58 protein-coding genes, 1 tRNA gene, 1 pseudogene and 1 riboswitch (2 of these 61 cut by a window edge) are annotated in these 53,959 nt (G+C 63.1%); of the genes and pseudogenes, 27 read left to right on the top strand and 33 right to left on the bottom strand.

Annotated elements, in window-relative coordinates; translation table 11 throughout:
* The 4 genes from ACQ651_RS17150 to ACQ651_RS17165 form a co-directional block, all read left to right on the top strand.
* Positions 1 to 232: the end of an adenine deaminase gene (locus ACQ651_RS17150; protein ID WP_430449955.1), read on the top strand. 1,568 nt of this gene lie to the left of the window's left edge; the window shows 232 of its 1,800 coding nt (coding positions 1,569–1,800); its start codon lies off the left edge, out of view; the stop codon is at positions 230 to 232.
* Entirely contained in the window at positions 229 to 1,713 is a 1,485-nt protein-coding gene (locus ACQ651_RS17155) for an AMP nucleosidase (protein WP_227286308.1), read from the top strand. The genes ACQ651_RS17150 and ACQ651_RS17155 overlap by 4 nt, the downstream gene beginning before the upstream one ends.
* 132 nt (positions 1,714 to 1,845) lie before the next feature.
* Positions 1,846 to 2,136 carry an HU family DNA-binding protein gene (locus ACQ651_RS17160; protein ID WP_121896054.1) on the top strand — a complete coding sequence of 97 codons (291 nt, stop codon included), beginning with the start codon at positions 1,846 to 1,848 and terminating at the stop codon, positions 2,134 to 2,136.
* 75 nt (positions 2,137 to 2,211) lie between these two features.
* Positions 2,212 to 3,081, top strand: coding sequence for a DMT family transporter (locus ACQ651_RS17165; RefSeq protein ID WP_227286307.1), 870 nt, complete (start codon positions 2,212 to 2,214; stop codon positions 3,079 to 3,081).
* Positions 3,082 to 3,250: 169 nt separating this feature from the next.
* On the opposite strand, the gene ACQ651_RS17170 is transcribed toward ACQ651_RS17165, so the two are convergent.
* The 3 genes from ACQ651_RS17170 to aroC form a co-directional block, all read right to left on the bottom strand.
* On the bottom strand, positions 3,251 to 3,976 hold the full coding sequence (locus ACQ651_RS17170; protein WP_430449956.1) for a hypothetical protein: 726 nt from the start codon (positions 3,974 to 3,976) through the stop codon (positions 3,251 to 3,253).
* Positions 3,977 to 4,189: 213 nt separating this feature from the next.
* Positions 4,190 to 4,399 (bottom strand): hypothetical protein, encoded by a 210-nt coding sequence (locus ACQ651_RS17175; protein WP_227286305.1) that lies wholly within the window; start codon positions 4,397 to 4,399, stop codon positions 4,190 to 4,192.
* Positions 4,400 to 4,493: 94 nt separating this feature from the next.
* Complete coding sequence (gene aroC, locus ACQ651_RS17180) at positions 4,494 to 5,594, bottom strand: chorismate synthase (protein WP_430449957.1); 1,101 nt, start codon at positions 5,592 to 5,594, stop codon at positions 4,494 to 4,496.
* A gap of 150 nt (positions 5,595 to 5,744) precedes the next feature.
* Positions 5,745 to 5,845, top strand: a riboswitch (TPP riboswitch).
* Between the two features lie 37 nt (positions 5,846 to 5,882).
* On the opposite strand from aroC, the gene thiB reads away from it, so the two are divergent.
* The 3 genes from thiB to ACQ651_RS17195 are packed head-to-tail and all read left to right on the top strand — an operon-like array spanning position 5,883 to position 9,083.
* Positions 5,883 to 6,869: a thiamine ABC transporter substrate binding subunit gene (thiB, locus tag ACQ651_RS17185; RefSeq protein WP_430449958.1), complete on the top strand. Its 987-nt coding sequence runs from the start codon at positions 5,883 to 5,885 to the stop codon at positions 6,867 to 6,869.
* Positions 6,845 to 8,407 (top strand): thiamine/thiamine pyrophosphate ABC transporter permease ThiP, encoded by a 1,563-nt coding sequence (locus ACQ651_RS17190; RefSeq protein WP_430449959.1) that lies wholly within the window; start codon positions 6,845 to 6,847, stop codon positions 8,405 to 8,407. Before thiB ends, ACQ651_RS17190 begins: the two co-directional genes overlap by 25 nt.
* Entirely contained in the window at positions 8,394 to 9,083 is a 690-nt protein-coding gene (locus tag ACQ651_RS17195; RefSeq protein ID WP_430449960.1) for an ATP-binding cassette domain-containing protein, read from the top strand. The genes ACQ651_RS17190 and ACQ651_RS17195 overlap by 14 nt, the downstream gene beginning before the upstream one ends.
* 52 nt (positions 9,084 to 9,135) lie before the next feature.
* On the opposite strand, the gene ACQ651_RS17200 is transcribed toward ACQ651_RS17195, so the two are convergent.
* From ACQ651_RS17200 to petA, 3 genes are read right to left on the bottom strand one after another with little or no spacing between them, the layout of a single operon-like run.
* Complete coding sequence (locus ACQ651_RS17200; RefSeq protein WP_121896062.1) at positions 9,136 to 9,939, bottom strand: cytochrome c1; 804 nt, start codon at positions 9,937 to 9,939, stop codon at positions 9,136 to 9,138.
* An 18-nt stretch (positions 9,940 to 9,957) separates the two neighbouring features.
* On the bottom strand, positions 9,958 to 11,307 hold the full coding sequence (locus tag ACQ651_RS17205) for a cytochrome b (protein WP_430449961.1): 1,350 nt from the start codon (positions 11,305 to 11,307) through the stop codon (positions 9,958 to 9,960).
* Positions 11,308 to 11,317: 10 nt separating this feature from the next.
* Positions 11,318 to 11,899, bottom strand: a complete 582-nt coding sequence (gene petA, locus ACQ651_RS17210; RefSeq protein WP_227286299.1) for a ubiquinol-cytochrome c reductase iron-sulfur subunit — start codon at positions 11,897 to 11,899, stop codon at positions 11,318 to 11,320.
* 288 nt (positions 11,900 to 12,187) lie between these two features.
* On the opposite strand from petA, the gene ACQ651_RS17215 reads away from it, so the two are divergent.
* The gene (locus tag ACQ651_RS17215; protein WP_430449962.1) at positions 12,188 to 13,705 is read left to right on the top strand and encodes a malonate--CoA ligase; all 1,518 of its coding nucleotides are present in this window, start codon (positions 12,188 to 12,190) and stop codon (positions 13,703 to 13,705) included.
* Here ACQ651_RS17215 and ACQ651_RS17220 read toward each other — a convergent pair.
* From ACQ651_RS17220 to dapF, 7 genes are read right to left on the bottom strand one after another with little or no spacing between them, the layout of a single operon-like run.
* Positions 13,702 to 14,127 (bottom strand): GNAT family N-acetyltransferase, encoded by a 426-nt coding sequence (locus tag ACQ651_RS17220; RefSeq protein WP_430449963.1) that lies wholly within the window; start codon positions 14,125 to 14,127, stop codon positions 13,702 to 13,704. The genes ACQ651_RS17215 and ACQ651_RS17220 overlap by 4 nt on opposite strands.
* Positions 14,124 to 14,729: a glutathione S-transferase family protein gene (locus ACQ651_RS17225; protein ID WP_227286533.1), complete on the bottom strand. Its 606-nt coding sequence runs from the start codon at positions 14,727 to 14,729 to the stop codon at positions 14,124 to 14,126. The genes ACQ651_RS17220 and ACQ651_RS17225 overlap by 4 nt, the downstream gene beginning before the upstream one ends.
* The gene (locus ACQ651_RS17230; protein WP_227286293.1) at positions 14,729 to 15,010 is read right to left on the bottom strand and encodes a hypothetical protein; all 282 of its coding nucleotides are present in this window, start codon (positions 15,008 to 15,010) and stop codon (positions 14,729 to 14,731) included. The genes ACQ651_RS17225 and ACQ651_RS17230 overlap by 1 nt, the downstream gene beginning before the upstream one ends.
* A gap of 56 nt (positions 15,011 to 15,066) precedes the next feature.
* Positions 15,067 to 15,693, bottom strand: a complete 627-nt coding sequence (locus ACQ651_RS17235; RefSeq protein ID WP_430449964.1) for an FMN-binding negative transcriptional regulator — start codon at positions 15,691 to 15,693, stop codon at positions 15,067 to 15,069.
* 57 nt (positions 15,694 to 15,750) lie between these two features.
* Entirely contained in the window at positions 15,751 to 16,386 is a 636-nt protein-coding gene (locus tag ACQ651_RS17240; RefSeq protein WP_227286289.1) for a glutathione S-transferase, read from the bottom strand.
* 4 nt (positions 16,387 to 16,390) lie between these two features.
* The gene (gene mtaB, locus ACQ651_RS17245; protein WP_430449965.1) at positions 16,391 to 17,653 is read right to left on the bottom strand and encodes a tRNA (N(6)-L-threonylcarbamoyladenosine(37)-C(2))-methylthiotransferase MtaB; all 1,263 of its coding nucleotides are present in this window, start codon (positions 17,651 to 17,653) and stop codon (positions 16,391 to 16,393) included.
* The gene (dapF, locus tag ACQ651_RS17250) at positions 17,653 to 18,516 is read right to left on the bottom strand and encodes a diaminopimelate epimerase (protein ID WP_430449966.1); all 864 of its coding nucleotides are present in this window, start codon (positions 18,514 to 18,516) and stop codon (positions 17,653 to 17,655) included. Before dapF ends, mtaB begins: the two co-directional genes overlap by 1 nt.
* A 118-nt stretch (positions 18,517 to 18,634) precedes the next feature.
* On the opposite strand from dapF, the gene ACQ651_RS17255 reads away from it, so the two are divergent.
* A tRNA-Lys gene (locus ACQ651_RS17255) sits at positions 18,635 to 18,710 on the top strand.
* Between the two features lie 223 nt (positions 18,711 to 18,933).
* Here the strand turns inward: ACQ651_RS17255 and gyrB are convergent.
* The 7 genes and pseudogenes from gyrB to mutM all read right to left on the bottom strand — a co-directional run bounded on the left by gyrB (position 18,934) and on the right by mutM (position 28,239).
* Positions 18,934 to 21,351: a DNA topoisomerase (ATP-hydrolyzing) subunit B gene (gene gyrB / locus ACQ651_RS17260; RefSeq protein ID WP_227286283.1), complete on the bottom strand. Its 2,418-nt coding sequence runs from the start codon at positions 21,349 to 21,351 to the stop codon at positions 18,934 to 18,936.
* Between the two features lie 164 nt (positions 21,352 to 21,515).
* Positions 21,516 to 22,619, bottom strand: a complete 1,104-nt coding sequence (recF, locus tag ACQ651_RS17265) for a DNA replication/repair protein RecF (protein ID WP_430449967.1) — start codon at positions 22,617 to 22,619, stop codon at positions 21,516 to 21,518.
* A 64-nt stretch (positions 22,620 to 22,683) separates the two neighbouring features.
* The gene (gene dnaN / locus ACQ651_RS17270) at positions 22,684 to 23,802 is read right to left on the bottom strand and encodes a DNA polymerase III subunit beta (protein ID WP_430449968.1); all 1,119 of its coding nucleotides are present in this window, start codon (positions 23,800 to 23,802) and stop codon (positions 22,684 to 22,686) included.
* Positions 23,803 to 23,991: 189 nt separating this feature from the next.
* Positions 23,992 to 25,377: a chromosomal replication initiator protein DnaA gene (dnaA, locus tag ACQ651_RS17275; RefSeq protein ID WP_227286277.1), complete on the bottom strand. Its 1,386-nt coding sequence runs from the start codon at positions 25,375 to 25,377 to the stop codon at positions 23,992 to 23,994.
* A gap of 682 nt (positions 25,378 to 26,059) precedes the next feature.
* A complete protein-coding gene (gene rpsT, locus ACQ651_RS17280; protein ID WP_121896075.1) occupies positions 26,060 to 26,326 on the bottom strand; it encodes a 30S ribosomal protein S20 in 267 nt (88 codons plus the stop codon).
* Positions 26,327 to 26,530: 204 nt separating this feature from the next.
* Positions 26,531 to 27,308, bottom strand: a pseudogene (locus tag ACQ651_RS17285) (enoyl-CoA hydratase).
* Positions 27,309 to 27,375: 67 nt separating this feature from the next.
* Positions 27,376 to 28,239 carry a bifunctional DNA-formamidopyrimidine glycosylase/DNA-(apurinic or apyrimidinic site) lyase gene (gene mutM / locus ACQ651_RS17290; RefSeq protein ID WP_227286273.1) on the bottom strand — a complete coding sequence of 288 codons (864 nt, stop codon included), beginning with the start codon at positions 28,237 to 28,239 and terminating at the stop codon, positions 27,376 to 27,378.
* A gap of 90 nt (positions 28,240 to 28,329) precedes the next feature.
* Here mutM and ubiE point away from each other — a divergent pair, with 90 nt between their 5' ends.
* Both ubiE and ubiB read left to right on the top strand, forming a co-directional pair.
* Positions 28,330 to 29,082, top strand: coding sequence for a bifunctional demethylmenaquinone methyltransferase/2-methoxy-6-polyprenyl-1,4-benzoquinol methylase UbiE (ubiE, locus tag ACQ651_RS17295; RefSeq protein WP_430449969.1), 753 nt, complete (start codon positions 28,330 to 28,332; stop codon positions 29,080 to 29,082).
* Between the two features lie 3 nt (positions 29,083 to 29,085).
* Positions 29,086 to 30,609, top strand: coding sequence for a 2-polyprenylphenol 6-hydroxylase (gene ubiB / locus ACQ651_RS17300; protein WP_430449970.1), 1,524 nt, complete (start codon positions 29,086 to 29,088; stop codon positions 30,607 to 30,609).
* Between the two features lie 48 nt (positions 30,610 to 30,657).
* Here ubiB and ACQ651_RS17305 read toward each other — a convergent pair whose 3' ends face one another.
* Positions 30,658 to 31,323 carry a flagellar hook capping FlgD N-terminal domain-containing protein gene (locus ACQ651_RS17305; RefSeq protein ID WP_227286268.1) on the bottom strand — a complete coding sequence of 222 codons (666 nt, stop codon included), beginning with the start codon at positions 31,321 to 31,323 and terminating at the stop codon, positions 30,658 to 30,660.
* 14 nt (positions 31,324 to 31,337) lie between these two features.
* A complete protein-coding gene (locus tag ACQ651_RS17310; RefSeq protein ID WP_430449971.1) occupies positions 31,338 to 32,027 on the bottom strand; it encodes a flagellar hook-length control protein FliK in 690 nt (229 codons plus the stop codon).
* 1,458 nt (positions 32,028 to 33,485) lie between these two features.
* Here ACQ651_RS17310 and ACQ651_RS17315 point away from each other — a divergent pair.
* The 6 genes from ACQ651_RS17315 (at position 33,486) to ACQ651_RS17340 (ending at position 37,525) form a co-directional block, all read left to right on the top strand.
* Positions 33,486 to 33,740 carry a rod-binding protein gene (locus ACQ651_RS17315; protein ID WP_430449972.1) on the top strand — a complete coding sequence of 85 codons (255 nt, stop codon included), beginning with the start codon at positions 33,486 to 33,488 and terminating at the stop codon, positions 33,738 to 33,740.
* The gene (locus ACQ651_RS17320; RefSeq protein WP_430449973.1) at positions 33,737 to 34,084 is read left to right on the top strand and encodes a hypothetical protein; all 348 of its coding nucleotides are present in this window, start codon (positions 33,737 to 33,739) and stop codon (positions 34,082 to 34,084) included. The genes ACQ651_RS17315 and ACQ651_RS17320 overlap by 4 nt, the downstream gene beginning before the upstream one ends.
* A gap of 222 nt (positions 34,085 to 34,306) precedes the next feature.
* Positions 34,307 to 35,872, top strand: coding sequence for a flagellin (locus ACQ651_RS17325; RefSeq protein ID WP_227286261.1), 1,566 nt, complete (start codon positions 34,307 to 34,309; stop codon positions 35,870 to 35,872).
* A gap of 83 nt (positions 35,873 to 35,955) precedes the next feature.
* On the top strand, positions 35,956 to 36,330 hold the full coding sequence (gene flaF, locus ACQ651_RS17330; RefSeq protein ID WP_227286259.1) for a flagellar biosynthesis regulator FlaF: 375 nt from the start codon (positions 35,956 to 35,958) through the stop codon (positions 36,328 to 36,330).
* Positions 36,327 to 36,731 carry a flagellar biosynthesis repressor FlbT gene (flbT, locus tag ACQ651_RS17335; protein ID WP_227286257.1) on the top strand — a complete coding sequence of 135 codons (405 nt, stop codon included), beginning with the start codon at positions 36,327 to 36,329 and terminating at the stop codon, positions 36,729 to 36,731. The genes flaF and flbT overlap by 4 nt, the downstream gene beginning before the upstream one ends.
* The gene (locus ACQ651_RS17340) at positions 36,728 to 37,525 is read left to right on the top strand and encodes a DUF1217 domain-containing protein (RefSeq protein ID WP_430449974.1); all 798 of its coding nucleotides are present in this window, start codon (positions 36,728 to 36,730) and stop codon (positions 37,523 to 37,525) included. Before flbT ends, ACQ651_RS17340 begins: the two co-directional genes overlap by 4 nt.
* A 186-nt stretch (positions 37,526 to 37,711) precedes the next feature.
* On the opposite strand, the gene ACQ651_RS17345 is transcribed toward ACQ651_RS17340, so the two are convergent.
* The gene (locus ACQ651_RS17345) at positions 37,712 to 39,034 is read right to left on the bottom strand and encodes a FliI/YscN family ATPase (RefSeq protein ID WP_430449975.1); all 1,323 of its coding nucleotides are present in this window, start codon (positions 39,032 to 39,034) and stop codon (positions 37,712 to 37,714) included.
* Positions 39,035 to 39,123: 89 nt separating this feature from the next.
* Here ACQ651_RS17345 and ACQ651_RS17350 point away from each other — a divergent pair, with 89 nt between their 5' ends.
* The 9 genes from ACQ651_RS17350 to ACQ651_RS17390 are packed head-to-tail and all read left to right on the top strand — an operon-like array spanning position 39,124 to position 43,736.
* Positions 39,124 to 39,477, top strand: coding sequence for a FlgB family protein (locus tag ACQ651_RS17350; protein ID WP_227286253.1), 354 nt, complete (start codon positions 39,124 to 39,126; stop codon positions 39,475 to 39,477).
* Between the two features lie 18 nt (positions 39,478 to 39,495).
* Entirely contained in the window at positions 39,496 to 39,888 is a 393-nt protein-coding gene (gene flgC, locus ACQ651_RS17355; RefSeq protein WP_430449976.1) for a flagellar basal body rod protein FlgC, read from the top strand.
* Between the two features lie 18 nt (positions 39,889 to 39,906).
* The gene (gene fliE / locus ACQ651_RS17360; RefSeq protein WP_227286251.1) at positions 39,907 to 40,209 is read left to right on the top strand and encodes a flagellar hook-basal body complex protein FliE; all 303 of its coding nucleotides are present in this window, start codon (positions 39,907 to 39,909) and stop codon (positions 40,207 to 40,209) included.
* Positions 40,209 to 40,475: a flagellar biosynthetic protein FliQ gene (locus tag ACQ651_RS17365; RefSeq protein ID WP_375551014.1), complete on the top strand. Its 267-nt coding sequence runs from the start codon at positions 40,209 to 40,211 to the stop codon at positions 40,473 to 40,475. The genes fliE and ACQ651_RS17365 overlap by 1 nt, the downstream gene beginning before the upstream one ends.
* Entirely contained in the window at positions 40,475 to 41,197 is a 723-nt protein-coding gene (locus ACQ651_RS17370; RefSeq protein ID WP_227286250.1) for a flagellar hook-basal body complex protein, read from the top strand. The genes ACQ651_RS17365 and ACQ651_RS17370 overlap by 1 nt, the downstream gene beginning before the upstream one ends.
* A 19-nt stretch (positions 41,198 to 41,216) precedes the next feature.
* Positions 41,217 to 42,002 carry a flagellar basal-body rod protein FlgG gene (flgG, locus tag ACQ651_RS17375; protein WP_227286249.1) on the top strand — a complete coding sequence of 262 codons (786 nt, stop codon included), beginning with the start codon at positions 41,217 to 41,219 and terminating at the stop codon, positions 42,000 to 42,002.
* Between the two features lies 1 nt (position 42,003).
* Positions 42,004 to 42,432 (top strand): flagellar basal body P-ring formation chaperone FlgA, encoded by a 429-nt coding sequence (gene flgA / locus ACQ651_RS17380; protein WP_430449977.1) that lies wholly within the window; start codon positions 42,004 to 42,006, stop codon positions 42,430 to 42,432.
* A gap of 11 nt (positions 42,433 to 42,443) precedes the next feature.
* Positions 42,444 to 43,190, top strand: coding sequence for a flagellar basal body L-ring protein FlgH (gene flgH / locus ACQ651_RS17385; protein ID WP_227286245.1), 747 nt, complete (start codon positions 42,444 to 42,446; stop codon positions 43,188 to 43,190).
* 9 nt (positions 43,191 to 43,199) lie between these two features.
* Positions 43,200 to 43,736, top strand: coding sequence for a flagellar basal body-associated FliL family protein (locus ACQ651_RS17390; protein WP_227286244.1), 537 nt, complete (start codon positions 43,200 to 43,202; stop codon positions 43,734 to 43,736).
* On the opposite strand, the gene ACQ651_RS17395 is transcribed toward ACQ651_RS17390, so the two are convergent.
* The 10 genes from ACQ651_RS17395 to ACQ651_RS17440 form a co-directional block, all read right to left on the bottom strand.
* Positions 43,724 to 44,068 carry a hypothetical protein gene (locus ACQ651_RS17395; RefSeq protein WP_430449978.1) on the bottom strand — a complete coding sequence of 115 codons (345 nt, stop codon included), beginning with the start codon at positions 44,066 to 44,068 and terminating at the stop codon, positions 43,724 to 43,726. The two genes, ACQ651_RS17390 and ACQ651_RS17395, sit on opposite strands and share 13 nt — an antisense overlap.
* Positions 44,065 to 45,153, bottom strand: a complete 1,089-nt coding sequence (locus ACQ651_RS17400; RefSeq protein WP_430449979.1) for an EscU/YscU/HrcU family type III secretion system export apparatus switch protein — start codon at positions 45,151 to 45,153, stop codon at positions 44,065 to 44,067. Before ACQ651_RS17400 ends, ACQ651_RS17395 begins: the two co-directional genes overlap by 4 nt.
* Positions 45,153 to 45,929 (bottom strand): flagellar biosynthetic protein FliR, encoded by a 777-nt coding sequence (locus ACQ651_RS17405; RefSeq protein ID WP_375551008.1) that lies wholly within the window; start codon positions 45,927 to 45,929, stop codon positions 45,153 to 45,155. Before ACQ651_RS17405 ends, ACQ651_RS17400 begins: the two co-directional genes overlap by 1 nt.
* Positions 45,926 to 48,010 (bottom strand): flagellar biosynthesis protein FlhA, encoded by a 2,085-nt coding sequence (flhA, locus tag ACQ651_RS17410; RefSeq protein WP_227286236.1) that lies wholly within the window; start codon positions 48,008 to 48,010, stop codon positions 45,926 to 45,928. Before flhA ends, ACQ651_RS17405 begins: the two co-directional genes overlap by 4 nt.
* Complete coding sequence (locus ACQ651_RS17415) at positions 48,010 to 48,597, bottom strand: transglycosylase SLT domain-containing protein (RefSeq protein ID WP_430450343.1); 588 nt, start codon at positions 48,595 to 48,597, stop codon at positions 48,010 to 48,012. Before ACQ651_RS17415 ends, flhA begins: the two co-directional genes overlap by 1 nt.
* A gap of 217 nt (positions 48,598 to 48,814) precedes the next feature.
* Positions 48,815 to 50,932 (bottom strand): hypothetical protein, encoded by a 2,118-nt coding sequence (locus tag ACQ651_RS17420; RefSeq protein ID WP_430449980.1) that lies wholly within the window; start codon positions 50,930 to 50,932, stop codon positions 48,815 to 48,817.
* Complete coding sequence (gene motA / locus ACQ651_RS17425) at positions 50,929 to 51,801, bottom strand: flagellar motor stator protein MotA (RefSeq protein ID WP_227286233.1); 873 nt, start codon at positions 51,799 to 51,801, stop codon at positions 50,929 to 50,931. Before motA ends, ACQ651_RS17420 begins: the two co-directional genes overlap by 4 nt.
* Before the next feature lie 48 nt (positions 51,802 to 51,849).
* Entirely contained in the window at positions 51,850 to 52,464 is a 615-nt protein-coding gene (locus tag ACQ651_RS17430; RefSeq protein WP_375551004.1) for a MotE family protein, read from the bottom strand.
* A complete protein-coding gene (locus tag ACQ651_RS17435) occupies positions 52,461 to 52,979 on the bottom strand; it encodes a DUF6468 domain-containing protein (protein WP_227286229.1) in 519 nt (172 codons plus the stop codon). The genes ACQ651_RS17430 and ACQ651_RS17435 overlap by 4 nt, the downstream gene beginning before the upstream one ends.
* Positions 52,979 to 53,488, bottom strand: a complete 510-nt coding sequence (locus ACQ651_RS17440) for a flagellar basal body-associated FliL family protein (RefSeq protein WP_227286227.1) — start codon at positions 53,486 to 53,488, stop codon at positions 52,979 to 52,981. The genes ACQ651_RS17435 and ACQ651_RS17440 overlap by 1 nt, the downstream gene beginning before the upstream one ends.
* Before the next feature lie 113 nt (positions 53,489 to 53,601).
* Here ACQ651_RS17440 and fliF point away from each other — a divergent pair, with 113 nt between their 5' ends.
* A protein-coding gene (fliF, locus tag ACQ651_RS17445) for a flagellar basal-body MS-ring/collar protein FliF (RefSeq protein ID WP_375551001.1) crosses the window boundary here: on the top strand, positions 53,602 to 53,959 show its 5' portion. The gene runs 1,319 nt beyond the window's last position; the window shows 358 of its 1,677 coding nt (coding positions 1–358); its start codon is at positions 53,602 to 53,604; its stop codon lies off the right edge, out of view.

Genomic DNA, 53,959 nt, shown 5'->3' on the forward strand with positions numbered 1-53,959 from the left:
GGACCTGCCGATCGCCGGATTGATGTCCGACCGCCCGGCCGCGGAGGTGGCCGCGAAAGCACAGGCGATGGTCGAAGCGATGGTGGCCTGTGGCTGCACGCTCAACAATGCCTATATGCAGCATTCGCTTCTGGCGCTGGTGGTCATCCCGGAACTTCGGATATCCGATCTGGGTCTGGTCGACGTGACCCGCTTTGAGCTGACGGATTTGTTCGAAAAGGATACCTTATGACCGCGCCCATGATACATTTGCCGGTGGAAAGCCCCGCCGATCAGGGTGTGAAAAGCTTCACCGACCCCAAGGAGGCCGTGGCCTATCTGCGCGAGTTGTACGAGACCGCGACGTCATTCCTGAGCGCGCATTTCGCCGAGGTGGTCATGGGCGAGATGCCTGACAAACGCTTCCGCGCGTTTTATCCGGAGATCCGTATCACGACGACGAGCTTCGGACAGATCGACAGCCGCCTGTCCTTCGGGCACGTGGCGGAGCCGGGAACCTACTCCACGACCGTGACCCGCCCTGACCTCTTCAAGCATTATCTGACCCAGCAGATCGGCCTGCTGATCGAAAATCATCAGGTTCCGGTCAGTATCGGCCCGTCGATGACACCGATCCCGGTGCATTTCGCGGTGCTGAACGATGCGGATATGCAGGTGCCGCAGGATGGCGCGCTGGCCTTCCCGCTGCGCGATGTGTTCGACGTGCCCGATCTGGGCACCACCAATGACGAGATCGTCAACGGCTTCGGCTACCATAACGAGGACGGATCCGGGGCGCTGGCGCCCTTCACCGCGCAGCGCATCGACTATTCGCTGGCGCGCCTTGCCCATTACACCGCAACAGCGCCCGAGCATTTCCAGAACCACGTGCTTTTCACCAACTACCAGTTCTATGTGGAGGAGTTCGTGGAGTTCGGCCGGGCCGCACTTCGTGACCCCGATAGCGGCTACACCGCACTTGTCGGCCCCGGGAATGACGTGATCACCGATCCCGACCAAGCGCTGAACACGCCGCCAAAACTGCCACAGATGCCGACCTATCACCTGACCCGCCCGGGCGGGGCCGGCATCACGCTGGTCAATATCGGCGTCGGCCCCTCGAACGCGAAAACCGCGACGGATCATATCGCGGTCCTGCGCCCCCATGTCTGGCTGATGGTGGGGCATTGCGCGGGGTTGCGGAACTCGCAATCGCTTGGCGATTTCGTTCTGGCCCATGCCTATCTGCGGGAAGACCACGTGCTTGATGACGACCTGCCGGTCTGGGTGCCGATCCCGGCGCTGGCGGAGGTGCAGATCGCGCTTGAGGAAGCCGTGGCCGATGTGAGCGATGTGGAAGGTTACGACCTGAAGCGGATCATGCGGACGGGAACGGTGGCCACCATCGACAACCGCAACTGGGAACTCAGGGATCATAGCGGCCCGGTGCAGCGCCTCAGCCAGTCGCGCGCGATCGCGCTGGATATGGAGAGTGCCACGATTGCGGCCAACGGGTTCCGTTTCCGCGTGCCCTACGGAACGCTGCTTTGCGTTTCGGACAAGCCGCTGCACGGAGAACTGAAACTGCCCGGAATGGCGAGCGCGTTCTATAAAACGCAGGTCTCGCGCCATCTTCTGATCGGCATCCGGGCGATGGAAAATCTCAGGGAGATGCCCCTTGAACGGCTGCATTCCCGGAAATTGCGCTCGTTTGAGGAGACGGCATTCCTGTGATTCGGCGAAAAAGCCCGATTTTCGGGCTGATTTTGCAGAAATCGACACACAAAGCGTTGTGTGTTCCTACAATATTCGGGTAGTTTTGCGCCAACGAGCCCTAGGGTTCGGGCAGTAAAGGAGAACAAACCCATGGCACAGAAACCCATGACCAAGACCCAACTGGTTGCCGCCCTGGCCGACGAGATGGGCAGCGACAAGAAAACCGCAAGCGCTGCGCTGGATGCAATCGCTTCGGTCGTGACGAAAGAAGTTTCCAATGGTGGCGCCGCCACCATCCCCGGTGTTGGCAAGGTCTATTGCCGTGAACGGCCCGCCCGTATGGTGCGCAACCCCGCAACGGGCGAGCAGATCCACAAGGATGCCGACAAGGTGGTCAAGGTGACCATCGCGAAAGCCCTGAAAGACAGTGTGAACGGCTGATTGCCGACGCAGGCAAGACATGAAAGGGTCGCCCGGTTGCGGGCGACCCTTTTTCATTGAGGTAAGGCAATCACGATGGACCTGCGAGCGATCCTGCTTGGTCTTGGCTTTGCGCTGATCTGGTCATCGGCCTTTACCTCGGCCCGGATCATCGTGGAGGCCGCGCCGCCGCTGACCGCCCTCGTGCTGCGATACGCGCTTTCCGGACTTGTCGGTGTCGGTCTGGCGGTCTGGCTTGGACAGACATGGCGGATCAGCCGCGGCCAGTGGCGGGCGGTGCTGATTTTCGGGGTGTGTCAGAACGCGATTTACCTGGGTCTGAATTTCGTGGCGATGCAATGGATCGAGGCGTCGCTGGCCGCGATCATCGCATCGACCATGCCGCTTATGGTTGCGGCCGCGAACTGGATCGTGTTTCGCGAAAGATTGCCGCTCATGGGGGTACTCGGCCTGTGTGCGGGGTTTGGCGGAGTCGCTCTGATCATGGGCGATCGTCTGACCATGGGCGCGGACGGGGTTGGTCTGGCCCTTTGCCTGCTGGGTGCGGTGGCCTTGACCGTTGCGACCCTGGCCGTGCGCAGCGCGTCGTCGGACGGGAAGAACCTGCTGATGATCGTGTCGCTGCAGATTCTCGTGGGCGGTCTGGCGCTTCTGCCCTTTGCTGCGGCGCTGGAGCCATGGTCGGTGATCTGGTCCTGGCAGCTGATCGTCGCGTTCCTCTACACCAGCTTTGTCCCCGGTCTTCTGGCCACATGGATCTGGTTCATTCTGGTGGGCCGCATCGGACCGACACGCGCCGCGACTTTTCATTTCCTCAACCCGTTTTTCGGTGTCGCGATAGCCGCACTGCTGCTCAGCGAGCGTCTGGGGCTGGCCGATGTGATCGGCGTGGCAATCATCGCAGGCGGTATTCTGGCCGTTCAACTGGCCCGGGTGAAGGCTTAGCGGCCGCAACCGGAGACCCGTCCGCGCCCCGCAAAGTCCGGAGAGTTGGACGCCTGCAGGGGTCCCCATGGCGGCGCTGATGGTCGAACACCAGGTACAATTCGGCTGAACTGTGGCAGACCTGCCCGGCGGCTCCGGTGGCCGGTATGGAATGTGGCACGGCCCGGGATCAAACCGGGGGCGCATCGGTCGAGATCACCCGCAGATTGTCGATCGCCCAGCTCGCGGTATCGACATCCTCCGACAGGGTGGAGCCGAAGCCGATCCGCAAGGTTTCGCCGGGGGTTTCGGCAATCACCTGAACCTGAACCGTCTGGTCCTCGGCCCCGGGGGTTCCGCTTGCATAGCCCCGGTCCGGGCGGTTGGCGGGCCGGGCGCTGGTTTCGACCCTCACGCCGTCGACAGCGTGCAGCGACAAGGATTGCCGGGCCATCATTTCCGGCCGCGTGGTGAAGCTGCGCCGTGCAATGGCGGTGCCATTCATGTAAAACACGACCTCCTCCAAGGCCCAGTCATCTATGGCGTGGAGGTCGAAACTGATCAGAACATGGGAGCGGCTTGTGTCGAGATCGTAGGTCTTGGACACGGTTTCGACGCCATTGCTGCCGCCGAAGCGCCCCAGTATGCCGCCGAAGCCAAGCGCGCTGTCCTCGAAATGGCCGCCCTGCCAGCCGGGCGCGCCCGAGGCGAAATCCTCTGCCGCGACAAGGCTGTCGGCCTCACTGAGAATGGGAACACCGCTCAGGTTCCATCCGGTGGCGGCATCCGCCCCGCCAAACCCCGATTTGATCGCTGCGCCGGAAGCCAGACCAAGAGCCACAAGACCTGCAAATGCCAGGGACCAATCCACCGACACGGCGCCAGCCCGCCGCGCGGCATTACTCAAAAACAACATAAGACATCCTTTAATATACCCCAATTTCGACGCATTTCGTTGAAACATGGCCAAATAAAGGCAAGAAGATGGCGCATTCCGCGCATTGTCGCCGCAACGGAAACCGTTAACCTTAACGCTCGGGACTGTAGGTGAACTCCGTGGAAACGAACTGTTTACGGAGATATTCGGCGGGCTTTCTCAGACCGCGCAGGGCCTCCCCGTCACGCGGCTTCAGCCGATACCGGAAACAATGGCTCGTGTCAGATCCCTGAACAGTCCCGGCGATGCGAGATCGGTCTGAAGTCCGATCGACAGGTCTTCGACACCGGATGCGACCGCCGAAACCGTCACGAGGGCAACGCCTACGCAGGCAACCGTCAGCACGGTCCATCTGAGTTTCAGCGCGCCGGCCTCCGACAGAATGAAATCTGCAATTCGCAATTTACCGCTCCAGCCAGCCGCCCCTGGCCGCAGTCATGCCCTCAGATTCGGGCGAAATCATGTGGCTGGTATGGCCGGCAGATGAAAGCGGCGCTCACCCGATACGTCCCCCGGCATCGCCCACCTGCCCGCGATGCAGCAGGAGATGGTCCAGCAGGACACAGGCCACCATCGCCTCCCCCACGGGGACCGCGCGGATACCGACGCAGGGGTCATGACGCCCCTTGGTGACGATCTCCGTCGCTTCGCCCGATTTGGTGATGGTCTTGCGCGGGGTGAGAATGCTGGAGGTGGGCTTGACCGCAAAGCGCACGACAACATCCTGACCTGTCGAAATGCCGCCCAGAATGCCGCCAGCGTGGTTGGAACTGTAGATCGGGCCATCGGGGCCCATGGAAATCTCGTCGGCATTCTCGCTGCCGGTCAGGGCCGCGGCGGCCATCCCGTCCCCGATCTCGACGGCTTTGACCGCGTTGATCGACATGCAGGCGGCGGCCAGATCGGTATCCAGCTTGCCATAAACCGGCGCGCCCAGACCGGCGGGCAGGCCCGAGGCCGTCACCTCGATCACAGCGCCGACGCTGTCGCCGGATTTGCGCAGCGCATCAAGGTAGCCGGCCCAAAGCTCGGCGGCCTGCGCATCTGGCGTCCAGAACGGGTTCCGGTCGATCTCGGCAAGATCGATCCGGGTACGGTCGATGGGATGCGGGCCCATCTGCACCATGTATCCGGTGATCTTCACGTCGGGCAGCAGCATGTTGAGCGCCGCGCGGGCGACACCGCCTGCGGCCACCCGCGCTGCCGTCTCGCGCGCGGAGGATCGCCCGCCACCGCGCGGATCCCGGATGCCGTATTTCTGCCAGTAGGTGATGTCCGCATGGCCGGGGCGGAACTTCTCGGCGATCTCGCCATAATCCTTGGACCGCTGGTCGGTGTTGCGGATCATCAGCTGGATCGGTGTGCCGGTGCTGCGGTCTTCATAGACGCCCGAGAGAATCTCGACCGCATCGGCTTCGCGCCGTTGGGTGGTGTATTTGCTCTGTCCGGGTTTGCGCCGGTCCAGCCAGCGTTGCAGATCGGCCGGCGCGACCGGGACACCGGGCGGGCAGCCGTCGATCGTTGCGCCAAGTGCGGGCCCGTGGCTTTCGCCCCAGGTCGTGACGCGGAAGAGATGGCCAAAGCTGTTCAGTGACATCGGAAAACTGCCCTAGGTTGCTTTCCGGAGTTAGCCGCAGAAAGCCGGAATGCCAAGGGTCAACCGGTTCCTCAAAACTTGTTTAACGTTAAACTATTTTCCCGGGGAGCAAGATTCGCCTTGCGGTCCGCGGGTATCGCGGATACCGCTAGAGCCACCTCGGGGTGGCCCATCGGGCCTGAGATGCAGCATGCGAACCCGTAGAACCTGAACCGGTTAGGACCGGCGGAGGGAAGGTAAAGGCCCAGGGTCTCAGCCTCACTTCGCCCGGCGCAATGGAGGCGTGAGATGAGACACACCATCATGGCAACGGCGTTTTCCCTGATCGCAGCGGCGGCTGCGGCGGATACTCCCGTATTGTCGATTTATTCCTATGACAGTTTTGTCGCCGAATGGGGGCCCGGCCCGCAGATCGAGCAGGCTTTCGAAGAAACCTGTGGCTGCGACGTGCAGTTCACGGGCGCGGGCGACGGCGCGGCACTGCTGGCGCGGGCCCGGCTTGAGGGCACGAATTCGGATGCCGATGTGGTTCTGGGCCTGGATACGAATCTGATGGATGCGGCCATGCAATCCGGCCTTTTCGCCCCCCATAATGTGACCGTCCCGGAGCTGACCCTGCCCGTGGAGTGGGAAAGCGAGACGTTTCTTCCCTATGACTGGGGTTACTTCGCCTTCGTTCACAACACCGATATGCAAGACGTGCCCGGCAGCTTTGCCGAGCTTGCGGAAAGTGAGGCGCGGATCGTGATCCAGGATCCGCGCTCCTCCACTCCCGGTCTGGGCCTGCTGATGTGGGTCGAGGCGGCCCATGGTGACGAGGCCGGCGCGATATGGAGCGGCCTTGCGGACAATATTGTGACCGTCACGCCCGGCTGGTCCGAGGCCTATGATCTGTTTCTTGAGGGGGAGGCGGATATGGTGCTGTCCTACACCACCTCTCCGGCCTATCACCTGATCGCGGAAGAGGATGACAGCAAGGCCGCCGCCGCCTTCGAGGAAGGGCATTATCTTCAGATCGAGGTGGCCGGCATGCTCGCAGGCAGCGATCAGCCCGATCTGGCCCGCGCGTTTCTTGACTTCATGCTGACGGAAAGATTTCAGTCCATCATTCCAACCACGAACTGGATGTATCCGGCAGCCTTGCCTGTGGATGCCCTGCCGGACGGGTTCGATACCCTGATCATGCCGGAGCGGGCGTTGCTCTTCGACCCGGCCACCGCGGCAGCTCTTCGGGATGATGCGGTGAATACATGGCTGACCGCGCTCAGCCGCTGACATTCCTGCAAGGCCTCGGCGGATGCGTTGCCGCCGGGGTCGCGCTCGTTCTTCTGGGGCCGCTCGCAGCCGTCGCGCTGCGGGCTGAGGAGGCCGCGCGGCTGACCGGCGCTGACTGGGCCGCGATCCGATTTACGGTTCTTCAGGCGCTTCTGTCCGCGGCTTTGAGTGTTGGTCTGGCAGTTCCGGTCGCGCGTGCGCTTGCACGGCGTGTGTTTCCGGGCCGGCGGCTTCTGGTGACGCTCATGGGCGCGCCATTCATCCTCCCGGTGATTGTGGCCGTTTTCGGCTTGCTTGCGGTGTTCGGACGGAATGGCTGGTTCAGCCAGGCCCTGGATCTGGTGGGTTTACCGCCGATCGAGATCTACGGGCTGCATGGCGTCGTTCTGGCACATGTCTTCTTCAACCTGCCGCTCGCCGTGCGGCTGTTCCTGCAAGGCTGGCTGGCGATCCCGACGGAGCGGGTGCGGCTTGCATCCTCCCTTGGCTTCACGGCTCGGGATATCCGGCGTCACTTCGAGCTGCCGATGCTGCGCGCCACCGCGCCTGGCGCCTTTCTCGTGATTTTTCTGATCTGCACCAGCAGCTTTGCCGTGGCCCTGATCCTTGGCGGCGGGCCCCGGGCGACCACGATAGAACTGGCGATCTATCAGGCCTTCCGGTTCGATTTCGATCTCGGCCGGGCGGCGATGCTGGGTGCCGTGCAGGTCGGCATCTGTGCCGTGGCCGCACTTCTGGTTCTGCGTTTCGCAATCCCGCGTGCCCTTGGCGGCAGTCTGGATCGCGAGCCGATGCAATGGGAGGCGTTTGCGGGGCGCGGGCGGTTTGCCGACGGGCTGATCATTCTGCTGGCCGCGCTTTTTCTGGTCTTGCCGCTTCTGGCGCTTGTGGGCCGGGGCGTGGACGCGATGGCGGGGCTGCCGCCTTCGGTCTGGCACGCGGCTCTCCGTTCTCTTGTTCTGGCCACGGCATCGGCGGCGCTGGCCCTGGCGCTTGCGCTGCCCATGGCCGCCCTGATGGCGCGGCGGACACGCACGGGGCTGGAGTTGATCGGCGCGCTCAGCATCGCGATCTCGCCACTGGTGATCGGCACCGGGGCATTCCTGATCCTGAACCCGATCGCGAACCCCGTGGCGCTGACCTTGCCGATCACTGGCCTTGTCAATGCGCTGATGAGTCTGCCCTTCCTGCTGCGCGCCCTGCTTCCGGCCATTCAGCAGGCCGAAGCCTCTCAGGGCCGTCTGGCCGATGCGCTCGGGCTGAAAGGGGTCGACCGTTTGCGTCATGCGATCCTGCCGCGCATCTGGCCGTCTCTGGGATTTGGCGCGGGCCTCTCGGCGGCTCTGTCGATGGGGGATCTGGGGGTGATTGCGCTTTTCTCGTCGCCCGCTCAAGGAACGCTGCCTCTGGAGATGTACCGGCTTATGGGATCGTATCGCACCGACGACGCGCAGGGTGCGGCGTTGCTGCTTCTGGCGCTCAGTCTCGCCCTGTTCTGGGTTTTCGACCGGGGAGGGCGGTTGCGTGCTACGGCTTGAACATACTGTCACGAAGCTGGATGGCTTCACGCTGCGGGCCGATCTGACGGTGAAACCCGGCCGCCGGCTGGCCATTCTGGGCGCATCGGGCAGCGGGAAATCCACGCTGTTGAACCTGATTGCCGGTTTCGTGCTGCCGGATGAGGGGAACGTCATCATCGGTGGGTTGGACCGTAGCCGGGCCAGCGTCGCGGACCGGCCGTTGAGCATTCTGTTTCAGGACAGCAACCTGTTTCCGCATCTGAGTGTTTTCGACAATGTCGCCCTTGGCCTGCGCAGCGATCTGCGGCTGGATGACGATCAACGCGCCCGCGTGTCGGACAGCCTTGCGCAGGTGGGCATGGACAGGATGGAGAGCCGCTTGCCCGGGTCTCTGTCGGGCGGGCAGCAATCGCGGGTGGCGCTGGCCCGGATGCTGCTCAGGGACAAACCGCTGGCTCTGATGGACGAGCCGTTTTCGGCGCTCGATCCGGGCCTGCGGCGCGAGATGCTGGATCTGGTTGCCGCATTGTGCGACCGGACAAAGCTGACCCTTGTGATGGTGACGCACGACCTGCGGGATGTGTCCGGGCTGTGTACCGATCTTTGCCTGCTGGAAAACGGACGGATCGTGCTTCAGGGCCCGCTGGATGATATTCTGGCCGACCCGCCGGCGCTGATCCGGCCCTGGCTCTGAATGCAAAACGCGCCCCCCGGGGGGCGCGTCTTCTTCCGATCCGGGAGTTTGCTTACTCGGCCGGTGTATCCGACCTGGTCCGGTGCTTGACCGGGGCCCAGATGCGTTTGTTGGTAAGGTACAACAGAACGGACAGGATCGTGAGAAGGATGACGGATACAAAACCCATCTGCTTGCGCTCCATCATCTTCGGCTCCGCCGTCCACATCAGGAATGCGGCCACGTCCTGTGACATGCTCACCACATCATTGGGCGAGCCGTCGTTGAACTCCACGGCCCCGTCCCAAAGCGGCGGCGCCATGGAGATCAGACCCCCCTCGAACGTCTCGTTCTCGTAGAGGATGGTTCCGGCCTGCTCGACCTCCTCACCGGTGTAATAGACCAGCAGGGACGCGATGTATTCCGCGCCGCCGATCCCCCGGAAGAGCGGGTTCAGCGCAAGCCCCGCAGGCCCGTGAAACCCGGCGCGTGCCTTGGCCATCAGGCTGAGATCGGGCGCGGTTTCCAGGTTGGAGCCCGGGAAGTGGTCGTTCGGCGTGGCCGGGCGCCAGTCTTCGATGGCCGGGTCATAGATTTCGAAGAACTCGGCGTAGGCGCGCACCTGTTCCTCGGGCAGTCCCGGGCCGTTTTCATCCCCAAGGGTGCGGATCGGCACGAACTGCAAGCCGTGGCAGGCCGCGCAGACCTCGGTGTAGATCTGCAATCCGCGCTGCAGCTGGTTCTGGTCATAGGTTCCGAACGGCCCCTCGAAGGAGAAGTCGTAATCGGTCACATGACCTGCGCCGCCTGCCGCGATGGCCCCCCCGGTTGAAAGGGCCAGCGCCGTCAGTGTGCTAAGGGCAAGGTTCCTGAACATGTCAGCGTCGTCCTTTCTTCACTCAGCCGGGTTGGAGACCGGAGCGGACGTGCCGCTCTGTGCCTCGGGGCCGTAATGGGCATTGAAGTCTTCTTCGATCGTCTCCGGCTGCGGCAGCGGTTTCTCGATCACGCCGAGGATCGGCAGGATGAGCAGGAAATACGCAAACCAGTAAGCCGAGCCAACAAGCGCGATATAGGGATAAATCCCTTCCGCCGGTCTTGCTCCAACCCACATCAGAAGGAAGAAGTTCAGGATGAAGATCCAGAAGAACCACTTGAACATCGGCCGGTAGCGGCCCGAGCGCACCGAAGAGGTGTCGAGCCATGGCACGAGTGCCAGGACCACGATCGCGCCGAACATCGCGATGACGCCGAAGAAGGCCGCGTTCACGATACCACCGGTCAGGAAGCTGGCCGCGATCACGACCCAGACATCGCCGTCGAAGGCCCGCAGAACCGCATAGAACGGCAGGAAGTACCATTCCGGCACGATATGCGCGGGCGTAATCATCGGGTTCGCCTCGATATAGTTATCGGGGTGGCCGAGGAAGTTAGGCATGAAGCCCACCACGGCGAAGAAGCCGATCAGGATCACGGCGAGCGCAAACAGGTCCTTGATCACGAAATATGGCCAGAACGGCAGCGTGTCCGCATCGGCCTCTTTCCGCGACGTGCGGCGAACTTCGACACCTGTCGGGTTGTTGTTGCCCGTGGTGTGGAAGGCCCAGACATGCACGATCACCAGGCCCAGGATCACGAAGGGCAGCAGGTAATGCAGCGACAGGAAGCGGTTCAGCGTGGCGTTGTCCACCGCGGGCCCGCCCAGAAGCCAGGTCTGGATCGCGTCGCCCACGAAGGGGATGGCGCCGAAGAGACCGGTGATGACCGTGGCCCCCCAGAACGACATCTGACCCCAGGGCAGAACATAGCCCATGAAGGCCGTGGCCATCATCAGCAGGTAGATCAGCATGCCGATGATCCATGTGATTTCACGCGGGGCCTTGTAGGAGCCATAATAGAGACCACGGAAAATATGCATGTAAACCGCGATGAAGAACAGCGACGCGCCGTTCTGGTGGATATAGCGCAGAGCCCATCCGCCGTTCACGTTGCGCATGATGTGCTCGACCGAGGCGAAGGCCATGTCCACATGGGGTGTGTAGTGCATGACAAGCACGACGCCGGTGATGATCTGCATCACGAGGCAGAACACCAGCACGATCCCCCAGATCCACATCCAGTTGAGGTTCTTGGGTGTGGGGATCATCAGGGTGTCGTACATGAGCGACACGATCGGCAGGCGCCGGTGGAGCCACTTTTCGCCGTTGGACTTGGGCTCGTAATGGTCGTGGGGAATTCCGGACATGTCTTCCTCCTTAACCCAATAGAATGGTTGTTTCGTCCACGAAGGACGCGACAGGAACCGGAAGGTTTTCCGGAGCGGGGCCGCGACGGATGCGGCCGGATGTATCGTAGTGAGACCCGTGGCAGGGGCAGAACCAGCCGCCGAAATCGCCCGCGCCGTCGCCAAGCGGGACGCAGCCGAGGTGGGTGCACACGCCCCACATCACCAGCCACTCGCCGGTGTTCTCGCTGTCGCCGAAGGGGGCCAGGGCGCGGTTTTCATCCAGCGCCTCGACCTCTCCCTCGATATTCGGGTTCCGCGCGATCGGGTCGACAAGATCGTCCAGCGGGACGGCCCGGGCTGCCTCGATCTCGTCTTCGGCCCGGTGACGGATGAAGATCGGTTTGCCGAGGAACAGAACCGTAAGCTGGGAGCCGACCGGAACGTCGGCGATATCCACCCGCAGAGTGGACGCGGCCTGCACGTCGGCCGAAGGGTTCATCTGGTTGACCAGCGGCCAGACAGCGGCGCCCGTCGCGACGGCACCTACACCGCCTGTTGCATAGAACAGAAAGTCGCGGCGCGAGCTGTGAGGATCTTCTGCATGTGACACGGTGCGCGTCTCCCTCATCATGGGCCCGGTACGCGGGCCGGAATAGGCTGTAGGGCGACGGAATCCGTCCGCCGCCCATCTTGGAGGTGTTTATGGAATGCGAGTATAGCCGTCCAGCGGACAAACGCGCGCAGCCGGGCCGAAGTGTCGCAGGGAAAATCACGCTTTTTCGCGGGAAATGACGATATCGGGGCGGATTTCGGGGTTCTTTGCCTGTTTCGTTCCAATTGTCTGGTTTGATAAGAGCATATCCGGGCGCAGGCGCGACCCCGGAAAAAGAGGCGCAACATGGCCAATCATCTTTGCGACGCGCTTTTGCGGCACGCATCCTGTCGGCCGGAGGCCATTTTTGCGACGGATGCCGATGGCCGGGTTCAGACACTCGGGGAACTGGCGGATGGGGCGGCGCGCATGGCAGGCGTGCTGCGCGGGTTCGGCGTTTCTCCCGGCGAGCGCGTCGCGGTACAGGTGGACAAATCGCTTTCGGCGCTGGAGCTCTATCTTGGAACGGTCATGGCGGGAGGTCTCTTTCTGCCGCTCAACACGGCCTATACCGAGACGGAGCTTTCCTATTTTCTGAACGATGCCACGCCACGGGTCTTTGTCTGCGATCCCGCGAAATCGGAGACGCTGCGCGCCGCCGCCAGGCAGGCGGGTACGCAGACCCTCCTGACCCTTGACCGGCGGGGTCAGGGTACGCTGACCGATGCGCAAGGCCAGGCCGCCCCGATGGCATCGCCCGTTCCGCGCGGCCCCGACGACATGGCCGCGATCCTCTATACCTCCGGGACCACTGGCCGCAGCAAGGGCGCGATGCTCAGCCATCATGCGCTGCTGTCGAACAGCCGGACCCTTGCCGGTCTCTGGCGGTTCACGGAAAGCGACGTGCTGATCCACGCGCTGCCGATCTTTCATACCCATGGTCTGTTCGTGGCGAGCAATGTGGCGCTGCTGTCCGGGGCGTCCCTGATCTTTCTGCCCGGGTTCGACGCCGATACCATTCTGGAGGCGATGCCGAACGCCACCACGATGATGGGTGTGCCGACCTTCTACACCCGGCTCCTCGCCGATCCGCGCCTAACGCCGGACCGCGCGGCCAATATGCGCCTTTTCATCTCGGGTTCGGCTCCGCTTCTGGCAGAAACGCATCGAGACTGGGAGCGGCGCACCGGCCATCGCATTCTGGAGCGATACGGGATGACGGAAACGAACATGAATACATCCAACCCCTATGACGGCGAGCGTCGCCCGGGCACCGTGGGGTTCGCCCTGCCCGATGTCGAGCTGCGGATCATGGGCGAGGACGGGGCCGAAGTACCCACCGGTGAAACGGGCATGATCGAAGTGCGTGGCCCGAATGTCTTTTCCGGCTATTGGCGGATGCCCGAGAAAACCGCCGAAGAGCTGCGCCCGGACGGTTGGTTCATCACCGGCGATCTGGGCCGGGTGGATGCGGATGGATACATAACGATCGTGGGCCGCGCGAAGGATCTGATCATTTCCGGCGGTTTCAACATCTATCCGAAGGAAGTGGAAAGCCTGATAGACGATCTGCCCGGCGTGCTGGAAAGCGCCGTGATCGGGGTGCCGCATCCGGATTTCGGGGAGGCGGTGGTGGCCATTGTCGTGGCGGACGGATCGGCAGACCTGACCGGGTCCGGGCTGCTTGCGGGTATCGCCGGGGATCTGGCCAGGTTCAAGCACCCCAAAAAGATGATCTTCGTCGACACCCTGCCGCGCAACACGATGGGAAAGGTGCAAAAGGCGGCCCTGCGCGAGACGCATGCCGGCCTGTTCGACGGCTAGAGCGCGCGCGTCATATGCCGGTGCGGAATGCCGGCATCCTCGAACTCCGGCCCTTCGGCGACAAAGCCCAGCCTTTCGTAAAACGGGATCGCGTAGGTCTGCGAATCCAGTGTTGCGGTCGCGATGCCGCCGGCCTTCAGATCCTCCAGGATCGCCTGCATCAGCTGCATGCCGAGGCCCGTGCCGCGATGGGCCCGCATAACGGCCACGCGCTGGATCTTGGCCACGCCATCGCCCATCGGCAGCACCCGCGCGGTGGCTGCGGGGCCGTCCTCATTCTCGGCAAGGAAATGCAGGCACTGGTCGTCCAGCCCGTCCCATTCCTCGGCCGCGGTGACCCCTTGCTCGTCTATGAAGACCGTCTGGCGGACCATATGGCATCCGGCCATGTCATCGGCGGTCGTAACGCGGAACACTCTCATGCAGCGGGTTGCACCGTGCCTTGCATGGACGGACGTTCGGCAAAGGCTTCATACCAGGCGGCCAGACCGTCCCGACCCTTGCGCCAGTCGTTGGCGCCATGGCGGAAATCGAGATACCCAAGGGCGCAGGCCACGGCGATCTGCCCCATATCCAGGGGCCCGTGAAGATGGCTCATCCAACGGCTTTCGAGCGCGTCGAGAGCCCGGGTGATCTTGGCCCACTGCGCATCGAGCCAGGGTTGATACCAAAACTCTTCCGGGCGGAGGCGCTTTTCGTAGACCGAGGTCACTGCGGCATCCATGATGCCTTCGGCCGTCGCCTCCAGTGTCAGCGTCTCCCAAAGCCGGGTTTCGGGATAAAGGCCCGCCTGCGCCCGGTGGTCCAGAAATCGTGTGATGACCCGGCTGTCATAAAGCGTCGGGCCGCCATCGCGGATCAGGGACGGGATTTTGCCAAGCGGGTTGGCCGCGGCCGCCGCCGCGGCGGTATCCATCGGCGTCGTCGCCACTTCCGTGAAGATCACGTCGTCCTGCCCCGTTTCGGCCAGAACAACAAGGCATTTGCGGACGAAAGGAGAGGCCGGAGAGCCGAGAAGTTCCATCATTTCAGACGCCTGACCTTGATACGGGCGAAGCCGGTTGCATCGATTTCCACGCCCGGGCCGGTCTGCCCGAACCGGTAGGTGCGGGTCCAGCGGGCGGAGCCGTTGACCTGCTCGTCATCGCGGCGCAGGCATAATCCTTCGGGAGTTTCGTCCATCGCGTCTTCGACGCGCTGATCCCGGCGCGCCGGCGCTGCATAGCGCGCGGCGGCATAGGCGACCAGAGCCACGGACCCGTAACGGAGGGCGAATCCGGCGATCGGGGCAACGGGAAGCGGCATGGGATCCTCCTGCTTTTTGGCGTTTGTTCATATGTAGGACGCAAGCGCGTGGCTGTCTATTCCGCAGTCCGGACACCCAGCATCAGGGCGGCCAATAGGGCGGTCTCCTGACCAATGGGCGATGCATTCAGATGCCGGGCCGCGGCCTCGCGCACCGCGTCCGGCTTGTTCTGCCCGAGCTTCCATGTCCCGTGCACCTCCGCGATATCGAAGCGAAACGGCAAGATCTGCCGCATCATCCGCTCCAGCACGTCTTTCGTCATCTTGTCGGCGGTCCAGACGGGTTTGGGGCGCAGCATTTCCTCGAAATGGCCCGAGAGCTTGTCCAGCTGCGCCCGCATCAACCCGTGATCCATCGGGTGCAGCGTTCCGCGCAGATGCACGGCCACGTAATTCCATGTCGGAACCTGATCGGCCACCGCGTACCAGTCGGGCGATATGTACCCGTCAGCCCCGGTGACCGCGATCACCGCCGGCGTCGGCGCGGTCACCGCGCGCGCAATCGGGTTGGAGCGCACCAGATGCAGCTCAGCCTCCTCCCCGGTCTCGTTCAGAATGAACGGAATATGGGAGATCAGGGGGCCCTGGTCCGCATTGATGCTGAGGGTCCCGAACCCACGCTCGCGGGCGAAAGTCAGATTGCGCGTCCGGGGCTCGGACCGGAAGGCGGGGTTGGGATGCATCGCGGGGTCTCCTCTTCTCATGACCTTGCCGATCGGTGCCGTATAGGCAAGAGCGGCTCAGGCGGGAAAGACGATCTCCGCATCATCCGGCGCCCATTGAGGATGTTTCGCCATGACCGCTGCAAGGCGCTCGGACGCCAGAAAGCTGTCCAGCCAGCCGCGCACATCCGCACCCGCCTCCGCATCGAACCGCGTCTTGTCGATCATCGCGAACTGGCGGATGAACGGCAGGATCGCCAGATCGGCCAGACTGGGCGTTTCACCGAAGAGCCACGCACTGCCGTCCAGATGCGCATCGAGCGCCGCGATGAACGCCATCGCCCGCGCTCTTTCCGCCTCGGCGTCGAGATCGGGATAGCGGCTGGCGTATTTCGTATGGTCCAGCGCTGATTTGAACGGGCCGTCACACTCGGCGATCAGCGTCATCCCGGCGTCTGGCATATCCAGCAATTTTTCCGGATCGTTCCGGTCAAGCGCCCAGAGCATGATATCGAGGCTTTCATCGATGCTCTCGCCGTCATCCCTCACCAGACAGGGTACCGTGGCGGAAGGGGATGCGGCGAGAAATGCCGCCGGCTTGCTGCGCAGAGCCACCTCGCGAAGCGCCACTCTGACGCCTGCGCTGGAAATCGCCAGCCGTGCGCGGATTGCGTAGGGGCAGCGGCGGAAGGAATAGAGAATGGGAAACGGCACGGGCTTACGCCAAAAGCTGGTTGCCCGACTTGCCCTTGATCGTCGCGGTCACGATCCGGCTTTCCGGCTGGTCGCTGGTGAAGGCCACTTCCGCGAACTGCTCGGTCCGGCCCATGCGCGGAGATTCCATCAAGACCTGATGCGCCTGTCCGATCTGCGCGCTCAGATGCGCCTCTACGCGCGCCGCACCGGCTGCGCGAAGACGGGCGGCGCGGGCCTTGATATCCCGCCCATCCACCGCCGGCATGCGCGCGGCCGGCGTCCCTTCACGTGGCGAATAGGGAAAGACATGCAGCCATGTCAGGCCACAATCGTCGATCAGCCTGAGCGAGTTTTCGAAATGCGCTTCGCTCTCGGTCGGAAAGCCCGCGATGATGTCGGCGCCAAAGGTCATCTCCGGGCGCAGGCGACGCGCCTCTTCGCAGAACCGGATCGCATCGTCCCGCAGATGGCGCCGTTTCATCCGCTTCAGGATCAGGTCGTCGCCATGCTGAAGGCTCAGATGCAGATGCGGCATCAGCCGGTTTTCGGTCGCGATGGCCTGCATCAGGTTCGGATCCACCTCGATCGAGTCGATGGAACTGATCCGGAGGCGCGGCAGATCGGGCACCAGTTTCAGGATCCGCATGACAAGATCGCCAAGCCGTGGCGTTGCCGGCAAATCCGACCCCCAGGAGGTCAGATCGACCCCCGTCAGCACAACCTCGTTATATCCGCGCCCGACAAGCCGTTTGATCTGGTCGACCACCACACCCGCCGGCACGGAGCGCGAATTGCCCCGCCCGTAGGGGATGATGCAAAACGTGCACCGATGATCGCAGCCGTTCTGGACCTGCACGTAGGCGCGGGAGCGGGTGCCGAATCCGTCGATCAGATGGCCGGCGGTTTCGGTCACCGACATGATGTCGTCCACCTGCACCTTTTCCGTCGCGCCGATGAAATCTGCGCCGGCCAGGTTGCGCCAGGTTTGCGGCTGCATCTTTTCGGTATTCCCGATGACGCGATCCACCTCCGTCATCCGGGCGAAGGTCTGCGGTTCGGTCTGCGCCGCGCATCCGGTCACGATCAGCGTCGCATCGGGGTTTTCGCGGCGAAGTTTGCGGATTTCCTGACGGGCCTTGCGCACCGCCTCGCCGGTCACGGCGCAGGTATTGACGACGACGGTGTCGCCCAGACCCGCATTTGCCGACAGCTCTTTCATCGCTTCGGTCTCATACGCGTTCAGGCGGCATCCAAGCGTATGGAACACGGGCGCGCGGCGATCCATCAGAGCGTCTCCAGAAATTCAGGCGTGATCGTGCCGGTGAACACATGTGTCGTGGGGCCGGTCATCCAGACGCCATCCTCGCGCCAGTCCACCGCGATCTCTCCGCCATCAAGGGTGATCTTCACCGCGCGCCCCGTCAGCCCGCGGCGCGCGGCCGCAACCGCGACCGCGCAGGAGGAAGAGCCCGAGGCAAGCGTCACCCCGACCCCCCGTTCCCAGACCCGCATCCGCAGATGATCGGGTGCGATCAGATGGGCAAACTGCACATTTGTCCGCTCCGGGTAGAGCGGGTGACGCTCCATTTCCGCGCCTCGCGCTTCCAGATCGACCGCTTCCGCGTCTGCAACGAAAAAGGTGCAATGCGGATTGCCCATGCCGGTGGCGACCGGATCGCCCTCAACCGGCAGGTGCAGCGTGTCCAGATCCTCCGCCAGAGGTATCTCGCGCCAGCCCAGTTGCGGCTGGCCCATGTTGACGGAAGTCAGCCCATTGCCCGCATCCACCGCGCGCAACAGCCCGCGTTCGGTGCGAATCCTCAGATCGGAAAGCCGCTCGGTATCCATCACCCATCGGGCGATACATCTGGTCGCGTTTCCGCAGGCGGCAGAGATGGATCCGTCCGCATTCAGAAAACGGAGCGCGAGGTGAGGCCTCTCCGCGTCAGGCAGAGGCTCGTCGCCTTCGTTCAGCGGGCCGGGCGGCCGGCCGTTTTCGATGATGGCGAGCTGGTCAAAACCGATACCGCGATGCCGATCCGCCAGGGCCTGCGCCAGATCCGGTGTGATCACGGCCCCGTCGCGCCGTGAGTCGATCACCACGAAATCGTTGCCCAGCCCATGCATTTTCATGAAAGGCAGGCCCATATCAGCCCCATTGACGGTCATGGGCGCGGATATAGACGCATCGTACCTTATTTGAAATCCCCTGCATTGATTTCCGCTTGACGGCTTGGACCTGCTTTTCTAGGTAGACGCTTCGTGTGGGCCCTTAGCTCAGTTGGTAGAGCAACTGACTTTTAATCAGTGGGTCGCAGGTTCGAATCCTGCAGGGCTCACCATTTTTTCTGCATATCCATCCCGATTGTCGCGGCCTCCCGCGACCCATGAGTTCGGGCAATTGCGGTCACGTTGCGCCGAGGCGCGCGCCGGTGCTTCGGGCGAGCAGCACGGATTTGTGCTGAGACAAGGTCCGGCCAGACACCCGCGAGGTGATGTCGGGCGGAAACCAAGGAAGCGCGACGCAAAAAAAACGCCATGGTCGCCGGACGGCCCGGAACGGCCTCAGAAATCCAGGTTTTCGACGCTCAGCGCATTCTGCTGGATGAATTCCCGGCGGGGTTCCACCACGTCACCCATCAGCTTGGTGAAGATGTCGTCAGCCTCGGCCAGATCGTCGATCTTGACTTGCAGCAATGTCCGCGCCTCGTGATCCAGCGTGGTTTCCCAGAGCTGATCGGGGTTCATTTCGCCCAAGCCCTTATAGCGTTGCAGGGTCAGCCCCTTGGCGCCTTCCTCCAGAATGGCCTCCAGCAACTCGGTCGGTCCGTGGATCAGAACATCGCGATCCTTGCGGGAAAGATGCGAGGGGTCGCGGTAAATCTCCCGGCTGTCCCTGGACACGGAGGAGAGCTTGCGGGCCTCGCCCGAGCGCAGCACCGCGCCGTCAAGGGTGCGGATCTCCTCCACGCCGCGCAGGACACGGGACAGGCGGATGCCGTGGTCCTGCGTGATACGGCCCTGCCAGCCGCGTTCGTATTCGACAGCGACAAGGTCCAGCCGTTTGGCGACATCGTCCGCGACGCCTTGCAGATCGGCATCGGCCCGGCCCTGATCGAAGGCGCCCGCGATGGCGGCCTGTTCCAGAATGCGGCGCGGATAATGGGTGGGAAAGGCATCGAGCACGCGTTTGAACGCGCGCGCGGCGTCGACCACGCGCGCCAGATCGGCGCCGGCGATCTCCTCTCCCGAGGGCAGGCGGAGCGTTGCGCCTTCGATCCCCTGACGGATCAGATAGTCGTCAAGCGCGGCCTGATCCTTGAGATAGACCTCAGACTTGCCGCGCGCGACCTTGTAAAGCGGCGGTTGAGCGATGTAGAGATAGCCGCCTTCGATGATCTCGGGCATCTGCCGAAAGAAGAAGGTCAGCAGGAGCGTCCGGATATGGGCGCCATCCACATCCGCGTCGGTCATGATGATGATCTTGTGATAGCGCAGTTTGGAGATGTCGAACTCGTCGCGTCCGATACCCGTGCCAAGCGCCGTGATCAGCGTGCCGATCTCCTGAGAGCCGAGCATCCGGTCAAACCGCGCCCGCTCCACATTGAGGATCTTGCCCCGAAGCGGAAGCACAGCCTGGTTCTGCCGTGAACGGCCCTGTTTCGCGGAGCCGCCGGCGCTGTCGCCTTCGACGAGGAACAGCTCGGATTTGGCGGGGTCCTTCTCCTGGCAATCGGCCAGTTTTCCGGGCAGGCTTGCGACATCCATCGCGGTCTTGCGGCGGGTCAGCTCGCGGGCTTTCCGTGCCGCTTCGCGGGCAAGGGCGGCTTCGACGATCTTGCTGACGATGACGCGCGCCTCCGCCGGATGCTCTTCGAACCATTCCGACAGCTTTTCGTTCATCAGGCCCTCGACGGCCGGGCGAACCTCGGAACTGACCAGCTTGTCCTTCGTCTGGCTTGAGAATTTCGGATCGGGAACCTTCACCGACAGCACGCAGGTCAGGCCTTCGCGCGCATCGTCGCCGGTGAAGTTGATCTTCTCCTTCTTCGCGATACCGGACGAGCCCGCGTAAAGGTTGATCGTGCGGGTCAGGGCCCCTCGGAAGCCCGCGAGATGGGTGCCGCCGTCGCGTTGCGGGATGTTGTTGGTGAAGGGCAGGACGGTTTCGTGGTAGCTGTCGTTCCACCACATCGCGACCTCGATCCCGATTTCATCCCGCTCCCCCTGAATGAAGATCGGCTCCTCCATGGCGGAGCTTTTGGAGCGGTCCAGATACCGCACGAATTCGCGGACGCCACCTTCGTAATACAGTTCGGATTTCAGAGGCTCCGCCGGACGCTCGTCTTCCAGGATGATGCGAACGCCGGAGTTCAGGAAGGCAAGCTCCCGCAGGCGGTTTTCGAGCGTCTTGAAGGAGTAATCGAGGTTCGAGAACGTGCCGGTCGACGCCATGAAGCGAACCTCGGTGCCTTTCCGGCCCTTCGCGTCTCCCACAACTTCCAGCGGCTTGGTGGTGAACCCGCCTTCGAACCGGGCGTGGTGTTCCTTGCCATCGCGCCAGATGCGAAGTTCCAGCCAATCGGACAAGGCGTTGACGACCGAAACGCCAACGCCATGAAGTCCGCCGGACACCTTGTAGGAATTCTGGTCGAATTTGCCGCCTGCATGGAGCTGGGTCATGATGACCTCGGCGGCGGACACACCCTCCTCCTCGTGGATGCCGACCGGGATGCCCCGGCCGTTATCGCTTACGGAGACGCTGGAATCGGCGTGGATTTTGACGTTTACCGCGTCGGCATGGCCGGCAAGGGCCTCATCGATTCCGTTATCGACGACCTCATAGACCATGTGGTGAAGACCCGAACCATCGTCCGTGTCGCCGATATACATGCCGGGGCGTTTGCGAACCGCCTCCAAGCCTTTGAGAACCTTGATGGAATCTGCGCCATAATCGTCTGGCTGCGGGGTGTGCTCGGACATATGTTATTCTTCCCGTTCTGCTGCGCAATATATACGCATTGGAGTGGGTGATGTCACGCAAATGGCACAAGATTTGGGGTGCGAGATGGCGCCCGTCCCGGGCGTGACCGGAACGGTGCGGGTCCGGGGCCAAGCGGGCGCGCAACGGGCAGGGCCAAATGCGCTCAGGGCCCGTGCACCACGCTTTCGCCGTGCTCTTCGGTCACCGCGATATGCTGGGCGCGGGCGCCCAGCTCCGCGAACAGCTCCGGCCCCGTGCCGGTCATCCAGGCCTGGGTGTCGAGCGCACAAATCTCGTCGAACAGCGCGGCGCGGCGGGTGGCGTCCAGATGCGCCGCGACCTCATCGAGCAGGACGAGCGGGGCGGTGCCGGTATCTTCGCGGAGCGCGCGCGCATTGGCGAGAACGAGCGAGATCAGAAGCGCCTTCTGCTCGCCGGTGGAGCATTGCGGCGCGGGCACACCCTTCGCGCCGTAGACCGCCGCGATGTCGCTGCGATGAGGCCCGATCAGGGTCCGCCCCGCGGCCATGTCGCGGCTGCGGAACCGCGCGAATGCCGCCGCAAAATCATCGGGCGAAACAAGCGCCTCGCCGCCCTCGGCCTCGCCCAGGGCAAGATCAGAGGTGGGAAACGCGGTTTCGGCATTGGCCTGCGCGGATGCGATCCGGTCCAGCGCGGCGCGACGGTTGGCGACGATTTTCGACGCATTGTCGGCCATCTGCGCTTCCACGGCGTCATACCAGTGCGCATTCCTTACCATGTCTTTCAGAAGCCGGTTCCGCTCCCGCATGGCCTTGTCATAGGCCAGCACGGCCTCCGCATGGTCCGGCGTGAAACTCATCGTCATCCTGTCGAAGAACCGCCGCCGCCCCTCGGCCCCCTCGATCCAGAGCCGGTCCTGGGAGGGGACGAGCCAGACCATGCGCAGGATGCGCGCCAGCCGGGTCTGCGGGGCCGGTTTGCCGTCGATGCGAAGCGTGCGGGGCTGGGCGGCCTCGGCCCCGGTTTCAAGGTCATGGGTCAGATCACCGGCCACTTCGGCCTTGATCTTCCACCCCAGTCTTTCGGGCCTGCGCGCGATCTCTTCGGCGCTGGCCCGACGCAACCCCCGACCGGGGGACAGCAGCGACACCGCTTCAAGAATATTGGTCTTGCCCGCGCCATTGGGGCCATGAAGCGCGACAGGGCGCCCATCCAGAACGAGCCTTGCCTGCCTGTGAGACCGGAAATGCGACAGGACCAGTGAGGAGAGGTAGAGCGCGCTCATATCAGCCGCTTCTCTGTTTTCGAGATATCCCCGCCGGAGACGCGGATCGCCGGCCCGTCACCTGTCAGACGCGCATCGGCATGACGACATAGACTGCGGAACTGTCGCCGCCTTCCTGCATCAGCGCCGGGTCACCGGCGGAGTTGAACAGGAACACGGCGTTTTCCCGGTCAACCTGCGACGCGATTTCCAGCAGGTACTTCGCGTTGAACCCGATCTCCAGCCGCTCGTCGGCATAGGCCACGGCCAATTCCTCTTCGGCATTCCCGCTGTCGGGGGCATTGACTGACAGGACCAGCCTGTCCTCGTCAAGTTGCAGCTTGACCGCGCGCGAGCGTTCCGAAGACACGGTGGCGACCCGGTCGACCGCCTTGGCGAAATCCTTCGCATCGACTTCCATCTTGCGGGTGTTGCCGGTGGGAATGACGCGGGAATAATCCGGGAACGTCCCGTCGATGACCTTCGATGTCAGGGTGATCTCCGGCGTGGCGAAGCGGATTTTCGTCTCAGAAACCGAAACGGCGATCTCGGCCTCGTCGTCTTCCAGAAGCTTGCGCAATTCGCCGACGGTTTTCCGCGGCACGATCACGCCGGGCAGCGTTTCCGCGCCATCGGGCAGAGCCGCGTCGACCCGCGCCAGACGATGACCATCGGTCGCCACGGCCCGCAGCACCTTGCCGGTATCGCCATCGGCGACATGGAAATAGACGCCGTTCAGATAGTAGCGGGTTTCCTCGGTCGAGATGGCGAATTTCGATTTGTCGAAGAGGCGCCGGAGGACCGGAGCGGGCGCGGAGAAATTGGCCGAGTATTCCGACGAGGTCATCACAGGAAAATCCTCTTTCGGAAGCGTCGCCAGCGAGAAGTTCGAGCGTCCGGCCTCGACCGACAACCGCCCCGACGCGCCATCGTCTGTCAGCCGCACCAGGGCGCCATCGGGCAGCTTGCGCACGATCTCGTGCAGCGTGACCGCATTGACCGTGGTTGCACCCGCCCGCTCGACCTGGGCGTTGATCTTGTCGACGACCTCGATATCCAGATCCGTGGCGCGGAACGAGACCGTATCGCCCTCGGCCTCGATCAGCACATTGGCGAGGATCGGGATGGTGTTGCGGCGTTCGACCACGGATTGCGCTTGGCTTACCGCGCTCAACAAGGTGGCGCGTTCGATCGAGATTTTCATGCCCAGGCTCCGACAGATTGCGGGGCGCAGAGAGTATCCCCTCCGCCCGCAGGCTCAAGTGTTTTATTGAGTGTCGCGGATCGGGCCCCGGCGTCAATGGGGTTGGGCCCGATTTCCCGCGATATGAGGCACTTAAAACGGATTCAGGTTCCCGCCTGCCGGTTTCCCGGGCGCGCCCGCCAAAAGGCGCTACGCCTCCAGCATCCGGCGCAGCAACTCCGCATCCTCGGCGATCTGGCTGTCGATGGCCATCAGTTCCTCGATCTTGCGGACGCCGTGCAGGATGGTCGTGTGATCGCGTCGGCCAAGCTTGAGCCCGATCTCGGGCAGGGAGCGCGTGGTCAGCTTCTTGCACAGATACATTGCCATCTGCCGGGGGCGGGCATTGTTGCGCGCACGGCTGGGCCCAAGCAGATCCGCCTGGCGGATATGGTAGTGCTCGCACACCTTCTTGACGATTTCGTCCATCGTCACCTTGCGGTCCGTCGCGCGCAGGATGTCGGACAGGCATTCCTGGGTCAGATCCATGGTGATCTCGGACCCGATCAGATCGGCAAAGGCGAAAAGCCGGGTCAGCGCGCCTTCCAGAACCCGGACATTGGTGGAGATGCGATGCGCCACGAATTCCAGTACGCCCGGGGCGATCTGCAGTTTGGGGTAGCGTTCCCGATAGGTCTCCGCCTTGGTTTGCAGGATGCCAAGCCGCAACTCGTAATCGGTGGGGTGGAGATCGACGACAAGGCCGCAGGCCAGCCGTGAGGCAATGCGGTTGTCGAGATTTTCCATATCCACCGGAGCCCGATCTCCGGAGATCACGATTTGCTTGCCCATCTCGATCAAGGCATTGAATGTATGGAAAAACTCTTCCTGTGTGGAGTTCTTTCCGGCGATGAACTGAACATCGTCGACCATCAGCACATCGACCGAGCGGAACATCTCCTTGAAGCCGATCGTGTCCTTTTCGCGAAGCGCGCGGACGAAGCGGTACATGAACTGCTCGGCCGAAACGTAAAGAATGCGCAACTGTGGCTGGCGGGTCTGCAACTCCCACGCGATGGCATGCATCAGATGCGTCTTGCCGAGGCCGACGCCGCCGTAAAGAAACAGCGGGTTGAAGGAGACCGGGCCACCCTCGGCCACGCGCCGGGCCGCGGCATGGGCCAACTCGTTCGGCTTGCCCACAACGAAGGCATCGAACGTGAAATTCTGGTTGAGCGAGGCGTTGAGCAGCCCATTGCCGTTGCCGTTATTGCCGCCCACATTGACGGGCTCCGGCGACGGGGTGGCATCGGGTGTCTTGCCTGCGGAATGCGGGGCGGGTTTTGCCTTGGCGGCGGGATCGACGGTGAATTCGATCCGGTCCGCGCCGATCCCGGCGGAAATCAGATGACGGAGGATCACGTCGCCAAAGTTCTGCGACACCCATGAGCCGATGAATTTTGCGGGAACCAGAAAGCGGACAATGCCATCTTCAAAACTGTGGAAGGTAATCGGTTCGATCCAGGCTGAAAAATTGTTCTTCCCAATCGACTTCATCAATTCGCCGCGGACATGTCCCCAGGTTTCATCAGTCATTTTATACCCGTCTTTTTGTTATCGGATCGCTGCCAAGCCAACCCGCGAGCCGCCCCGCCGGACGGCTCTGTTATGCGTTCACGTGTGATCTGACGGTCTGCGACAAAACCCGGCGACATTGATGCAAAAGCATCATGCCCAATCGCCGGATCACGTCGACAAGGGTCCATGCCAACGGCACAGACCTCACGACAAAGCCCGAACTAACGATCAAGGCCCGAAAACACAGGAACCCTGACACGTGCTTGCAGCGCTTTGACGCTCTGCGGGTACTGAGACATCGCTGGCCTCACCTGGCCTTGGGCGACAAGCGCCTTCCAGCCCGTGAGACGACATTTCAGAGCGGCCGACATATGCCCGTCCGGCCGCTGTCATCATGCCGATGAGGGAACCCTGACCGGTGCTTGAAAAACACCACCGCACATCAATCCGCCGAAGCGTCTGGATGCCCGTCCAAGGCCCGTGCCCATCCGTTCTGTCCCCCCAGACAATCTGAATCACAAGGGCAAGCTAGCGGGAGTCCGGGACGCCTCGCAACATCTCTTCGTGCTTGACTCCGGCCATTCCGGCAATCGAATCTGGGTGTGGGAATTTAGCGCCTTGATCCCACGTCATATTTTCATTCCAAAAAAAAGCGCCCCTGCCGGAGCGCCTTTAAAACAAGGGTTAACCAATCGCTTTATCAGGCGCCAAGCGCCTTAACGCGAGCGGATAGCCGCGACATTTTCCGTGCGACAGTGTTCTTGTGCAACACCCCTTTGGTGACGCCCCGCATCAATTCGGGCTGGGCCTCGCGCAGGGCGGTTTGCGCAGCAGCCTGGTCGCCGGATGCGATGGCTTCCTCGACCTTGCGCAGGTAGGTGCGGATGCGCGAGCGGCGGGCTTTGTTGATGGCGAAGCGGCGCTCGTTCTGACGGGCGCGTTTCTTGGCTTGAGGCGAATTTGCCATGTCGGTTTCCTTTCGGATGGGTCTGTTGAATATCTGTCGCGCAACGAAACCGCACCCCGGGTTTGCGAACCGGGCAAATCTGGCCAGAGCGGGCCTCACGCGCATGTATCGGCGCCATCTAAGGGATTCGCTCCGCGAAGGGAAGAGGTTTCGGGCCCGAGCGGCTCCGGCGTTGCGCCATCACCGCCGATGCCGACCAAGACCCTACTTGTCGCGGAATTGCGCCTCGCGCTTTTCCAGGAAGGCGGCCATGCCCTCTTTCTGATCCTCGGTCGCGAAAAGCGCGTGGAACAGGCGGCGCTCGAAGAGCAGACCTTCGCGCAGTGTCGTTTCGTAGCTGCGATTGACCGCTTCCTTGACGGCCATGGCGGTCAGCGCGGATTTCTCGGCGATCTTGGCCGCGGCACCCATCGCCTCATCCATGAGCTTCTTGGCGGGCACCACCCGGGACACGAGACCCGAACGCTCGGCCTCTTCGGCGGTCCATGAACCGGCCGGTCAGATGCATGTCCATGGATTTCGACTTGCCCACGAACCGGGTCAGGCGCTGGGTTCCGCCGATGCCGGCGACAGTGCCCAGATTGATCTCGGGCTGGCCGAATTTGGCGGTGTCGGCGGCGATGATGAAGTCGCACATCATCGCCAGTTCGCATCCGCCGCCAAGCGCATACCCCGCCACGGCGGCTATGATCGGCTTGCGGCATTTCAAGATCTGGTCGACCTCGTCGCCGAACAGATTGTCGGTGAAGGCCTCGACGAAGGTCTTGGTCGACATCTCCTTGATATCGGCGCCGGCGGCGAAAGCCTTGTCCGATCCCGTCAGCACGATGACGCGAACCTTGTCATTCTGCTCGACGGCTTTCAGTGCTTTCGACAGCTCCCCCAAAAGCTGACTGTTGAGCGCGTTCATCGCGTCGGGACGGTTCAGCTTGATCAGGGCAATATGATCTTCGATATCGACGATCAGGGTCTCATAGGCCATGCGGGCGAGCGCCTCTGGTTGTTCAACTTAAGGCGTTAGGGTTAGCAGTCTGATGCGCGGGTTCAAGCTATCTTTGGCATGACGCGCAGTAAAAAGAGGATCGTCCGGATTGCACGATCCGGCGGATTTCCCCGTGACATCCGGGGGTTGGGCAGGGTTCGCCGGCCCTGTCATAGACCCGGAAGTTATGTTGGAAATACCCGAGCTCGCCGTTGGTTTGCCGGTGATCGCGCAGCGAGGAACCGCCGGCTTCGATCGCTTCGGAGATGACATCGCGGATTACCGGAACCAGCTCCGCGATGCGCGCCGCCGAGATCCGGCCCGCCAGACGTTTTGGCGAAATGCGTGCCCGGTGAAGCGCCTCGCAGACATAGATATTGCCCAGCCCGGCAATGATACGCTGGTCCAGCAGCGCGGTCTTGATCGGGGTTCTGCGCCCGCTCAGGCGTTCGGCGAGATAGGTTTCGTTGAACCGGTTGCCAAGCGGCTCGGGGCCGAGACCGGCCAGAAGCCAATGCGAGGCCAGATCGGCGGTGGCGGTCAGGTCCATCGCGCCGAAACGCCTTGCATCGTTGAAGGTCACCCGCACGCCATTTGCCATGTCGATCACTACATGGTCATGCTTTTCAGGCAGGGGGTGACTGTGATGAAACTGCCCCGGAACGCTCTGCCCGGCATCTCCCGAGATCAGCATCCGGCCCGACATGCCCAGATGGATGATCAGCGTTTCGCCGCTGTCGAGATCGGCCAGGATGTATTTCGAGCGGCGCCGCAGGGCCGTGACCGTCGCGTCCTTGAGCCGGGCGGCCATATCCGGCGGCAGCGGCCAGCGCAGATCGGGCCTGCGCGCCTCGGCCCGGGCGATCCGGACATGCTCCATCACAGGGGCCAGCCCGCGACGCACTGTCTCGACCTCTGGAAGTTCGGGCAAAGCGGGCTTTCCTTGTGTGGGGCGGGCGGTGTATCCGCGGGGGCAGAGCCCACCATTACAAGGGCAGACCGATCAGGAGGGCAAGAGCCCATGAGCGAGAACGACACCCGCACCACCCATTTCGGCTTCCAGACCGTGGGCGAGGATGACAAGGCGGGTATGGTCCATGGCGTCTTTACCAATGTCGCTTCGCGCTACGACGTGATGAACGATGTCATGTCGGTCGGCATCCACCGGGTCTGGAAAGACGCGATGATGGATTGGCTGGCCCCGCGCGACGGTCAATCCCTGCTCGATGTGGCGGGCGGGACCGGCGATATCGCCTTCCGGTTTCTCAAACGTGCACCCGGGGCCGCGGCGACCGTGCTGGATATGACGGAATCGATGCTGCTGGAGGGGCAGAAACGGGCCGAAGCCGCGCAACTGGCGGAGAAGCTCGACTGGGTCGTCGGCGATGCCATGGCCCTGCCCTTCGAGGCGAACAGCTTCGATGTCTACACGATCAGCTTCGGCATAAGAAACGTGACCCGCATCCCCGATGCGCTGGCCGCAGCGTTTCGCGTCCTGAAGCCGGGAGGCCGCCTGATGGTGCTGGAATTCAGCCAGTTGCCGAATGAGGGCCTTCAGAAACTCTACGATCTCTATTCCTTCAACGTGATCCCGCGCATGGGGCAGATGATTGCGAACGACCGGGACAGCTATCAGTATCTCGTCGAGTCGATCCGCAATTTTCCCGAGCAGGAGGTGTTTGCCGAGATGATCCGGCAGGCCGGCTTCGACCAGGTGAAGTACCGCAATCTCAGCATGGGTATCGCGGCGCTGCATTCGGGGTGGAAGATCTAACCGATGCGAGGCCCCCATAACATCTGGCGCGTGATCCGCACCGGCGCCACATTCGAGCGGACGGGTGCGATGCGTGTCGCGCTGGAGGCACTGGATGCGCCGCGCAGCCTGCGGATCGCGGCGCGTGTCCTGGGCTGGCCCTTTGCCTGGCTTGGCCTGAAGGGCGACACCAACCTGCCGCCGGTGACCCGGGCGCTGACAGCACTTGGCCCGGCCTACATCAAGTTCGGCCAGATCCTGTCGACCCGGCCCGACGTGGTGGGCGGGGAACTGGCGACGCAATTGCGGGTTTTGCAGGACAAGCTGCCGCCATTCCCGACCGAACGCGCCAAGCAGGTGGTGGCGCGGGAACTGGAAATGCCCGTCGCGCAGATGTTTTCCGAGTTTTCCGAACCGGTCGCGGCGGCCTCCATCGCGCAGGTCCATCGGGCGCGCCTCGCGGGGACCGGGCAGGAGGTGGCCGTCAAGGTGCTGCGCCCGAATATCGAACGCGCCTTCCGCAAGGATATCGACGCCTTCTATCTGATTGCCTGGCTGGTGGAGACATTGTCCCCCAACTCGCGGCGGTTGCGACCCAATGACGTTGTCGCGCATTTCGAAGGGGTTGTCCTGCGCGAGCTGGATCTGCGGATCGAAGCGGCTGCTGCCGGCGAGTTCGCCGCAAACACGGCCCGGGACGAAGGCTTTACCGTGCCGCCGGTGGAGTGGTTTCTGTGCTCCCGTCAGGTGCTGACGCTTGGCTGGGCCAAGGGCATTCCCTATGGCGACACCGAGGCGGTGATTGCCGCCGGGCATGATCGAAAAGCGATTGCCGCGCGAACCTTGCAGATGTTCCTGACCCATGCGCTGCGCGACGGGTTTTTCCACGCGGATATGCATCAGGGCAACCTGAAGGTCGGGCCGACGGGCGATATCGTGGCGCTTGATTTCGGCATCATGGGTCGGCTCGATGAATATACCCGCCGGGTCTATGCGGAGATCCTGATGGGTTTCATTCGCAAGGATTATCGCCGCGTGGCCGAGGTGCATTTCGAGGCCGGATACGTCCCCGCGGATCGCGATATCGACGAGTTCGCGCAGGCGCTCCGCAGCGTCGGAGAGCCGATTTTCGGGATGGATGCCAGCCGTATCTCCATGGCGCGGCTGCTCGCCTATCTGTTCGATGTGACAGAGCAGTTCGGCATGGAAACGCGGACCGAGCTGATCCTGCTGCAACGCACCATGGTGGTGGTCGAGGGGGTGGCGCGATCCCTTGATCCGAATATCAACATCTGGGACGTGGCGCGCCCGGTGGTGGAGGATTACATCACTCGCAATATCGGCCCGAAGGCGCTGGTCTCGGATTTGCTGAAAACCGCCCGCGTGTTGTCGCGCTTCGGTCCGCGCCTGCCGCAACTGGCCGAAGCGGCGCTGCTGGCGCAAAACGCCCCGCGACCGGACCCCGCGCCGTCCCGCTGGCCGGACCGGGCGCTGTTCGCGGTGATCGGCCTTCTGGCGGGTGCGGGATTGCTGGCGCTTCTGTCGTAGCCGAGCGGCTGGGACGCGGTCGCAGGCTGGCCGGTGTTTCCCCGCGCTTTACGGATTGCGGATGCCCTGAACCAGATCTGCCGGAATGCTGATCCCGCCGGACATGTTCAGCCATGTCTGCCCGTCCCGAATCATGGCCTCCTCCACGCGGGCATAGGCCTGCGCGGGGCGCTCTTCCAGCAGGGTGTCATCGGCAAACGCTTCGGTGGTGAAGCTGTAGATGCCTTCGGGCAGCGGGTCGCCGTCGGGGCCAACCCCGGCCCAGGTGAACGGATCATCGCTGATGGTGAGGTTCAGGCGCTGAACTTCGCGGCCCGCCTCGTTCCGCACCACCAGTTCCATCCGGTCGGCAAGGTTGTGCGGCGGGGCGGTGAGGGTGATGGGGCTGCCGGTGAAGGCCACCGGCATCTCCGCGCGCGCGTCCATCCCGACCCAGCCGCTGAGTTGGCCCATGCCCATCATCGTCATTCCGGTTTGCAGATCGCCCAGAAGCTCGTTGGTGCGAACCTGCTGTTCGACGCCCGAGAAGGTGGCGAGCTGCGTGGCGAAATCCGTGGATTCCATCGGGTTCAGCGGATCCTGGTTTTCCATCTGCGTGGTCAGCATGGTGAGAAATGTCTGAAAATCCGAGTTGATCATGGACCCGGTTTCAGGCTCGGCAGAGCTGAGCGACGGGGTGTTGGTGCGTTGTTGGGCGGTCTGGATGACATCCATGCGCGATCTCCTTTCTAAAGACGCAGATCTAGCGCGCCGTCATGGGCGCGCGGGCCGGGCCGGGGTTGCGGGCCGGTCGCGGCGTGTGGCTCACCCGGTCCGGTCATGCGGGTGGCTTTGTGGTCCGTTTTCGGACTGTCTCCGTTCTGCTGGCCCTGAAAGCTGAACGCAGTGCCGCCAAGACCCGCGTCGGAGAATTCGCGGGCGAGCAGATCCGCGTGCCGCCGCATCAGGTCGAGCGTTTCGGGCCGGTCGGCCGTGATTGCCAGCACCAGGCCTCCGTCCACATGGCTGAAAACCATGCGCACGCGGCCCAGTTCCGGCGGGTCGAGGGCGATCTCGATCGGCTGATCGGGCATTCGGGCGCCGGCCTGTGCCTGCATGGCTGCGGCCATCTGTGCGGCCGCATTTTGCGCGGTGGCGGCCTGAGGCGCGGGCGGGCCGGACGGGCTCAGCTGCGCCGCCGTTCCGGTGCCGGCACCGTTTGCCGCAAGCTCCGGTATCGCCGCAAGCTCAAAAGGCAGTTCACCGGATGGGAGACCGGTTTGCAAAACGCGGATAGGCGTCTGCGGATCGACAGCCGACAGACCTGTGGGCGCAACTGAAACCGGTGGCATTGGTGGCGTGAAAGCCTGGGTGGTCGGCGTTGCCGGCAGCGCCTGCACATCGACTTCGGTCAGGATACGCCCGGTGGCCACGGTCATCTCTTTGCTTGGATTCAGCGGCGCGGTTAGGGGTGCGGGCGGGTGCGCCGCCACTGGCAGCCGGTTGGAAACAGGCGGCGCAAGCGGGCTCGCGGGGCTTTGCGGTGCGGATGCCACGGGCTGTTTTCCTGACGGCTTTGGCTCGGGCAGAACACCCCGATCAGGGCCCCTTGCGGCGAAGGCAGGCGCCAACCCGGAGGGCTTCCGATCGGGCGTCTGTTCCGTCGCGGCCGGTGCGGGCGGGGTTTGACGCACCACCGGAGCGGGACCGGAGATGGCCGATTGGGCCACCATCTCTGCGCTGTTCGGAATGGGGCCGGACAGGTTCTTCACCTCGGTTGGAGGAACCGGCGCAAGGCCCGCCTCGCGCGTCCGGATAAGCTGAGCCTCCGGTGAGGATTCTTCTAGAGGAACAGCCGATGTCTTCGCGGTCTCAGACGCGTTGAGGGGCGTCTGCGGCGCGGGCCGGAGATCTGTTCGCGCCGGCCGGTTCTCCTTTCCCGCCGCTGACCCAATCTGTGACTGACGCGTGTCCGCCGGGATCGCTGACTCGACGGGCGCGTTCAGTGTCGATGCGCTCGGGTCCGGACGTCCCGCCGGTTCCGGTGCGGGCACCCTGTTTGTCGGTGGATTGGATGCCACCGCAGGGAGGGGGGTTACCAGATCGCCGGTCACTTGACCCGAGGGGGATGGTTTCGGCAGATCGACGGGAGTACCAAAGCTGCGGTCTTGCGCTGCTGACGCCACCGACATTGCCCGCTTTTCAACACGAGGGGCACCATCGGGTTTAGCAGGTAGATCGGCCGTGGCCGGTACATCAGGATTTGGCCGGACGCTGCGGGCAGTTGTAGTCGGCTGCGTCTGACTGGTGGGAACGCCATGGAAGGTGGCGCTGGCTATCGTATCAGCAGGGGGCTCTGCCGGTAGCTCATCCTGACCGGTGACAGCGCCCCATGGCTCCGGCGGCGGCGTCATGTCTCGCAACGGGCGCTCCGTCCTTTCCTGAATGACGGGTTTCGGGGTTGCCTCCAGTTCCTCCTGACGAATATCGGCGGCCTCGCCCCGCATCGGCAAACCGGGCGCGGAGCCGATTGTCTTGCCGGCGATCCGGGACGGCGGAATCGGCCAGCTTTCATCCCCCTGGCCCGAAGCCGGGATAACCGACTGACCGTTCTGGACCAGAGCGGCAAATCTCTCATCCTGACTATCGGCAGTTTCCGCAGTGACCGTACCACGTGACCCGGGGGTCGCGGGCGGGGCCGGGAAGATTTGAGACGGTTGCATGTTCTATGCTGTCCGATAATGAGGTCGACTGCCCGCAACATCCCTTGTCCGCGTTACCAATTCTTTACCCGCAGCGGTCATGCTCGCTCCGAAGTGTTTCGAATTGAGTGTATTCCGATGAGCGTAGCCCCGACCCCTTCCGTAACGTCGCAAGCGCAACCGGCGTCGCCCCCGATGCCCCCGGACACGGAGGCGCGGCTGCGTCAGGCTGCGGTAGATCTGGAAGCCAGCTTTCTCGCCGAAATGCTCAAACAGGCCAAGTTCGGGGAAGCCCGCGGCGCGTTCGGCGGCGGCGCGGGGGAGGAACAGTTCGCCTCTTTCCTGCGGCTTGAGCATGCGCGGCAGATGGCGGCAAGCGGTGGAATTGGGCTGGCGGAGAATCTCTTCCGTTCGCTGGCTGCGCGTCATCAGGGGGGCGCCTCGTCATGACATTGACCCATCGCAGCCGGGCCCTGATGGCATTGCTGACCCGACAGGGCGAAGATCTGCGGAACGGCGATCTGGCCGGTCTTGCCAGATCCACACCGGCCTTGGCACGGGCTCTGGAGCAACTGGGTCGGACCCGGCCTGCGGAGACGGACGAAGAAGCGTTGCAGAGCTTGCGCCGCGCGGCCCGGCAGAATGCCGAGCTCATGGCGGCCGCCCTGCGCGGCGTGAAGGCCGCACGTGCGATGCTGGCGCAGAAACCTGACGCCAGTTTTACCGGTTACGATGCAACCGGCCGCACGGCGCCGATAGGGTCCGCACGGCCGAACCTGGAGCGCCGCAGCTAGCCTCGTTCACGTGTCGTTCATCTAAAATCCAAGACAAAGAGCCTGAAACCTTAGGAGCTTGTTAGCGCTTTGCCGCGAGTGTCACGCCTGCACCAAATGGTGGCGTGACCCGGCCCACGGTCAGGTTGCAAGCGTCAGAAAGACGTTCCGAATTGCCCGTTCGGGCATTGGATAATCCAGGCGCAGAACAGGTGCCATGAACGCAAAAAGGAAGGGCAAAACATGTCCAGTATTCTGACGAATAACAGTGCAATGGTTGCATTGCAGACACTCAAGTCTGTCAATTCGAACCTGCAAAAAGTGCAGGGCGAAATCTCCACCGGCAAGTCCATCGCCTCGGCCAGAGACAACTCCGCGGTCTGGTCGATCTCCAAGGTGATGGAATCGGATGTGAAGGGGTTCAAGGCGATCTCTGAAAGCCTCAGCCTCGGTGAGTCGACTGTCTCCGTGGCGCGCAGTGCATCGGAAACCGTCACCGATCTGTTGACCGAAATCAAAGGCAAGATCGTCGCCGCGCAGGAACAGAACGTGGATCGAGACAAGATCCAGACCGATATCAAGGCGCTGCGGGATCAGATCAATTCCGTGGTGAGCGCTGCCCAGTTCAACGGCCTCAACCTCGTCAAGGGCACCGATGACGTAAACATCCTGTCATCGCTGGACCGCACGGGCACAAGCACCGTGAATGCGTCCAACATCACCATCAGTCGCCAGGACCTGGGGACGGGTGCAGGGACCAACGGCGTCGGCAGCGGGGGCACGGACCTGTCCGGGCAGATTCTCGATGCCGCCGGCGGCTCGACCTATGCGGGCGGCACCCTGTCGGCGACAGGCAACACTGCCGTGATCGAATTTGCCCAGACCACGGGCTGGGATGCGAACGATTCGACCACGATCAGCGTTGCTGGCCTGAGCGTCGGCTATACCTCTGCCGCCGCCGACCAGACCGAGACCAATGTGCGTGACGCGTTGCTGAGCAGTCTCCAGGCTCTCGATCTCGATGGGGTCAGCTTCTCCTCCAACAGCACCAACCAGATCGTGGTGACGTCGACCCGACCGTTCGAAGCTTTGGATATCGCAATCACCGACTCGGTCTCGGGCGGCGACGGCAACACTTACATCCAGGCGATCAACGGCGCGACGACCGGCAACACGACAACCGAAACCGGTTCGATCGATCAGCGTGCCGAAGAGATCTTCTTCACCGCGGGCGCAAGTGTTGCCGAAGGCAATAGCTATCAGGCGTCGATCGGTGGCACGGCGTACTTCTATACCGCCGGCAAGGGGGAGACCTTTGAAGACGTTGCGCGCGGTCTGAAAACTGCAATCGACAGCGCAGGCATCGACGGCATCTCCACCCAGGTCGCCATCGACAGCGCCACGGGGCAGGCCAGCCTGAAGATCGACAACAGCGGTTCGGATCTCTCCCTCGCGACGGCCGCCATGGATGGTGGCACGGCATCGGGTGGTCTGTTCGGTCTCGACTCCATTGATGTGACCAGCAATGCCGGCGCGGATGCCGCGCTGGATAACATCGAAACGATGATCCAGACGTCGATCGATGCGGCTGCGTCGTTCGGCTCCGCTCAGGGCCGGATCGAAACCCAGTCGGACTTTGTCGGCAAGCTGATCGACTCACTGAAATCCGGTATCGGTACGCTGGTTGATGCGGATATGGAGGAAGCCTCGGCTCGGTTGCAGGCATTGCAGGTGCAACAGCAGCTGGCAACGCAGTCGCTGTCCATCGCCAACCAGGCACCGCAGAGTATCCTGTCGCTCTTCCGGTAAAGTCAGGATCGCCGGGGTTCATCGCGGCCCCGGCGATCTCCAACGGTTAACGATGTCCCATACCCCCGGAAGGAACCTCGCTCGTGAACACAACCTACATGGCCAGATCCGCCTACGCCCAGCCGGCCTCACCCGTACGTACAGATCGTGGCACCGAATACGCCGTTTTCGAAAAAGTCACGGCACGTTTGGTCCAGGCTGAAAACTCCACACGCGGAGTTGGCCAGAAAGCTGCGGCGATCCATGATAACCGCCAGCTCTGGACGCTGCTCGCAGGCGACGTGGCGACAGAGGGAAACGCGCTGCCACAGGCACTGAGAGCGCAGATATTCTACCTCTGCGAATTCACGCTGAGCCATAGTCGCAAGGTTCTGAAAGAGGGGGCCTCGCTGGCTCCACTGATCGACATCAACACTGCGGTGATGCGCGGGTTGAGAGGCGAGGCGGAAGCGGCATGAGTGGTCTTGTCCTGAAACTGAGCCCGAAGGAACGGGTTCTGATCAATGGCGCGGTTGTAGAAAACGGTGACCGAAGATCGCGGCTGTCCATCATGACGCCGAACGCCCATATCCTTCGTCTTCGCGATGCGATTCATCCCGAGGAGGTGAATACACCCGTTCGAAGGGTTTGCTACATCGCGCAACTGGTGCTGTCCGGAGATGCGGATTTTGAAGACGCCAAGCTGCAGATCCTGCGCGGGATGGAACAGCTGAGCCAGGTCTTCACGGATCCTGACAGCCGTGCCCAGCTGGCCGCCGCGACCGATCATCTGGTGAATGGCCAGACATATCAGGCCCTGAAAGCGCTGCGTACTTTGCTGCCACGGGAAGATCGATATCTCGCTGCCGGTCCCACATGACCTTTCAGCCTTTCGTGCCATTTGCCGGCTATTCCGGTTGGACGTTCCTGAGCCGTACGCTGCCGGAGCAAACGGCGGCCTTCGCGGCATCGCCCGCTCTTGACCGGGACATGGCGTACTTTCGGGAAAACATCGGCGCGGTCAAAAGCGCCGATGACCTCGTTGGTGATTTCCGGCTGCTGCGGGTGGCGCTTAGCGCCTTCGGCCTTCAGGACGACGTGCCGAACAAGGCCTTCATTCGCACGGTTCTGGCCGAAGGTGCCGCCGAGGGCGATGCATTGGCGAACCGTTTGGCGGACAAGAGATATCGTGCCTTTTCGGAAGCATTCGGCTTTGGGACCTCTTTGCCGCCCAAATCCGGGACGCCCGGATTTGCCGACCGGATTCTGGCGAAATTCGAGCGGCAGGAGTTTGAAAGGGCCATCGGTACCCAAAACGAGGATATGCGCCTGGCGCTTACGGCGACACGTGAGTTGCCCGAGATTGCCGGGCGAGATCTTACCAATGATGCGGCGTGGTTTACCATCATGGGCAATCCGCCCCTGCGCAAGATCTTCGAAACCGCACTTGGTCTGCCATCCGGTGTTGGTGGTCTCGATCTCGACCAGCAGCTGAAAACCTTCAAAGAGCGGAGCGATCAGGTCCTGGGCGATTCCGACATCGCGCAGTTTCGCGAACCGGAACAGGTCGAAGAGCTGATCCAGGCGTTTCTGACCCGATCACAGCTCAACAGCTTTGCCGGCGTCAATTCGCCCGCTGCGATCGCGCTCACATTGCTACAAGGTGCGCTCTGACATTGACGGAGTCGCTTGGTTAGCATTTGCTCTCGTGCTCTCGTGCTCTCGTGCTCTCGTGCTCTCGTGCTTGCGTTGCCGTTGATTTGAGGCACGCAGGATGCCGCAGATCCTCCTGCGCTGATGTTGCGTATGACGGGTGATCTAATCATCGGGTTCGGCCTCCTCTTTCGAGGCTCGTGTTGATTAGTCGGCAGGAGAAGCTTCGGGCTCCAACAGGCTTTGCAGCGTCGCAAAGGCTTCCGCGGCACCGCCTAGGCTGTCTGAGGCAAGAAAGGCGTCCAACGCGGGCCAAAGCCTGACCGCGGTATCGGTCACCGGGTCATGCCCTTCGGCATAAAGGCCGGCCTGCAGCATCAACTCGGTCTTGTCATATGCCCCCAGATAACGCCGCACCAGCGCGATGAGCCGGTTTTCCTCCTCGGTCGCGACACCCGGAAGCGAGCGGGAGACCGAGCGCAGCAGGCTGACCGCCGGATAGCGCCCGCGTTCGGCGATTTTCCGGTCCAGCACGACATGCCCGTCAAGTACGCCGCGCATCACATCCGCGACGGGTTCCTCCATATCCGACCCGGCGACGAGAACCGAAAGGATCGCCGTGATGTCGCCCTGACCCTCAGCCCCGGGACCGGCACGTTCGCACAGCGACATGATCTGCTGCGCCATGGAGGGTGGAAAACCGCGCAGGCTGGCGGCCTCGCCCGTGGCCGCCGCGACTTCCCGCTGCGCTTCGGCAAAACGGGTGATGCTGTCGGCCAGCATCAGCACATGCGCGCCCTGATCCCGGAAGTATTCCGCCACCGTCATCATTGTATGGGCCGCCCGGGCGCGGGTCAGAGCCGAGCGATCCGACGTCGCGGCGACCACCACGGACCGCGCCAGACCTTCGGCGCCCAGAGTGTCCTCCAAAAAATCCCGTACCTCGCGTCCACGCTCGCCGATCAGCCCGATCACCACCACGTCGGCGCCGACGCCACGGGCCAGCCGCGACAAAAGACGCGACTTGCCCACGCCGGAGCCTGCGAAAAGCCCGATCCGCTGACCTTGGGCGAGGGGCAAAACCGTATCGAACACGGCCAGCCCGGTGTCCAGCCGCTGGCCGAGCCCGCGCCGCGCGGTGGGCGACGGCGGCGGGGCGTGCAGGGCGCGGGATGTCGTTCCAGGAAAGAGCGGGCGGCCATCGATCGGCCTGCCATCCGGGTCTATCACGCGCCCGATCCAGTGCTTGCCGGGCGCGATCAGGCGTGGACCCAGATGGCGGGCCGGGGCACCCAGGCGCAGGCCCGCGGTGGTGCCCTCGGCCATCACCAGACATCCGGCCGGATCGACCCGGACGACTTCCCCGCTCAGCCCGTCGCCCAGGTCGATCACATCGCCGAGCGCCGCAACGCGATTCAACCCGACCACTTGCAGCGCGTTGGTCGACACCTCCACCACCTTGCCGACGGAGTAACAGGGGCGCACCTGCCGGATGCGCGCGACGAGCGGTTCGAAGACATCTTGGGGCATGGATTTTCCTTGGGGCTCTGGCCTGCACTTACCGTTTCTAAAGGAATCACGGTTAAGCCTTGGTGTAAGCGCACGAGGGAGAAGCCCCGATGTTCGACAATCTTGAGATCTTTGGCCTGGCCGAGGCCCGGGCCCGTCACGCGGCGGCCCGGCAGGCCGTGACTGCAACGAACGTGGCCAATGCGGATACGCCCGGCTACCGCGCACAGGATATCGCTGCCTTCGAGGATGCGTTCCGGCGTGGCGGCGGCAGTGCGGCAGAGGCTGCGCGCAACATGGATTTCACCACATTCGATGCCGCAGGGGCGCCCTCACCCAATGGAAATTCGGTCTCGCTCGAAGCGGAGATGCTCCGCTCGGTCGAGGCGCAGCGCGCCCACAGCCGTGCGCTGACGGTCTATCAATCCGCCCTGAGCGTCCTTCGGACGTCCCTGGGCCGCTAGCAGTGATCGGAGAAGCCGATGACGGATTTCAGTACAGCATTGTCCGTGGCCGCAAGCGGGATGCGCAGCCAGACCCACCGGTTGCAGCATCTTTCGGAGAACATCGCAAATGCGGATACGCCGGGATACCGCCGCAAGCTGATCAGCTTCCAGGCGGATCGCAGCGCGGGTCAGGTCTCCGGCGGGGTCGCCCCGGGCCCGGTGCGGCTGGATCAGACGGCGCTGCCGGAGATTTACGACCCCAGTCATCCGATGGCCGATGAAAGCGGGCATTATGCAGGGTCCAACGTGGATCTGGTGATCGAGCTTGCGGACGCCCGGGAGGCGCAGCGCAGCTATGAAGCCAACCTGAAGATCTTCGATCAGGTCCGGCAGATGTCATCGTCGCTGAACGATCTGCTTCGGCGTTGAAGGTAGGGAAATCTCGAGATGGATGTACGCAGCTCACTTGCCGCCCAGGGTTATGGTCTCGCTCAAGGCGCGACGCGGCCGGCTCCAGGCGCCAGCCCGTCGCAGAGCGATGCGGGCGAGGCGTTTTCGGAGGCGATCCGGAGCTTCACCGATACGGTGCAAAACGGCGAGCGGATGGCCCAGGCCGCGCTGACGACCGGTGCCGATCCGCATTCTCTGGTCACCGCGTTGGCCCAGACCGAACTGGCGGTTCAGACTGCCGTTACCGTGCGTGACCGCGTGGTCGAGGCGTATCAGGAAATTCTGAGGATGCCCGTCTGATGGAAGATGTTGTTTTCTACGATACCTTGCGGCAGGGCCTGTGGATTTCCGTCGTCATCTCCACGCCGATCCTGTTCGTGGCCCTGATGAGCGGTGTTGTCGTGGGTCTGTTTCAGGCGCTGACATCGATCCAGGAGATGACCCTCACCTTCGTGCCCAAGCTCGCCGCGATCGTTGCGGTGTTCTGGGTTTCGATGGGATTCATGACCGAGAGCCTCAGCTCCTATTTCGCCGATCGCCTCGTCCCGCTGATCGAGGCGATGTGATGGACAATGCGACTTACGCCACGCTGACCCGCCAGTCGGGCCTCTTGCGGGAAATGCAGACCGTCGCGAACAATATCGCGAATATCTCGACCACCGGGTTCCGTGGCGAAGGCGTCGTCTTTGCGGAACATGTGGCCGCTTTGGGCGCGGATCACGAAAGCCTCTCCATGGCTTCGGCCGTCGGGCGCCATATCCGGCTGGAGCAGGGGGCCCTGACCCAGACCGGCGGCAGTCTGGATTTCGCGATCGAGGGAGACGGGTTCTTCCTGATACAGACCCCCGAGGGCGAGGCGCTGACGCGCGCGGGGCATTTCATGCCGAATGGTCAAGGGGAGCTGGTCAACCCCGATGGGCAGCTTCTGCTGGATGCCGGGGGCGCGCCGGTTTTCATTCCCCCTGACGCGCGCAGCATAACGCTCGCCACGGATGGCACGCTCAGCGCGGATGGTCAGCCGCTGACGGTCATCGGCCTGTGGCAGCCTGTTGATCCGAATGACCTGCGGCATCAGACCGGTGTTCAATTCGTGGCCGATGGCGGTGTGGAACCGGCGCCGCCCGCGACTTTGCTGCAGGGCTTTCTTGAGGAAAGCAATGTCAACCCGGTTGGCCAGATCACCCGCATGATCGAGGTCCAGCGCTCCTATGAGCTGGGCCAGAGCTTTCTCGACAAGGAAGACGAGCGAATGCGCTCCTTCCTGCGCACGGTCGGTGCACGATCATGATATCCAAGGAGTTGCCGATATGAGAGCCCTGAACATCGCCGCGACCGGCATGAGCGCACAGCAGATGCGGGTCGAGGTCATCTCGAACAATCTCGCGAACATGAACACCACGGGCTACAACGCCCGGCGTGCCGAGTTTTCCGATCTGCATTACCAGCAGATGACCCGCGCGGGCAGCATCAATGCCGCCGATGGCACCGTGGTGCCGGCAGGGGTGCAGCTTGGTCTGGGGGTGCGGCCGGCGGCGGTGTCGGTGAATGTGGCTCAGGGCAGCCTATCGCAGACAAGCGGCGATCTGGATGTGGCCATCGAAGGGCTGGGGTATCTTGAGGTCACGCTCCCCTCAGGCCTTCCCGCCTATACGCGGGATGGCGGGCTGAACCGCACCGGCGACGGGCTGATCGTCACGTCTGACGGCTACACCGTGGCGCCCGGTATCACCATTCCGAATGATGCACGCAGCATTTCGATCAATGCCGACGGAGAGGTCTATGCCTATTTCTCCGACCGCGTGGAGCCGGAGGTGCTGGGCCAGTTCACGCTGGCGGGCTTTGCCAACCAGCGCGGGCTGGAGGCGATCGGCTCCAACCTCTTTGTGGAGACGGCGGCCTCGGGCCCGGCCCTTGTCGGTCAACCCGGGCAGGATGGCCTTGGCATGCTCCGGCAGGGGTATCTGGAGGACAGTTCCGTCGATGCGGTGCGCGAGATCACCGACCTCATCGAGGCGCAGCGCGGGTATGAGCTGAACGCCAAGGTAATCACCGCGGCCGATCAGATGCTCAGCGCCACAACGCAGATCCGCTGAGATGATACGGTTTCTTCTGATCCTGTTTCTGCTTGGCCTGACCGGGCAGGCCTGGTCCCAGACGCTGGTGGCCAATGGCACGATCCGCAGCCAGGCCATCATCGGCCCCGCCGACGTGCGGCTGGCCGAAGGCAATGTGCCCGGCGCCATAACCGACCCGGTTTCCGCAATCGGGATGGAGGCGCGTGTCAATCTCTATCCGGGCCGCCCGATCCGTCCTTCGGATCTGCGGGCGCCCGCCGTTGTGGACCGAAACGAGATCGTCACGCTGCAATACAATCAAAACGGCCTGCTGATCGTCACCGAAGGCCGCGCGCTGGAACGCGGCGGGGTGGGGGACCGCCTGCGGGTCCTCAATCTTGCCTCGCGCAACACGATCACGGGCACCGTCCTGTCACCGGGTCTGGTCGGGGTCGGACATCTTCAATGAGGAACACAGTCATGTCCCTGCCGTTTGCCCGTCTGGGCCTTCCCGTTCTTCTTGGTCTTGTGCTGATTGTGGCCGGATGCGCCCGGTTGGAGGATGTCGGGCGTGCTCCGGCGCTGAGCTCCCCGACCGGCGGCAATGAGATTCTGGCGATGACCTCGGCTCCGTTTCCGGTCGGCGCGCCGTCTCTGGACCCTCTGGAGCGCGCTTCGCTCTGGACGGCCGGGCGGCGATCGCTGCTGGGCGACCGGCGCGCCGGAACGCGGGGGGATATCGTGACCGTCGTGATCGAGATCGACGAAAGTGCCGAGATTTCCAACAGTACCGCTCGTTCGCGGAACGGCTCCGAGCAGATGTCGCTGCCATCGCTTTTCGGTATCCCGCAACGGCTTGACGAGCGTCTGCCCGACGGTGCGAGCATGGCCGACGCGGTTAGCACCAACTCCTCCAGCAGTTCCGGCGGCGACGGCTCCGTGCGCCGGAACGAAGAGCTGACATTGCGGATTGCGGCCACCGTTACGGATGTGCTCCAGAACGGGGTGCTGCGGATCGAAGGATCGCAGGAGGTGCGGGTGAATTTCGAGATTCGCGAGCTGCTGATCTCCGGTTTCGTGCGGCCCGAAGACATCTCCCGCGTGAACGAAATCACCTATGACAAGATTGCCGCCGCACGGATTTCCTATGGCGGTCGCGGTCAGATCACCGATGTGCAGCAACCGCGCTATGGCCAGCAGGTTGCCGATATTCTCCTGCCGTTCTGAGGTGCAAAGATGATCCGCATTCTGATCCCGGTTGTTCTTCTGATCGTGGGCCTCGGCGGCGGTATCGCGGTTGGCGCGATGATGTCCGGCAGCGACGAGACTGCGGGAGAGGACACCCATGCAGAGGATGCCGCGGATGACCACAGTGGCGATGACCATGGCGAAGACGACAGCCACGGGGACGACCACGGCGGAGATGACGGCCACGGCGAAAGCTCGACCGAGCTTGAGTATGTAAGGCTGAACAACCAGTTCGTGGTGCCGATCGTGCGTCATGGCACCGTCCGCTCGATGGTGGTCCTATCGCTGACGGTCGAGGTCGCACCGGGCCAGAACGAGGCGGTTTTCCAGCGGGAACCACGGCTGCGGGACGCGTTTCTGCGCGTCATGTTCGCCCATGCGAATGCCGGCGGATTTGATGGTAGCTTTACCGAAGCCGCCGCCATGATGCCGCTTCGCGAAGGGTTGCGGGAGGCGGCGGTCGGGGTTCTGGGCGACATCGCAAGCGACGTTCTGATTGTGGATATCGTCCGTCAGGATGCGTGACTGATCAACTCCTGAAGTGCCTGCCTGCGCCCTTCGGCCTGCTGGGCCAGCCTCAGTTTCTCCAGCCTGACGGCCTGCTTCGCCGCCAGCTTCTGCATCAATGCGATGCGGCGCAGGCTCTGATGCTTCTGGAGATTTGCGAGGATCGCGCCATTGGCCGGGTCGACGGGCGCGGCCAGTGTGCTGGCATGCGCGTCCTTCAGCTTCTGCAACTCCGCCTCCAGGTCAGAACACGCCTTGGTTGCCGCAGACAGCTCCATGCAGGCCCGGTCCGCCAGAACCTCTGCGATCTGCAAAAGCCCGATCAGCTTGGGATCGGCCGCGTGTCTCAAGACATCACCGAGCGCGCCTTGCTGCGCATCGTGTCGGCAAAACGGATGGCGGCCGCGACGGCGCGGAAATGGTCGGGCGCAATCGGCGCACCGATCTCGATTGTGGCATGCAGCGCCCGCGCCGTTGGCGGGTCATGGAAAATCGGTATGCCGTGCTCGGCCGCAAGCTCCCGGATTCTTGCGGCGATTTCGTCCACACCTTTCGCCACGCAGACAGGCACCGTGCCCTTTCCCCGGTCCCATTTCAGCGCCACCGCATAATGCGTCGGGTTCACGACCACGACATCGGCATTCGGGACGTCCTGAAGCATCTGGTTCATGGCCAGATCATAGCCGCGCTGGCGGCGCTGCTGCTTCATGTGCGGGTCGCCCTCGCTTTGCTTGGTCTCATCAACCAGTTCCTGACGACTCATCCGGTTCTTCTTCTGATGCTCGCCCCATTGCCAGAGATAGTCGACGGCGCCCATCATCAGCGCGATGATGAAGACAAAGGCCAGAAACTCCATGACCAGCTGGCCGAGAGCGCCGATCACCTGCCCGTCAGAGGCATAGATCGAGGTCAGGATCTTGTCGGATCGCACCCACAGGAAGGCCCCCAGAAGGATCGAATAGATCGCCAGCTTGGCGCTGGATTTGGCGAATTCGAACAGGCCGTTGGCCCCGAACTTGTTCTTCGCGTTGGCGATGGGGGAAATGCGCGACAGCTTGGGAGCAAGCTTGCTCGGGGTGAAGAGAATTGCCCGTTGCGCAAACAGCGACGCGATGAGGAGCGCGGCCGGAACCGCGATCAGGGTGAGAAACCCGACCATGACGACCCAGATCATCCCCCCGCTGAGCGCCTGACCGCCCGGGGCGAGGATCAGCGCGGCAAGCGTATCGGCCCGGCCGAACACCACCTGGCTCAGGTGCCCGATATCCACGCCTGTCGTCTGCCCGAAGAGGGCCGCGCCCAGAAGCATGCCGCCATAGACAACAGCCGTGTTCAGATCGGTGGAGCGGACAATCTCGCCTTTCTGGCGCGCATCTTCCAGTTTCTTCGGTGTCGGGTCATATGGTTTGTCGGAGCTTGGCTGGTCGTCACTCATCACGGAGATCCGAACGGATTGGCCAGCCGCGCCTCGAAGACCGCAAACCAGACAGGCAGGATGAAGGGTGTCGTGACCAGCAGCAGCACCAGACCGCCCCAGGTGATCGCCGGCGCCCCGACAAACGCGACCATCAATTGCGGCATTGCCTTGTTGATGACGCCCAAGGCGACGTTATAGAGCAGCGAGGCGATCAGAAACGGCGCGGCAAGCGAGAAGGCGAGCGAAAAGGTTGCGGCGACCTGAGCCACGATCCAGGCGCCGGTATCGCCGCTGAACGGAAACTCGCCTGCCGGCAATACCTGATAGGAGCGCAGGAAAGCTTCGGCCAGATGCACGTGAAGCCCGGACATGATGGCGAGCGTCAAGCCGGCGAGCATCAGAAGGTTGCTCATCGCGGGCTGCGCCTCCGGCAGCGCGCCACCCATGATCTGGGACAGGGACGTCGCCTGAGCCGCCATGACACCGGCGATCTGCAAACCGTGTACGACCAGACGCAGCGCAACCCCGATCATCAGCCCGACGGTCGCCTCGGTCAGGAAAAACCGCGTGGGCGGCATGTTGCCGGCAGGCAGCGAAAGAAGATCCGGACCGATGGCGGGAACGAGAATCGCGGTGAAGGCCACCGCTGCGGCCAGTCGCACCCGCATGGGAATAAACGCCTCCCCGAAGGCGGGCAGGGCAAGAAACGCCGCCCCCACGCGGAGGAAAACCGCCGCAGCCACGCCAAGCCAGGCCTGCAGGGCGGGAAAGAGCTCCGACAAGAGCGGGATCATGGCGCCGCCAGGCCGACAAGGGCCGGTTTGCCATCCAGTCCGATTTCCTCGAAGGAGAGGACCGGATTGGTGATGCCGCGCGCTGTCAGCACCGTGCGCAGGAAACGCCGCCGCAAGGCCGAGGTCACGATTGCCGCATAGGTGCCGTTTTCGCTGGCCTGAGAGACCTTGTCGCCGACGCTTTTCGCCAGTCTGTTGAATTCCTCGGGCGGCAGGGCGATCTCGGGCAGGCCGCCATCGCCCGGCAGCTGATGCTGCTGAAACACGTCCTCCCACTGACCGGCCAGCTGGATGAGGGGCAGGCTTCCGTCAGCGCGGCGCAGATCGGCGATCAACTGAAATCCGAGCCGCTGACGCACATGCTCGCAGATCAGGTCGGGTTGCGGCGTAGAGGGACGGATCTCCGCGATCGCTTCCAGGATCAACGGCAGATTGCGGATCGAGACCTGTTCTGACAACAGCAGCCGCAGGATCGCATGCAGCAGATCAAGCGGCACCTTGTCGGGCACCAGTTCTTCCAGAAGGCGGCGATTTTCCTCGGATCTTCCGGCATCGCTCAATGTCACGAATGCATCCAACTGGCGTTGAAGGGCCTTGAAGGTCAAAAGCCGGGAGAGATTGCGCTTGAGGGTCTCCAGAAGGTGGGTCGCAAGCACCTCGGACGGCGCAACGGCCGTCAGTCCCAGCATCGTCGCCTGCTCTCTGTCCGCGGTCGATATCCATCTGGCCGGTGCGCCGTAAACCGGTTCCTCCACATCCGTGCCCGGGGGCAGCCCCACGTCGGTTTCCCCTTTCAGGACCAGCACACCGTTTGTGTCCAGTCGATCACGCGCATGCTCGACGCCGTGAATGCGGATCGCGTAGGTGCCGGGGGGCAAATCGGCCCGATCGGTCAGGCGCATTTCGGGCAGGATCACACCGAACCCCCGCGCCACGTGGTCCCGCATGTTGCGGATCCGCGCATCAAGCCCGGTGGCCGGATCGAGGGCGAGGCTCACGAGGTCGGGCGCAAACTCCACATGAATATCGTCCAGTTCCAGGATATCGCCGATCTTCTCCTGTGGCTCGCGGGCATCGGCATCCGCGGCGTCGGTCCGGGCCGTCGTTTCCTCGCGCTTCAGGGTCGCGAATTTCATGAACGCGGCCGTTCCAAGCGCGATCGACCCGATGACGAAAGGCAGAAAAGGCAGACCGGGGACAAGGGCGAACACGCCCATCAGAATCGCGACCGTCGCCAGCGCCGAGGGATGCCGCCCAAGCTGCCCGAAAAGCGCGATATCCGTGGCGCCCGTGGCACCGCCGCGCGCGAGCAGGAGTGCCGAGGCAATCGCGATGATGACCGCTGGGATCTGAGAGACCAGCCCATCGCCTACGGTCAGAATGGAATAGGTTTCGAAGGCGCGCCCTAGGGGCATGTCATGAATGACAGTCCCGATGATCAGACCCATGACAAGATTCAAGAGCGTGATCAGCAGCCCCGCGATCGCATCGCCCTTGACGAATTTCGAGGCCCCATCGAGCGAGCCGAAAAACGTGGTTTCGGCCTGTTCCCGCTCCCGTCGCTCCTTGGCTTCGGTGTGGTCGATGGCGCCGGCCGACATATCGGCATCAATCGCCAATTGCTTGCCGGGCATGCCGTCCAGCGCAAATCTCGCGCCGACCTCCGCCATGCGCGCGGCGCCCTTGTTGATGACGATGAAATTCACGATCAGCAGGACCCCGAAAATCACCAGCCCCATCACCACGCTGCCGCCCATCACGAACATCGCGAACCCTTCGATCACGCCGCCTGCGGCGGAGGTGCCCGTGTGTCCCTCCCCGATGATCAGCTTGGTGGAGGAGACGTTGAGCGACAGGCGCAGCATCAGAGACGCCAGAAGCACCGTCGGGAAGGAGGAAAAATCAAGCGGCCGCTCGACGAACAATGTCACCGTGAAGATAAGGATCGCGAGCCCGAAGGATGCGGCCAGCCCCACATCCAGCACCCAGGACGGAACCGGCAGGATCATCATCACGATGACCGCCATCAGTGCGAGCGCGAAGAGTATTGTCGGCTGAAAAAGGGAGCGGAGATTGTCCATCACATGTCCTGAAAGAGGGCTTGGACGCCGCCGGGCAAACGTGGCACCAGCGAGCCGGGGGTCGCGCCCGGTGCTGCCCCCGCCTGCAACAGCGGAAACCGGTTTTGCCGGATAGGCCGCGGCCCGGACAAGGCGCCAGCCGAAGATGCCGGTTCGGAGGTCTGCAGAGCCGCCAGATGCCGGCGATAGCTGGCCAGATAGCGCGTGGCGTGTTCCGGTGTGCGGGAATGATAGGCCCCGGCGGCCGCGTCCCACGTTCCAAGCTCGGCATGGAGGTCCGCAAGAAATTCCGCTGCGTAGCGCGCATTTGCGACCGGATCGAACATGGCGTCAATCGAGGTGAATGCTCGCCCGTGCCAGCGGTGATTGATCTGGAAGCACCCGATATCGAAGCTGATTGCGCCGGTCGCGTGGTGCCGAATGGCATAGTTCAGCGCCTCGGCCCGGGTGGAGAACCACGCCCCCGTTCCCTCCATGTTGACGGTCCACGGCCAAGGCCGGGTTTCTCCGTTCCTGTGCCGTCCGGTTTCCGTTCTTGTTATTGCCATCAACACCTGCACCGGGACGCCGGTCTGGTGACTGGCCATCTCGGCCGCGCGGTCGCAGCTTTCATAAGCTTCAGAGATGTTCGCTGACCCGATCGCCGGGAGCGGCGCGAGCAGACCGATTGCCAGAAGGCACAGCCTGAGAGGTATCGCGAGGATACGGCGCGCGGGTCGCAAATCCTGTTCTGGCATCATCGGTCTCGCAATTCTTGCAAGTCAACAGACCTGACCAGACTAGGGTGCAGTGTTTACCAATCCGTTAGTCCGGCACTGAAATCGTGGGCGGGCTGTTCAGGATGGTTTCGACAAGGGCCCGGGTCGCCGCGCTATCGGAGACTGTTCGGCTGACGACCGTCAGATCCTGGATCGAGGGTGCGGGCGTGCCGTCTGCGGGCAGGGTGGCGACCAGTCCCGCGAACTCCGCATGTGGGCCGGCAGGCATTCCGGCAACGGCGGACCAGTCGCCGCGACGCCATGCCGATGCCAGACCACTCTCGGCCGGTGTGTCCGTTGGTACGGTTTCAGGCGGGTCGATCGGAACCCCGGGGGGCGCGACCCTGAAGGCCAGTTCCTGTAAACCGGCCTCCAGAAACCGGCGCGCAATCTCCTGACGAAGAGGCGCAGTCGCGCGATCCTGATCCCATTGATCCGCGCGTGCCGTCGCCAGCAGGACAAGCCCCGCCAGATCCGCATTTGCAGCGTGTTGCGCGAAAAGATCCGAAAGTATCCCCTGCTCGATATCGGGATCGGTCGCCAGCGCGGCCAGTTCGAGCGCGCGCCCGAGATTGCCCGCCGCGGCGTGCGCCAGAAGTGTTTCATGCCAAAGCGTGCCCGGCTCCGGCCTCCCGCCGGTCTCTCGCAGCAAGGCATCCGCCACGGTCAGCCTTTCAGGGCCAACGACACTTCTGTCTTCGCGGTGCAATGCAAGATAGCGCCGCATCGCTTCGGGGGCGTTTCGGGTATCGCTGCGCATCACCTCTTCCAGATTCGCTCGTGTCGTCTCCGGCTCCGGTGTTTGCGCCACATCCATATCGACCAGAAATTGCTCCGTGTCGGACAAGCGGTCGCCGCGGAGCAGAGCGTTGCGCACCTCTTGGGCAGATGCGGTGCGATCATCGGCGAGAAACTTGCGCACAAGTCGCGGTCCGAGAATATCGCGCAACCCGCGCGGCAGGCTGGCGAAGGCGCGCAGCAGAAGACGGGTTTCCTCCTCGCCGGGAGCCGGCCCGTCCGGATTGTCGAGATAACGCCACAGAATCTCGGTACTGCTACAGGCGGCTGTGGTTTCGATCTCGCTGAAGACGGGCCCTTCGGCATCCGTCAGATACAGCGCCATGGACATCAGCGCGGGCGGAGCGTCCAGGACCTGACCGAGCCAGAAAACCGCCTCTGCACCGAAGCCGTGATAGATGTAATATTGTGCAAGATCGACGGCCGCCTCGGTTACCAATTGATCCCGCTCGTCATATAGCCTGGCCCGAAGCCAGCCGATCTCCTGCTCAAACCCGGTCCCGCTGGCCCAGCTTGAGATATCGAGTTCACTGCCCGGCGCGCAGGACAGGGGTCTCTCTATCGGTACGGGATCGTCACGGGCGTGACGGCTCAGATCGAAGGCGGTTTCGGCCCGCAAGGCGAGGCCGGGTTCAGGCGCCGCCGCCGTCTGTTCATCTTCGACCGTCGGATGTGACCCCTCCTCAGTTGCGACGTGGTCATCAGCCGGTGCCGGTTCACCGGGTTCCGTCCCGATCGAAGGCGTCGGATCCGCCGCCGAAAGTGGCTGCATCGGGGCAACCTCCAGCAGCCCGGCGGACGAGGCCCGCGCCAATTGCTCGGCCAGCAGATTTGCGGCCTGATCGAGTTGACGGTCTTGTTCCGGGCCGGTTCGCAGGGGCGAAGCTGCATCCTGGGCGATGTCCAGCGTCATCTGCCGCGCGCCAAAGGGATTTGGGAGGATCGGAAGTTCCGCACCCGTCCCCGTCGATGTGTCCGTCAGCGCGGGGTCTTCCGTTCCGGCGGGCGGCCCGGGCTCCGCATCGACGATATCGACCACGAGGAACCGGTCGCGATACCGGAACAGACGCAGCTCGCAATCGCAGGCAAGCGAAAGCGTGAGTTCGTCTGCAAGGGCGATATCGGCAAGGCGGTTGCGGCTGGCCCGGTCGAAAACGCGGGAGAGATCGAGCACGGGTACATCCGGGGTGAAGGTGATCCGGCGGATCTCTCCCTCCCCGCCGACGTCCCAGTCCCGCTCACTTCCGATCGGCAGGACCAACCGGGTATAGCCGTCATGTTCGCCCGACTGAACCGCCGCTGCCTGCCCCCATGCCAGCCCGGCCCCGAATAGCCAGACCGTCAGACTGACGGCTGCGCGGATCATGCCGCGGCGGCCTGTTTCAAGGATTTCAGGGAGTCTTCGAGTTCGTTGAAGGACGGGCGAATGTGGCTTGGCGTGTTCTGGCGCCCGACCTCGATGCAGATATTCGTGGCGTGATTGAACAGATTGGCGACCAGAACCTCGCGGATCAGGACATAGAAGTTCTGATCGTCTTCGACCACGGATTTGAGCCGGGTCGAAAATGGCCCCACGAGTCCGTAGGCGAGAAACACACCCAGAAACGTGCCGACCAGCGCCCCGCCGATCATCTTGCCGAGAATCTCGGGCGGCTGGTCGATCGAACTCATTGTCTTGATCACCCCAAGAACCGCCGCCACGATACCCAGAGCCGGGAGCCCGTCGGCCACCGATTGCAGCGCGTGGGTCGAGTGCATTGCATGATGGAGCTTTGACTCGAGCCTTTTTTCCAGAACTTCTTCTACCTGATGCGGATCGTCGTAATTCATCGAGGCCGAGCGCAGGGTATCGCAAATCATGTCGACCGCTTCGTGGTCGGCAAGGATCTTGGGGTAGCGGCCGAATATCTCGGACGTCTCCGGCGATTCTGTGTGTTCTTCCAGCGCGACGGCATTCTGTCGGCCAAGGCGGATCAGTTCGAACAGCAGGCACAGAAGATCCCGGTAGTCATCCGGTTTCCAATGCGGCCCTTTGAAGACCTTCTTCATATCCTTCATCGTGTGTTTCACGCCCGATGTATGGTTCGAAATGACGAAGGCGCCCGCCGCCGCCCCGGCGATCATGGTGAATTCGTAAGGCAGCGATTTGAGGATAATGCCCAGCTTCCCGCCCGCGGCGAGATAGCCGCCGAACACGGTTGCGAAAACGATGAGAATGCCAACAAGGCCGATCATGCGGAGGTCCTCGTGAAGGATGTTGAGCGATAGATTGCCGGATAAGGCTTAATTTTCAGTGTCGTCGCCCTCGGCAAATCGCGGCGCGGAGGCGTTGCGCGTGGCCATGAGCACCGAGATGGAATAGGCGGTTTCGGGTGGCATCTCGGCGAGAAGAGCCGCACCTGCTTCGGGCCGCATTCGGGCCAGAAACCCTGCGGCGAAACTGGGCTCCATCTGTTCGAACAAGGCCGCGGCGGTTTCGGGGCGCATGGTCTCATAGACCTGTGTCAGTTGGCCAAGATCGTTCTCAGCCGCGCTGTCGGACAGGGCCAGAAGCGTTTCCAGCCGCGCTTCCAGATCTGCCAGCTCGGCCAGGCGATCTTCGACCAGGGTTTGCGCAGCGGCAATCGCCTGCTCGCGTCCGTCAAGTTCGGCTTCCCGCCGGTCCAGCATTTCCGCCCGCCCGTGGACCAATGCAAGGGCTTCGCTGAGTGGTGCGGTTGTCGGGCACATGAGGCCGGTTTCATCGCCCGTCATGTCGTGCGTTTCGGTGGCCGACGCCCATGCGATATCCATTGTGCCAAGGCGAAGGATGCCGGAGGTCACGAAGGCGAGCGCGAGCACGAGCAAAACGCTTCTCTGGCGCCAGCGGCTTCGCCGGAGGATCTTGGCGCCACTCATTGTGCGGCCTCGACCTGCCCGGAGCGGCGATGGCGGAACACAGGCTGCGCGCTCTGCTCTTCCGGTTCGGGCGCGGGCCGTCGGCGGGCGAAAAGCGGAATTTCCGTTGCGGGGTCTTCGGCCTCCGGGTCCGTGTCCTCTTCGGGGAGTGCGGAGAACTCCTCCCCCGGATGCGGCTGAGCGTCATCGGCAAGCACGGCGTCACCGGTTGGTTCGGGGGCCGCCACATCGTGGCAGGCGGCGATCATCAGTTCCAGATCACTTGCGATCTCGCGAGCCTGGTGTGTCAGATCCTGAAGATGGGAGGCGGCGGAGTCAGACTCCGACTTCGCCGCTTCCAGCGCCTTGTTCATATCGTCGACCTGGGCGGACAGGACGGCAATCGCCCCGCCAAGACCCTTGTCGATACTGCTCAGCCGGATCAGCCGGCGGGACAGAATGAAGCAATAGAGCGCTGCGCCAAGGGCGGCGACCACCATGAGAGCATCTGCGAGAAAAGTCAGAAAAACCGTCATCAGTTCACCACGAATTGGGTTATCAGGAGGTCACGCACACGACCGTCCCCGGTCACGACCTGCACCCGGCGCAACATTTGCGCGCGCAACCGGATCAGGCTGGTCGGTTCACTCAGCTCCCGCAGGTCGATGACCCGGAGATAGCTGTTGAGCACGTCCAGAACCCGTGGCGACAGGGTCGTGACCTCATCTGCATAGGCGGGATCCACCTCCAGTTCGGCGGATACGATAAGATGCTGGCCCGCGGCCTCCGACCCCAGGGAGACGATCAGCGTCTCAAGCGGAACGAATGCCACGGGCGTGTACTCGGCCGGACGCTCGGCCTCGTCATGGGCCTCCTCGTCATCCGTTTCGGAATGGGAGAACATCCCGGCAAGCGGCCCCTGGGTAACCGCCCAGAACCCACCGCCCCCTGCCGCTGCGGCCAGAAACAGGCCAATCAACAATGGCATCATCAGGCCCCGCTTTTTCGGCGCCTCGTCAATATCCGGATCTGCTGCGGCGGCCATTCTGTGCGGCTCCTGCTGATTTGATCTGGGTTTGTTCTATCCGCTCAGAACTAACCGAATGTTAATCGCAGCCGGTCTATCACCGGGGTCGAACGGGCCAGAATGGCGCAAGGATGAGGTTTCAGGTGGAGCAGCTCAGTCTCTATTGGATGACGTTGGAAACACGCCGAAAGGCGCTTTTCCTGGGCGGGTTGGCGGCCCTTGTGGTGGTGCTGATTATCTTGTCCCGCCTGGCGACGACACCCAGCTATGTCCTGCTGTATTCCGGTCTGGAGCCAACTGCCGCAGGAGAGGTCATCGCAGCGCTGGAAGCGCGCGGGGTCGCCCATTCGATTCGGGGCGACGCCATCTATGTCGATCAGGCGCGGCGCGACGAATTGCGGATGTCCCTGGCCGGCGAGGGACTGCCGGCAAATGGCGCCGCCGGATACGAGCTGCTTGATTCGCTTTCCGGTTTCGGGACGACGTCGC

Origin of the sequence: Rhodophyticola sp., from assembly GCF_965284195.1 — a bacterium.
Taxonomy (GTDB): domain Bacteria; phylum Pseudomonadota; class Alphaproteobacteria; order Rhodobacterales; family Rhodobacteraceae; genus Rhodophyticola.

Excerpts from the sequence above, each read along its gene's own strand:
- ACQ651_RS17155 (WP_227286308.1), top strand. The coding sequence starts at position 229 with ATGACCGCGCCCATGATACATTTGCCGGTGGAAAGCCCCGCCGATCAG.
- ACQ651_RS17160 (WP_121896054.1), top strand. The coding sequence starts at position 1,846 with ATGGCACAGAAACCCATGACCAAGACCCAACTGGTTGCCGCCCTGGCC.
- ACQ651_RS17165 (WP_227286307.1), top strand. The coding sequence starts at position 2,212 with ATGGACCTGCGAGCGATCCTGCTTGGTCTTGGCTTTGCGCTGATCTGG.
- ACQ651_RS17170 (WP_430449956.1), bottom strand. The coding sequence starts at position 3,976 with ATGTTGTTTTTGAGTAATGCCGCGCGGCGGGCTGGCGCCGTGTCGGTG.
- aroC (WP_430449957.1), bottom strand. The coding sequence starts at position 5,594 with ATGTCACTGAACAGCTTTGGCCATCTCTTCCGCGTCACGACCTGGGGC.
- thiB (WP_430449958.1), top strand. The coding sequence starts at position 5,883 with ATGAGACACACCATCATGGCAACGGCGTTTTCCCTGATCGCAGCGGCG.
- ACQ651_RS17190 (WP_430449959.1), top strand. The coding sequence starts at position 6,845 with ATGGCTGACCGCGCTCAGCCGCTGACATTCCTGCAAGGCCTCGGCGGA.
- ACQ651_RS17200 (WP_121896062.1), bottom strand. The coding sequence starts at position 9,939 with ATGTTCAGGAACCTTGCCCTTAGCACACTGACGGCGCTGGCCCTTTCA.
- ACQ651_RS17205 (WP_430449961.1), bottom strand. The coding sequence starts at position 11,307 with ATGTCCGGAATTCCCCACGACCATTACGAGCCCAAGTCCAACGGCGAA.
- ACQ651_RS17215 (WP_430449962.1), top strand. The coding sequence starts at position 12,188 with ATGGCCAATCATCTTTGCGACGCGCTTTTGCGGCACGCATCCTGTCGG.
- ACQ651_RS17220 (WP_430449963.1), bottom strand. The coding sequence starts at position 14,127 with ATGAGAGTGTTCCGCGTTACGACCGCCGATGACATGGCCGGATGCCAT.
- ACQ651_RS17225 (WP_227286533.1), bottom strand. The coding sequence starts at position 14,729 with ATGGAACTTCTCGGCTCTCCGGCCTCTCCTTTCGTCCGCAAATGCCTT.
- ACQ651_RS17230 (WP_227286293.1), bottom strand. The coding sequence starts at position 15,010 with ATGCCGCTTCCCGTTGCCCCGATCGCCGGATTCGCCCTCCGTTACGGG.
- ACQ651_RS17235 (WP_430449964.1), bottom strand. The coding sequence starts at position 15,693 with ATGCATCCCAACCCCGCCTTCCGGTCCGAGCCCCGGACGCGCAATCTG.
- mtaB (WP_430449965.1), bottom strand. The coding sequence starts at position 17,653 with ATGGATCGCCGCGCGCCCGTGTTCCATACGCTTGGATGCCGCCTGAAC.
- dapF (WP_430449966.1), bottom strand. The coding sequence starts at position 18,516 with ATGGGCCTGCCTTTCATGAAAATGCATGGGCTGGGCAACGATTTCGTG.
- gyrB (WP_227286283.1), bottom strand. The coding sequence starts at position 21,351 with ATGTCCGAGCACACCCCGCAGCCAGACGATTATGGCGCAGATTCCATC.
- recF (WP_430449967.1), bottom strand. The coding sequence starts at position 22,619 with ATGAGCGCGCTCTACCTCTCCTCACTGGTCCTGTCGCATTTCCGGTCT.
- dnaN (WP_430449968.1), bottom strand. The coding sequence starts at position 23,802 with ATGAAAATCTCGATCGAACGCGCCACCTTGTTGAGCGCGGTAAGCCAA.
- dnaA (WP_227286277.1), bottom strand. The coding sequence starts at position 25,377 with ATGACTGATGAAACCTGGGGACATGTCCGCGGCGAATTGATGAAGTCG.
- rpsT (WP_121896075.1), bottom strand. The coding sequence starts at position 26,326 with ATGGCAAATTCGCCTCAAGCCAAGAAACGCGCCCGTCAGAACGAGCGC.
- ubiE (WP_430449969.1), top strand. The coding sequence starts at position 28,330 with ATGAGCGAGAACGACACCCGCACCACCCATTTCGGCTTCCAGACCGTG.
- ubiB (WP_430449970.1), top strand. The coding sequence starts at position 29,086 with ATGCGAGGCCCCCATAACATCTGGCGCGTGATCCGCACCGGCGCCACA.
- ACQ651_RS17305 (WP_227286268.1), bottom strand. The coding sequence starts at position 31,323 with ATGGATGTCATCCAGACCGCCCAACAACGCACCAACACCCCGTCGCTC.
- ACQ651_RS17310 (WP_430449971.1), bottom strand. The coding sequence starts at position 32,027 with ATGACCGTGGCCACCGGGCGTATCCTGACCGAAGTCGATGTGCAGGCG.
- ACQ651_RS17315 (WP_430449972.1), top strand. The coding sequence starts at position 33,486 with ATGCCCCCGGACACGGAGGCGCGGCTGCGTCAGGCTGCGGTAGATCTG.
- ACQ651_RS17320 (WP_430449973.1), top strand. The coding sequence starts at position 33,737 with ATGACATTGACCCATCGCAGCCGGGCCCTGATGGCATTGCTGACCCGA.
- ACQ651_RS17325 (WP_227286261.1), top strand. The coding sequence starts at position 34,307 with ATGTCCAGTATTCTGACGAATAACAGTGCAATGGTTGCATTGCAGACA.
- flbT (WP_227286257.1), top strand. The coding sequence starts at position 36,327 with ATGAGTGGTCTTGTCCTGAAACTGAGCCCGAAGGAACGGGTTCTGATC.
- ACQ651_RS17340 (WP_430449974.1), top strand. The coding sequence starts at position 36,728 with ATGACCTTTCAGCCTTTCGTGCCATTTGCCGGCTATTCCGGTTGGACG.
- ACQ651_RS17345 (WP_430449975.1), bottom strand. The coding sequence starts at position 39,034 with ATGCCCCAAGATGTCTTCGAACCGCTCGTCGCGCGCATCCGGCAGGTG.
- ACQ651_RS17350 (WP_227286253.1), top strand. The coding sequence starts at position 39,124 with ATGTTCGACAATCTTGAGATCTTTGGCCTGGCCGAGGCCCGGGCCCGT.
- flgC (WP_430449976.1), top strand. The coding sequence starts at position 39,496 with ATGACGGATTTCAGTACAGCATTGTCCGTGGCCGCAAGCGGGATGCGC.
- fliE (WP_227286251.1), top strand. The coding sequence starts at position 39,907 with ATGGATGTACGCAGCTCACTTGCCGCCCAGGGTTATGGTCTCGCTCAA.
- ACQ651_RS17365 (WP_375551014.1), top strand. The coding sequence starts at position 40,209 with ATGGAAGATGTTGTTTTCTACGATACCTTGCGGCAGGGCCTGTGGATT.
- ACQ651_RS17370 (WP_227286250.1), top strand. The coding sequence starts at position 40,475 with ATGGACAATGCGACTTACGCCACGCTGACCCGCCAGTCGGGCCTCTTG.
- flgG (WP_227286249.1), top strand. The coding sequence starts at position 41,217 with ATGAGAGCCCTGAACATCGCCGCGACCGGCATGAGCGCACAGCAGATG.
- flgA (WP_430449977.1), top strand. The coding sequence starts at position 42,004 with ATGATACGGTTTCTTCTGATCCTGTTTCTGCTTGGCCTGACCGGGCAG.
- flgH (WP_227286245.1), top strand. The coding sequence starts at position 42,444 with ATGTCCCTGCCGTTTGCCCGTCTGGGCCTTCCCGTTCTTCTTGGTCTT.
- ACQ651_RS17390 (WP_227286244.1), top strand. The coding sequence starts at position 43,200 with ATGATCCGCATTCTGATCCCGGTTGTTCTTCTGATCGTGGGCCTCGGC.
- ACQ651_RS17400 (WP_430449979.1), bottom strand. The coding sequence starts at position 45,153 with ATGAGTGACGACCAGCCAAGCTCCGACAAACCATATGACCCGACACCG.
- ACQ651_RS17405 (WP_375551008.1), bottom strand. The coding sequence starts at position 45,929 with ATGATCCCGCTCTTGTCGGAGCTCTTTCCCGCCCTGCAGGCCTGGCTT.
- flhA (WP_227286236.1), bottom strand. The coding sequence starts at position 48,010 with ATGGACAATCTCCGCTCCCTTTTTCAGCCGACAATACTCTTCGCGCTC.
- ACQ651_RS17415 (WP_430450343.1), bottom strand. The coding sequence starts at position 48,597 with ATGGCCAGTCACCAGACCGGCGTCCCGGTGCAGGTGTTGATGGCAATA.
- ACQ651_RS17420 (WP_430449980.1), bottom strand. The coding sequence starts at position 50,932 with ATGATCCGCGCAGCCGTCAGTCTGACGGTCTGGCTATTCGGGGCCGGG.
- motA (WP_227286233.1), bottom strand. The coding sequence starts at position 51,801 with ATGATCGGCCTTGTTGGCATTCTCATCGTTTTCGCAACCGTGTTCGGC.
- ACQ651_RS17430 (WP_375551004.1), bottom strand. The coding sequence starts at position 52,464 with ATGAGTGGCGCCAAGATCCTCCGGCGAAGCCGCTGGCGCCAGAGAAGC.
- ACQ651_RS17435 (WP_227286229.1), bottom strand. The coding sequence starts at position 52,979 with ATGACGGTTTTTCTGACTTTTCTCGCAGATGCTCTCATGGTGGTCGCC.
- ACQ651_RS17440 (WP_227286227.1), bottom strand. The coding sequence starts at position 53,488 with ATGGCCGCCGCAGCAGATCCGGATATTGACGAGGCGCCGAAAAAGCGG.